Below are 57,671 nucleotides of genomic sequence, written 5' to 3' on the forward strand. Positions count from 1 at the left end.
AGGCATTATTCTCATTCAGCACATTGTTGCTGAAAGTGATGCCAAGTGTAGAAAGCTCCTTGTTGATTTCGCGGAGGCGAGTTTGGTCCTTTTCGCCAAGGTTCGCTCCGGAACGGATAAATCTTTTATAAGTCTTGTCCAGCAGACGTTCTTGTTCCGACGTCAGGTTCAATGAATCTTTCTTTTGGTAGACATCGTTCACCCGTTTGAATAGTTTCCCATTCAGGGAGATATTGTCATTATGTTCCGAAAGAACCGGTGCCAGTTTGATGGAAAGTGCGGTTAGTGAGTCAGTCGTTTCCGCATCTGTCATATTGAAGAAAATGGCGCTCACACGGTCCAGGATAGGTGCGCTGTTATCCAAAGCTACAATTGTATTTTCAAATGTCGGAATTTCCGGACTTTCGATGATAGCTTCGATGTTTTGATTCTGCTCTTCTATCCCTTTCAGGAAGGCAGGTTCATAGTGCTCCAATTTAATCTTGTCGAAAGAAGGAACACCGTACTGGGTTTGAAACTCTGTAAAGAAAGGATTGCTTTCTGTTTTCGTAGCACAGGAGTACATCATACAACTTACTGCTAAAATGGTTAGTGTCTTTTTAATCATCATAAGTGTTTTTATTAGAGTTTTCAGTTCTCATCGTTTACTGATATAGCACCAGATCGGGTAGTGGTCTGATGCTTTGATAGACCGGTCTACCGTGCAATTGTAGGCTTTCAGGTTGGGGCTGATCAAGATATTGTCTATGCGGAAATAGAACTTGTTCTGATTGTAGGAAATGCCCAATCCTTTACCGGACTGTGTGAATGCATCGTCTAGTTTTTGAGTCAGGATGCGATGTGTATACGAGATAGAACCGTCGTTGAAATCGCCGCATACGATAGTTGTCGGATATTTACATGCTGCAATGGCTTTAGCCACAGAATCAGCTTGTGAAGCCCGGATAGCCGATGCTTCCGCCAGTTTTCTGATTAATTGCCTAAGTCCGGTTTTTACTTTCTTGGCATTCGGGTCTTTAATCATATCCTCATACATCCCTCTGTCTTCTTTGGTGAGTTTGTTGGATTCCAGGTGGTTGTTGATTAATGTAAGAGTGTCGTTATTTACATTCAATACATATTTCATGGAACCGTTATAATTACTTTCATATTTGATGGGATGTATCGAGAGTATGGGGAACTTGGAGAAACAGGCAAGTTGCACATCTCCTTTCCCTTGTTGGTGGACGGATTGGTAAGGATAGGCTTTCAATGCTTTTTTAATATCCTGTTCCGTCAGGTATTTCTTGTTGGTAGCGGTGTTATATTCTTGCAGACAGATAATATCGGCGTTGCTATCTACAAGATAAGATAATACAGGGTTCTTTCCATCTTTCTTCTCCAGATTGTTGAAACTCATTACGTTATAGGATAGGATTTTGATGCTTCCTTCCGGTATGGTTTTAGTGGTGGAGTTAAAAGGAATATAAGTTCGTATCTGCGGAATACAAATCAGAAAACCGATGGCGGGCAAGAGCGCATAGCGGTAGTTGACGAATGCCCAGAAGCCGATAAAAATCAGATTAATCGTCAGGAATATCGGAAATGCAAGTCCCAAGCTGGAAGCAAGTGGGTTTATTTTCGGGTTAAGGTAAGGGCTATAAGCGCTTAATATCAACGTTCCCACGAAGAGAGCGTTGACAGCAAGTATCAGATATGCGACAAATTTGCCAATATGTTCCATTCTTTTATCTTTTGCTTGCGTCGAACAAGCTTTTCTTTTCTTCAGTTGTCAGACTGTCGTAACCGGATTTTTTTAGTTTTTCCAAAATACGGTCCACTTCATCTGACTGTGCTTTTTTGTGGGCATTGTAATCATAATCCTTCTCGCGACCGGTGGCACTGTTTCCATAGTGTACCTTCATTTTCGGTTTCCGTTTCCATGTTTTCTTCTGAAACAAGGAGGTGAAACCATCCAGAATCCAGTTGATCCAGGAAGTCAAATCAGTTCCTTTATTTAGGCTGGCGGCAAACCAAAGTCCAGCAAGAGCACCACCCAGGTGGGCGATATGTCCTCCGGCATTACTTGAGGTGATGGATAATACATCGATTCCGATAACAACCAGTGCCAGATATTTGAGACGGATAGCACCGAAAAGAAAAAGTTGCACCCTGTAATTTGGTTCACGATAAGCCGTAGCAGCTACGATGGCTAATACGGAAGCTGATGCTCCTACCAATGTTGCACCCGTCACTTGCGAACTGAATAAAGGAAATACATTGTAGGCAACCATATACAGTAAACCTCCACAGATACCTCCTAATACATATAGTCCTCTTAAATGTTTGGCCGAGAAAAAGTAGAGAAACAAACTTCCGAACCAATACAGCCAGAGCATATTGAATAAAATATGCAGGATACCGGCATGCATAAACATATAAGTAAATAACGACCACGGCTGATGAATAAATCCGATAAAGGATGCCGGCAGGGCAAATATACCGAATATATCGGGGGTACTTACTTCAAACAGTCGCAAGAAAACGTTAATCAACGTGCCGATCAGAAAGATGCCTACGTTGATATAAATCAGTTGGATGAAAATATTTCCTCTTCTGAATGTCTCCTTTAAATCAGCTATAATATGTCCCATTGTTATTGCTTTTTTTTCTCCAATACAAAATCAGGATCAATCCAAATAACATTCCTCCCAGATGAGCAAAGTGAGCGACATTGTCTCCGGCGCTATTGGCAAGTCCTGACCATAATTCAATCGCGGCGTATCCTATAACGAAGAACTTCGCTTTGATAGGAAATGGCAGCGGGAAGATAAACAACCGGTTATTGGGAAATAACATACCGAATGCCAGCAATATGGCGTAAACGGCTCCCGAAGCACCTACGGTGGTCATCATGTTCAGATACTCTTCCATTGGGATAACACCTGTACCTATATTCACTTGTGCGTAGTGGCTAAGCTCCGTTACATATTGAATATACTGCACTCCTTCCTGGATAAGTCCCGCACCGATACCGCAGAGAATATAGTAAAAGAGGAAACGTTTGGGTCCCCAGGTTTGTTCGAGAATCGGTCCGAACATAAAAACGGCAAACATATTAAAGAAAATGTGGCTGAATCCGCCGTGCATAAACATATAAGTGATAAGCTGTGCCGGATTAAAGTCACTTGCAAGGAAAAAATGTAATCCCAGATAATTCGTTAAATCCAGGCCGTAACGTTGGGCTACGATTGTCCCGAAAAATACTAGTACATTGATAATTATCAGGTTTTTAGTTACAGTTGGCATCATTTTAATTTCTGAATATTTAGATAATAGACGCAAAAGTACGAATAAATTCTGTTTTAAAGCATGAAAAACGCTTCCTATTAGCTCTTTTTCAATAATTTGCTGCGTTTTTTTTATGTTTTTATTTGATATGTTGTTTTGTTCGGCTATATTTGTGGAATCAATCCATTGTGGGATAATCTTTTGTGTAACAAATATATTAATTAATCATTTTACGTATTATGAATAAGTCTGATCTTATTAGTGCAATGGCTGCTGAAGCTCAAATGAGCAAAGCCGATGCAAAAAAAGCACTTGATGCTTTCATCACTTCAGTTACTAATGCTATGAAAGCTGGTGACAAAGTATCTCTCGTAGGTTTTGGTACTTTCTCTGTAAGCGAAAGAGCTGAAAGAACTGGTATTAACCCTTCTACAAAGGCAACTATTACTATTCCTGCTAAGAAAGTAGCTAAATTTAAAGCTGGTGCTGAATTATCTGCAGCTGTTGAATAAGATAGATAGTTGAAAGAAATTAGGAGAGGAGACGCGATGCGTCTCCTTTTTTTGTATCTTTGCGCGCAAGAAATAACTTGATTATGAAGATAGAAGATAAACTTGTAGCGTCCGTTATCAGCGGACTGAAAGCACTCTACGGTCAGGAAGTCCCTGAAAAAATGGTGCAGATGCAAAAAACGAAGAAAGAATTTGAAGGACATTTGACACTGGTCGTGTTCCCTTTCCTGAAGATGTCAAAAAAAGGACCGGAGCAAACGGCACAGGAAATCGGTGAATATCTGAAGGCAAACGATCCGGCTGTAGCAGCGTTTAATGTGATAAAAGGGTTCTTGAACCTGACTATTGCATCGGCTACATGGATTGAGTTGCTGAACGAGATTCAGGCAGATGAACAGTATGGCTTAATGCAGGTCACTGACGCTTCTCCATTGGTAATGATTGAGTATTCTTCTCCGAATACAAATAAACCGCTTCACTTGGGACACGTGCGTAATAACCTTTTAGGCAACGCATTGGCTAACATTGTAGCGGCAAACGGCAATAAGGTAGTCAAAACAAATATTGTAAACGACCGTGGTATCCACATCTGTAAGTCCATGCTGGCATGGAAGAAATACGGAAACGGTGAAACTCCTGAAACTTCGGGTAAGAAGGGTGACCACCTGGTAGGTGATTATTATGTATCTTTCGATAAGCATTATAAAGCGGAAGTAAAGGAGCTGATGGCTAAATTTACAGCGCAGGGAATGAGTGGCGATGAAGCGAAAGCAAAGGCTGAAGCTGAATCTCCATTGATGCAGGAGGCCCGCGAAATGTTGGTGAAGTGGGAAGCCGGTGATCCGGAAGTACGCGGATTGTGGGAAATGATGAACAACTGGGTATATGCAGGATTCGACGAAACCTACAAGAAGATGGGTGTCAGCTTCGACAAGATCTATTACGAATCCAATACTTACCTCGAAGGAAAAGAAAAAGTAATGGAAGGTCTGGAAAAAGGTTTCTTCTACAAGAAAGAAGATGGTTCCGTATGGGCCGACCTGACTGCCGAAGGACTGGATCATAAGCTCCTTCTCCGTGGTGACGGTACTTCTGTCTACATGACTCAGGATATCGGTACGGCTAAACTTCGTTTTGCCGATTACCCGATTAATAAGATGATTTATGTAGTAGGTAACGAACAGAACTATCACTTCCAGGTGCTTTCTATCTTGCTCGATAAACTTGGTTTCGAATGGGGTAAGAGTCTGGTACACTTCTCTTACGGAATGGTGGAACTGCCGGAAGGTAAGATGAAATCCCGTGAGGGTACGGTAGTTGATGCTGACGACTTAATGGAGGAAATGATTGCCACTGCTAAAGAAACTTCACAAGAACTAGGCAAACTGGATGGTTTGACACAGGAAGAAGCTGATGATATTGCCCGTATTGTGGGTCTGGGAGCATTGAAATATTTCATTCTGAAAGTCGATGCCCGTAAGAATATGACATTCAATCCGAAAGAATCTATCGACTTCAATGGTAATACAGGTCCGTTTATTCAATATACTTATGCACGTATCCAGTCTGTACTTCGGAAAGCTGCCGAATCAGGTATCGTAATTCCTGAACAGATTCCGGCTGGTATTGAATTGAGTGAAAAGGAAGAAGGGCTGATTCAGATGGTTGCCGACTTTGCTGCTGTTGTAAAACAAGCCGGTGAAGATTACAGCCCGTCTATTATTGCTAATTATACTTATGACTTGGTGAAAGAATACAATCAGTTCTATCATGACTATAGTATTCTGCGCGAAGAGAATGAGGCGGTGAAAGTATTCCGTATCGCTCTGTCTGCTAATGTAGCTAAAGTTGTTCGCTTGGGAATGAATTTGCTGGGTATCGAAGTTCCTTCCAGAATGTAAGACTTTCTCTGAACAAAATAGACTTCTGCGGGGTTTCTTTTATATATATAAAAGGAACCCCGTATGTTTTACTCCCCCCATCCATTGCTTCGGAAGAGAGAAACGGAAACTGCTACTGTCTCTTATTCCGAACTACTGTTTGACCTGATTTATGTTTTCTCGGTCACGCAACTTTCACATTATTTGCTTCATAATCTCACTTGGGAAGGATTATTGAAAGAAACAATCCTGTGGTTTGCAGTCTGGATGTTGTGGCAACATACCATCTGGGTGACTAACTGGTTCAACCCGGATACCCGGCCGATACGTATTCTTCTTTTTATCAGTATGCTGGTGGGGCTGGTGATGGCGGCTGCTATTCCTTATGCCTTTACTTACCGGGGATTGATATTTGCTGTCTGCTATGTTCTGATACAGGCAGGGAGAACACTTTATATTATCGGGGTGTTAGGAGATCATCATCTGGCTGCTAATTTTAAGCGAATTATGGGCTGGTTCTGTATATCTGCCGTCTTTTGGATTACGGGTGCCATATTGCAGGGAGAATGGCAAATTCTACTGTGGATTATAGCCGCCATCTGTGATTATACAGCCCCGATGCACGGATTTGCTTTACCTCGTCTGGGACGTTCGGACAGTAGCAAGGAATGGACTATTGAAGGGCATCATTTGGTGGAACGTTGCCAGTTGTTTGTGATTATTGCTTTTGGAGAAACTCTATTGATGACAGGAGCTTCTTTGAGTGAAGTAGAAGAATGGACGCCTCTCGTGATTATTTCTGCTGTCACATCTTTTATTGGTAGTTTGGCTATGTGGTGGGTTTACTTTGATGTGAGCAGTGAAGCCGGTAGTCGGAAAATACAGGAAGTGAAAGATCCCGGAAAGCTGGGGTTGATTTATAATGCAATTCATATTGTATTGGTGGGAGCATTGATTATTTGTGCGGTAGGAGACGAACTGATTGTTGCCCATCCCGAACAAGAAATGAGAGCGGAAGTTGTTTTTGTTCTGATTATCGGACCAATCGTTTATATTCTGGCAAATAGTATCTATAAATATGTCACGTGCCGTATGCTTCCTTTATCACATATTATTGCTGTAATAGCTTTGGCTTTACTGCTTCCCTGGCCTTATCACATTTCTTTATTGACGATGAATATCTTGGTAACATCTGTTTTTATATTCGTGATTGTGTTTGATATGCTATTCCCTAATAAAGGTTTTAAGATAAAATGGGAGCCGAAGATTTAATGATAAAAGCCCATTTGTAACGGATAATACTTATATCCTATAATATTATGGCTTAAAATAAAAACACAGTTCACACGAATTCTTGGTGAGTATTCAAGAAGTTGTGTGAACTGCGTAATTCGCGCCTTTCTAAACGGATGTCTATTATGTCTTTTTCATCGATGGTTCGCAATGCGAAGTCCCGATAGCGATTCCGTACAATATCCGGGCTGCTCTTATTTAAATCGTATCAATCTTTATTTGTACCAATCTTTATTTTGTTTCCCATTCGATGATACCCATCCAGAGAACTTGGGATATGATTGATCGATTCGTTTCCCTTCCTCTGGAACCGGGAGATTACTTACTGGCATATTGATAGCAAACGGCATCAAGTCTGCAGAAACATAATACATCCCTTCTTCTGGTCTGTAGATGTCTTTTCCGGTTCCCAGTAACGATAAGTCGGCTTTGTCAGTCGGGGGATAATTTATCAGATGTAATTCTTTGCCTCTACCCTCGTTGGAACTGATGAAGATAAACGGGTTGTAAGGAGGTACCACCTCTTTCTCACTAGCTCCATCAAGCGTGATGGTTACAGTATATTCTTTCTTTGATTCATCAGTGATATTTTTGAATTTTGTCATGTCGTCATACAACAATATGGTTGGGTGAGACTGTCCAGGCTCTGTTTCTTTTCCTTCCATGTATATAGAACTTGATAAACCACTGGCATCAGGCCCCGTTATTTTTACACTCTTGACATTGCTGTTTGAGAGCTTGTGTAATTGATATCCAAATCCGTTTTGCAGATAACCGCCACAGTGCTGTAAGATAAACTTGTCTTCTATTTCGTAAATGCGATTGTCAAGAGCATTTCGGGTCATCGTACTGGTGTACTTTACCATTACGTCATTCATATCGTAATCACCTAACTTAGGCCATAAGTCTTCAAAAGCCAGTGTACCGGAATAAGAAATTTTATATTGCTCGGGGATTGCTTCGGGGTCCTCAGGCAGTGGAGGCAATGTCGGGTCAATAGCATTCTTTTCTGACGTATGAATATAGAAGATGGCATCTGCATAATCGAAGTCAATATTATCTTCGAATCCTACTGCTACAATCTGCCCGGACTTGGAATCACGGAGAGATACAGTTCTTTGTGTGTTATTCGTGTTTAGATTCCTGGTGGAGTAGCGTGCCCCCATACCTTTTATGATATCGCCCACTTTGTCTTTATCTGTTTCTGAGGTGAGTTTACTCTTGAATCCCATACCTTGCAGGCACCAGCCAATTGTGACTCCTGCAGGAAATTTGTCTTCGTATTCCTGTGTCTCTTCATTCCAATATTTGAGTTTTATTTCTTCGCCACACACTAATGCTCCTGCTCCTAAAGTCTTGTAAATAGGAGAGGTGTTTGGAAATGCGATTATTTGTTTTATATCACTCGCGCTCTGGGGCGGATTGTTGGTAGGATAGGTGTAATATCCAACTGTATTGTACCATGTAGCAGAGCTGGTTATAAATACGAGACTCACTTCAGTCGGGTTAACAATTGGAATATCTGAAGTCATTTTGATGGAACCATCAAAAAACTCCGGATAATTCTGACTGATGTTCATAACCTTGCTTTTACCGCTCTCATCTTTGACTGTAACCTTTCTGAAAACATACTTGATGTTGTATAGTACGTCTGCCGGAGGTATATTTATTTTAGGTTCCAGGTTGGTTGGTCTTCCGCTGTCATCCCAGTCTGCATCGGGAAGAACATGCCATTCTTTTAGATAGGTATGTTGGTTCACGGTCACTCCTCTGGTTTTTGATGCCGTTTGTGAACGTAAGGTAGCGATATATGCATCTTGATTAAATGAAAGCCGACGACTGTCGTCAATCGTTAGTTTAAGAGGAGATACGGTGGCTAAATAGTCCGATGATAACCATACTTCCGAGAGGTCCGCCGGAATATTCATCTCTCCGCTGAATTTGCCTTCTTCGTCTGTAACTGCACGGTAGATAGGCTCTATGTCCTTTTGGGACACGCTGCCGTCAGCTGAGTATTCAATGGGATCCTGATCGTAAATGTCAAAAAGGACACGATAATTTTCGCTTTTGAAACAATAATTGATATCCAAAGCAACAGCTTGGGTCATGTTGAAGTCGAAGTATGCTTCTTTTGGCATATGCCTTCTCTCCCAAGATAAGTCACGCTCTTTGTCCATACAACTGATGGAAGCTATGGTAAGCACTCCTATCATTAAATACTTTAAATTTGTTTGCTTCATAAGTTTGTGTATTAAAAGATAAAGAGCAAATATATACATTTAATTATATAATTTGCTCTTTTTCTAGTTTTTTTATTTCTTTTTTGCGAATCGTCCTTTTTTTGTGGTCGCTGGTCCTTTTTCATCTTGTAATTTGATGAGTTCCAAACAGCTAGCCAAACTCAAATCCTGCGGGACGATATCTTTAGGAATTTTATAATTGGAACCCTTATAGGTAATATAAGGTCCGTAACGTCCGTTCAGAATCTCAAGTTCCGGCTCCTCTTCAAACTTCTTGATGTGGCGTTCCGTTTCTTTCTGGCGTTTCTCCAGAATCAGCTGTTCTGCCTCTTCCAAAGTAATTTCCATCGGATCAAGTGTTTTCGGGAGCGATACATATACCTTATTATGCAGGACATACGGACCGAAACGGCCTACGCCTACACTGACTGATTTTCCTTCATATTCGCCCAGTGTACGAGGTAATTTGAATAATTCCAGTGCTTCTTCCAAAGTGATGGTTTCCATGGATTGACCTTTCTTCATTTGTGCGAAGCGTGGTTTTTCTTCATCTTCTACAGTACCAATCTGTACAACAGGACCGAAGCGACCAATCTTAACAGAAACAGTCTTGCCTGTTCCCGGTTCTTCTCCCAGAATACGTTCGCCTACTTTATGTTCCGTCTTGATAGCCAATGTGTTTTCTACAGATGGGTGGAATTTATCATAGAAATTCTTCATGATAGAAGTCCATTTCACTTCTCCTTCTGCAATCTCGTCAAATTCCTTTTCTACACTGGCGGTAAAGTTGAAATCCAGAATGTCTGGGAAATATTCGGTAAGGAAATCATTTACCACAGTGCCGGTATCCGTTGGGAACAACTTCGCCTTTTCTGCACCGGTAATTTCAGTATGGTTTTCATCCTTAATCTGACGATCTTTCAATGTCATGACATTAAACTGTCGTTCTTCCCCGTCTTTATTACCTTTCTCCACGTATTCGCGTTGTTGGATGGTAGAGATAGTAGGTGCATACGTAGACGGACGTCCGATACCCAGTTCTTCCAACTTGCGTACAAGACTTGCTTCCGTATAGCGTGGAGGACGTTGGGTGAAACGTTCGGTTGCGATGATAGGGCCGTGTTCCAGCTTCTGACCTTTTTTCAGAGGAGGAAGCAGGTGGCTCTCATCTTCCTGTTCGTTGTCATCGTCATAAGATTCACGGTATACACGGAGGAACCCGTCAAACTTAATCACTTCGCCGATGGCTGTAAACACGTCGCTGCTGCCACTTATTGTTATGGTAGCAGTTGTCTTTTCCAGTTCTGCATCTGCCATTTGTGAGGCAATGGTGCGTTTCCATATCAAGTCGTACAGTTTCTTTTCCTGTGCTGTTCCTTCAATGGATTGGTTTTCCATATAGGTAGGGCGGATAGCCTCATGCGCTTCTTGTGCACCCTTAGTCTTTGTTTCGAAATGGCGGGGGTGTACGTAGCGGTCACCCATCATTTTGATGATAGCGTCTTTACTGCCTGCTGTCGCAAATTCCGAGAGGTTGACAGAGTCCGTACGCATATAAGTGATGAATCCCGATTCGTATAAGCGTTGCGCGAGCATCATGGTCTGCGCTACGGTATATCCCAGTTTGCGTGCGGCTTCCTGTTGCAACGTAGATGTTGTGAATGGAGCAGGAGGTGTTTTCTTGACCGGGCGGGTAGTAATATCGTCGATAGCAAAGCTTGCTCCCTGACATGCGTTGAGGAAGGCTTTTGCTTCTTCTTTTGTTTTAATGCGGCGAGCCAGTTCAGCTTTCATTTCTACCAGTTTTCCATCCGTGTCCGGGACGAGGAATACGGCAGTGATGCGATAAGCAGCTTCCGTTTGGAAAGCATGTATTTCACGTTCACGTTCAACGATCAGGCGGACAGCAACTGACTGAACACGTCCGGCAGAAAGTGCCGGTTTCACTTTTCTCCAAAGCACGGGAGAGAGTTCGAAACCTACGATACGGTCTAGAATCCGTCGTGCTTGCTGTGCATTTACGAGGTTGAGGTCAATGTCGCGTGGTTGTTCAATTGCTTTTAAAATAGCGCTTTTCGTAATTTCATGAAATACGATTCGTTTTGTGTTTTCCGGTTTTAGTTTTAAGACCTCATACAGATGCCAGGCTATCGCTTCTCCTTCGCGGTCCTCATCGGATGCGAGCCATACGGTTTCTGCGTCTTTAGCTTCTGTCTTCAGTGTGTTAACCAGAGCCTTTTTGTCTGCCGGGATTTCGTAGCTGGGTGTAAAATTCTTCTCTACGTCGATGCTGAATTCTTTTTTCTTCAGATCGCGTATGTGTCCGTAACTAGAAAGGACTTTGAAATCTTTCCCAAGAAACTTTTCAATCGTTTTTGCTTTTGCCGGAGACTCGACAATGACAAGGTTTTTCTGCATAATTCTTTCTTTTATAATGGCTTGTACCACAATATTCGGGGACAAAAGTAAAAAAAAAGATTCTCCTTACCTTATATTATAAGGAGAATTTAATAAAATCTTAAGATTTACCAATGTTGATGTTAACTTTTACATCTGTAAATCTTAAGATTTAGCTTAAAGAGAGGATGCTTGCCGGCTTATTTTGTTGCGGATGAGGGGTCTTCCTTTATTTTTTTGAGAAACTCTGTCGGTAACATTCCAAATTGTTTCTGAAAACATTTGGCAAAGTAGGAAGAAGAACTGAACCCGACGAGGAATCCTATTTCGGTAACCCTATATTCTCCCTCCACCATCATTTTGCAGGCTTTCTTTAATCGAGTGACCTTGATGAAATCATTGGGAGTCATGCCAATAATGCCTTTGATTTTGGTAAATACAGAGGTACGGCTCATTCCCAGTTCCTGTGCCAGTGTATTTACCGAAAATTCGGAGTCCTCAATATTATTCTGGATGATTTCGGTACATTTATTCATAAATTCTTCATCCAGTTTATTGTGGACAGCGGAGTGCAGATCGGACAACGGAGTAGAGGCATACGTTTTCTGCTGACTTTCCCTTTTCTTGAGTAAGTTCAGCAATTGTGCTTTCAGGTGGAAAGGTGAGAATGGTTTCTCTATATATGCATCCGCACCGGCTTCCAGTCCTTTGATTTTACTTTCTGTATCCGTTTTGGCTGTCAGCAGAATGACAGGAACATGGGAAATATTGATGTTACTTTTAATTTTCCCACAGAGTTCGAACCCGTCCATTTCCTCCATCATCACATCACTGATGATGAGGTCGATGTTATTCTTTTCAAGGATTTGCAACGCTTCCTCTCCACTCGAAGCCGATATGACAAAATATTCCTCGGACAGAATTTTGGAAAGGAAATCCAGAATCTCCGGGTTGTCGTCCACAACCATAATGGCATATTGTTTTTTCAACGGTTCACTGGGAAGAGTGCTTTCCAGTTCATTTTCTTCTATGCTGTTTTCTGGAATAATCGTATCTTCCACTCGTTTGGCCACTTGTGGCAAAGCAGTGATGGCCGCTTGTTTGGGGAAATATACAGAAATAGAAACACCGTTTTCACCGTCTTCCCTATCGCTGACTTCGATCTTTCCGTTCATCAATTGGACGAGTGAGCGTGTCATGTGAAGCCCGATACCAATGCCCAGTTTATTTATTTCACTGTTGTTCTTAACCTGATAGAATGCGTCGAATATTTTAGTCTTTTCTTGATCGGTGATGCCTATACCGTTATCGGTCACGGTGACTACTATCTCGGAATCCTTTTCTATAGTCGTAATACGAATCGTGCTTTTGGCATATTTCAAGGCATTGCTTAGTAGATTGCTGATAATCTTGGTAAAAGCTTCTTCATCTATGACGATGCTCAGTTCTTCCGGGATAGAGGAAGTGTCAATCGTCACTTTCTTTTGTCTGGCAGATAATTCAAAAATGCAGCTTACTTTGCATATTATTTCTTTAATCCGGTAACAGTCGTACGATAGTTTATAAGATCCCGTATCTACTTTGCGGAAATCCAGCAATTGGGTGACAAGCGCATACAAGCGTTTGTAATTCTGTTCAATAATACTTAGGTATTCCCCATACACATTGTTGATACTTGAAGTTTTCATCAGGTATTCCAATGGGCCGATAATAAGGCTCAAAGGAGTTCGAATCTCATGGGCAATGTTAGTGAAGAAATCTATTTTGGAGTTATAGAGCTCTTTTTCTTTTTCATCGTTCAGCCTCTTGATGCGTTCTTTCTGATGTTTCTCCGTACGTTTTACGTAATACCATACGGTTAACATAATCGCAATTAACAGGACGAGGGCATAGATCAGATAAGCCAGTTGCGACCGGAAGAATGGAGGCAGCACCTTGATTTTTAGCTGTACTTCATTACTGCTCCATAGTTTATCGCTGTTCGTTCCCTTGATCCTTAATACATATTCACCGACAGGTAAGTTTGCATAGGAAAGATGGTTGTTACTTCCTTTAGTGAACTGCCATTCGCTATCCAGACCTTCCAGCATATATTGATAATCATTCTCTTTGGGAGCAATGTAGCTTAGTGCGGCAAAATCGAATCCGATCATGGACTGGTTATATTTCAACACAATCTCATCTGTATATCCTATGGATTGGCGAATGGGTGAATGGGATGTATCGGCCTGTATGTCTTTTCCGAAAATGGTCATATTAGTGAGGACGACAGGTGGATTGTATGTATTTTCTCTTAAGTCTTGCGGGAAGAAATAACAGAAACCGTCTGTCGAACCCAAAAATAGTCTACCGTCAGAAGATTCAAAGCCTGAACATGGTGTGAATTGTTCATTGTATAGTCCGTTTGATTTCGAATAGGTTTTTAGATATTCTGTATCCGGATTGTATACAGCAAGTCCCTTATTGGTACTAATCCATAGTAAGTCTCCTTTAGGGATAATGGAAGTGATGATTTTATTCGGCAACTTTAGGTAGTCGTATCTGGTAAAATCATCTGTTTCATCATTATATCTACAAAGTCCTTGCCCATAAGTTCCCACCCATAGTCGTTTCTTGTTGTCGATAGCTAGCGTGGTGATTACATTCTTTGTTAGTGAATTCGGATGGTCTGAACGTTGATAAGATGTTATCTTTTGGGTTCTGACATTGTATGAATATAATCCACTGATGCTTGTTCCTATCCATATTCTTCCGAAATAATCTTCAATGATATCCGATATTTTGCCTGTAAAAGAACCAATTCTGATGAAATTGTTTTTTTCGGGGTTATAGTAACAGAATCCTGCAGAAGTGCCCACGTAAATACATCCATTACTGGCTTTATATAGAGTGAATACCCGTGAGGAGGGGATAGATGTTGAATCTTCCGGATTATTGAGAAAACTTTCCACTTTTCCTGTTTTTAAATTAATCACCTCCAAACCTCTTCCATAAGTGGCGGCATATAGTTTATCTCCGTCTACCAGCAGATCGTGTATACAATAGTAAGTTGTGCCTATACTAGCTGCATCCCGGAAAGGGGTAATTTCTTGAGTTTTGGCATCAAATCGGAAAATGCCATTGTCATCCGTACCTATCCAGTATTTATCATCTTTGTCTTCTTTGATAACATTGATTACTTTTCCTGATTGTGGCGTGGACGATGATGAACAGCTATAATATTTGAAATTATTCTGAAATGCCGAATAGAATTTGATTCCATCGAAATAGGAGCCCAGCCAGAGGCTTTCTTCCTTATCCATATAGATGGTATATATAAACTTATTGGCTCCGGTTCTTATTTTCAGATTCGGATTGTCGGATTGTATAATTTCTCCTTTGTCTGCTTTAAAAATTCCCATACCGTTGTCGGATGAAATGAACAACTCGCCAGGTCTGTATTCTTTAATGTCGTGGATATGATATAATAGGTTGTTTGGACTTCTGTCCCGGTAGTTGGTGAAAGTTTTAGTCACTGGATTGAACAGGTCGAGCCCGTTCTGAAAAGTTCCTATCCATAAATTGCCGTGTGAGTCTTCAAACACTTTCTGAATGGAATTATCTGATAAACTATTAGGGTGATTGCTCTTTTTGTAAGTGACGAACGTGTTTTTCTGTTTATCAAAGCAGCATAATCCTTCCGAATAGGTTCCTATCCAAATGTTTTGTTTACTGTCTTGCTGCAATGTCATGATAATGTTTTGGGAGATGCTATTAATCTTTCTGGGAATATTCCGGTATACTCTAAGCCTGACTTTATCAGATGGAGAAAAACGGTAAAGCCCTTCTCCACTCGTTGCAATCCATACTTCTCCGTCACTGTCTTCTATCATATCGGTGACGTAGATTTGTATCATTTCTCCAGTTTCAGTTTTGGCATGGAAAGGTTGGAAAGTGTCTGTTTTCGAGTCGTAAATGACAATTCCGGTATCCAATCCTATCCACATTCTGCCCCTGCGGTCGATAAATATTTTCTTGACGCTGTTGCTGGTTGTTGCGTTGATATATTCTGATAGATAGTAGTTCTTGAATGCAATACCGTCGAATCTGCTTAATCCATCATCGGTACCGAACCACATGAATCCGCATGAATCTTGCAAAATGCTGTATACTCTGTTGGCTGCCAGTCCATCATCCATTGTATAGGAGGTGGAAAATATACGCTGCGCATTCACGACGAATGAATGCATGCACAGGATTTGTATGGTTATCAAAAGAACGATTTTTTTCATGGGGGATTCATTTTATGTGTATTAGTTTTCATTAGTATAGGACAATATTAGGAAGAATTAGTAGCAAAAGCAAATGATAGGCTGTCTTTTTAGGTGTGGAATAAAACTTTTGAAAGTGAACAAAAAAATCGTTCAAATCTTGGATAATTATTGGTGAAAATGCATACGGATTAGTCTGTGGCTATCCTTAAATGAGTATAGCTTAATAACATTGTTGTTTTTCTGTACAATATTGTTTGTGTTCTAATAAAACTTCGGTTACATTTGCAGCTATCGTTAATGCTTAACTAATTAAAATTTAGTACTATGTCCAGATTCTTGTTGATCGTGTCATTTGTATGGTGGTGTTGTTCTTGTATTTCTTTACATAAGGATAATAATATGTCGCCCGAAATGCCTGGAGGGGAATATACCCATGCAGATGTAGAGAATCTGGCTTTGTTGTGTAAGGTTTGGGGATTTATGAAATACTATCACCCATCGGTACGTGCCGGAGAATATGATTGGGATCGTGAACTGCTTTGTATAATGCCTTCTTTAGTATCTCTTCCCTCAAAAGAAAAGCGGAATGAGGTTTTAGTAAAATGGATAGATCAATTTGATTTTAAAAAGAAGAATGGGATCTATAGTCTGTGTGCGTCGGATTCGATAAAATTACTTCCTGATTTGGATTGGATAGAAGATAAAAGTAACTTGGAAACGATACTGTCAGATAGGTTAAAAGAAATTAGGGATGCAGAAAGGGATACGGCAAGTTATTATGTGAATTTAGGGGTGATAAATATGGGAAATGCAGTATTTGAGCACGAAGAAAGATATTCTAAATGTACTTTTCCGAATATTGACTATCAGCTCTTATCTTTATTCCGGTTATGGAATGCAATTCAATATTATTTTCCTTACAAATATCTTCTTAAGGACAATTGGAATGAGATATTATTGAATCATATACCTTTATTTCTGGAAATTACCAGCAGAATGGATTACGAGAGTGCTTTAAAGAGATTTATTGCAGAAATCCATGATACTCATGCCGGTATTTATGGCGGACCAACAAAAAAATATTTAGTACCCGTTGTGATACGTTTCATTGAAGGCAAAGCTGTAGTAACAGAATATTATGAATTAAAATCCGAGTTCAAGGAGGAGAAGCAAATTTTGCAGCCGGGAGATGTGATTCTACGTATCAACAGTGAAGCGGTAGATTCCATCATAAAACGTATCACGCCATACATATCAGCTTCTAACAAAGCTTCTTTGTTGAGAAGGATAGCTGTTGATGAACTTTTATGGTCCAATGATACACTATTGTATGTAGACTATGAAAGGAATGGTGTTGTAGAAAAATCAAGAATCAAATGTTTACCGAATAGAATGCGTGAATCTACTATCTTCGAAAAGCCTCATCCACTTGTTACAGTTCTCCCTTCTGATATTTTGTATTTATATTTGGGGAGTAACATTGGTGGAAAAGTTCCCCAAGAGATAAAAGCAAAAAAGATGATTATTGATTTGAGAGCATATCCTGTAATGAAGAAAATTGAAGGATATTGGGAGTATAATACTCTGTATCCATCTTCTACAAACTTCTCGATATTTACTCACGGAAGTCTTTTGCAGCCAGGATTGTTTACCTTCGGTCCTATAATAAAAGCTGGAAAAGAGAATGAAGATTATTATCAAGGTAAAAAAGTTATCCTAGTAAATGAGGTAACACAAAGCCATGCAGAATTTATGACTATGAAATATAGATGTACTCCCAATACTGTTGTTATGGGAAGTACAACTGCCGGGGCTGATGGCAATTGTTCATCAATCATTTTGCCTGGTAACTTCAGAGCAACATTTACAGGACTTGGAGTTTACTATCCTGATAAGTCGGAAACCCAGCAAATCGGCATTCTTCCTGATATTGAAGTTAAAAACACAATTCAAGGCATATGTAAAGGACGTGATGAAGTTTTGGAAGCTGCTATAAAGTATTTAAACAATAAATGAAAAGCAGTGAAAATCCTTTGTTTAGTAAATATAAGGTTGGAGAACAGTCAAAGGTCCGTTGTTGGATGAGAGTTAAAGATGAAAAGAGCATTGGCAAATAACTAAGGACAAATGAGATTCAGAAAATAAAATCTCACTTTATATAGATTAGTATACGTTTATTCTACGTACATTTGTTTCATTAGTACTCTGTTTTTCGTTTTACTTAAGTTGAACGAAAGAATGACTTAAGTTAAACTATCGATTGACTTAAGTCAATCGGAAACTGGAATGTGTTTTAGAAAATTAATTTATGGGAGAGAGGTTATCAATCCTTCCTAATGAAAAGCTAATAAATAATGAGTGTAAATTATGATCTTTATGAAACTCCCGATCTTGCTAAAAGCGGGGAAGAACAGCCTTTACATGCACGGGTCGTCTTGAAGGGCAGTTATACGGCTGAAGAGTTTGTGGAACAGGTGACTGCGTTTCAGCATATGCCTCATGCGCAAGTGGTGGGCATTATAGAAGCTATATCAAAAGAACTGCGGCATTTACTCTTAAAAGGGTTTTCTGTAGAGCTGGGAGATATTGGTTATTTCACTCTTTCATTGAGTGTTGACAAGAAAGTAATGGAATCAAAAGAATTGCGTTCACCGTCCGTATCTCTGAAAGATGTTAATTTCCGTGTCAACCGGCAGTTTAAAAAGGATATTGAGAGTGAACTCAAGTTACAACTTTATCATTCGCCGTTTCGTGTAAAGAATCCGTTGTCTGAAAAGAAGTGCCTGCAACGTTTGACAAAGTTTTTAGAAGAACATCCGTGTATCAATCGGCGGGATTATGCACAGCTTGTCGGAAAGACAAAAACGCAGGCATTGCAGGATATCAACTCTTTTATCGAGCAAGGGATATTGAAAAAGTATGGATACGGACGTTCGGTAGTATATATAAAAGGGGCGTAAACTTACATAATCCTGGTGAGTCAAAATTAAGCAACTATGAATTATCGTACTATACTTCTACTTGTTGGATGGGTTATCACATTGACCGCCTGCCACTCTTCCCCGTCTTCAGTTTTGAAAAAGGCTATGCAGATGGAAAATGTTTCTGTCGATAGTATTTTCTTTTATCTTCAGCAAATAGATAAACCGGAGAATTTATCTTCTAAAGAGCAGGGAGATTATTACTTTTTATCCTATAAAGCAACTTTGTGGAAAACCGGGAAACCAGTAGAATCGTTATTGCAGACTGCCATCCATCGCTATATGCAAAATGGGCAGTTATCTCAATGTCTTCAAGCGCGTATAGCCCAAAGTGCTTCCTATTTATATAGTAACCAGCCTGATTCTACATTGCTGATTTCGGATAATCTTCTACGACAACAACTGCTGAATGATACATTAAGAACACAATTGTATGGCCTTAAAAGAGTAGTCTATTCAAGAAATCAGAATTATGGGCAGGCATTGAATATGGCAGACAGTAGTCGGTGGTTAACTCGTAAAAACAAAGATACTCTTGCCTATTTTTCAGCAAGTAGACTTTACTTGAATCTTCTGAAAAAAGTACAGGGCTATGACAGATATACACAAGAGTCTCTACAATTAATGGGAGAGTTTGCAGATTCTCCCAATTACCAATATTTAAATTATCATGTACTGGAGAACTTATTGACTACCAGTTTGGAGGCAAAAGACTTCCAAACATCACTATTGTATCTCCGTCAATTATCGGCTCAACGGCATAGCCGTCATGTCATACCTCACTATTTTCTTCTTCGTGGCAAATCTTATGAGGCATTGAATCAGACGGACTCTGCCAAGTATTACTATCAACAGGCCGCGACCTCTTCTTCGGATTTTATTGCCGTGGAAGCCAATGCCCTCTTATTTGACTTAATCAATGAAAAAGAATATCCGGAACAGGCTTTCTATATCAAACAAAAGGAGAATAAGATTAAGGACGATATACTGACTAGTACCAAGACGGAAATACAAAGAAGAGAATATAATGAGCTTAAATTAAAAAACGAACTTTTTCAGTTGCATTTGAAACAACGCGGAAAAGAACTATGGATGCTGGGCATTGTAACAGCTTTGCTTAGTGTCGGTTTTATAGTGTTTTTCTTTTATCAGAAGGAGAAGAAGAAACGGCTGCAACGGGAAAATCTTTTGCTACACAAAGAGGCGGAGCTCAGCGGACTACGGGAGCAAGAAATCCGTTTGCAAAATAAAGAAGCAGAATTGCGTGAGGCCCTTTTCAGGCGGATAGCCTTTTTTCGGAAGTTACCTTCGCTCCATAATGATGAAAGTCAGGATGAAGTGGCTTCCAGTCGTAAAATTGTAGTGACGGATGCGGAGTGGGTAGAGGTGATTTCTGTTGTCAACGAAGCTTTCGACCATTTTGCGACAAGACTGGAACAAATTTATCCGTTATTGAACAATAAGGATATTGGTTTCTGTTGTCTCGTCAAGATTAATGTTAACATACAAGACCTTTCAGATATTTATTGTGTCAGTAAAGCAGCCATTACCAAACGGAAATACCGTATTAAAACAGACAGGCTGGGTATTACGGATGAAAATGTAAGTTTAGACAGTTTTCTTAAGGCGTTTTAGCTGTTGATTTTTGGGGATTCAATGTATTTGTCCGCCTCTTAAAGAATGCGATAGATGTTTATTGTATTGATAATCAATAATATGTATTCGTCTGGCGTCATCTTTTTTGTCCGCTGCTTTTTTTGTTGCCTTATTGCTTTCCATCTACTTTTGTCCCAATATTCATTTGAAACTAACTAAATACATGTTCGTATGAAAAAGAAAATTATGATTTTGAGTTTGTGTACTTTGGGGCTGTTCGCGCTGGTTGCTTTTATCTTCAACAGTGAGGTAACAAAAGATCCTTTGGCTTTGTCGCCAGTTGTAGGTAAGCGAATCTCAACACCTACCGGAACACTGATTTCCTGTGACTTGAAAGCATTGAAAGACACCGTGGATATTCCACTCAGTTATTTGACCGAAGAGCTTCAAATTGTGAAACTGGACAATCGGGATGAGGCGTTGATAGGGGGATGGGTCCGTACCACAGTGAGTGATAATTATATCTTGGTGAGTAATAAAAAGCAGACTCCATATAAACTGTTTACTCGTGACGGCAAATTTGTTACTACTATTGGAGCTTATGGAGAAGGTCCGAACGAGTATGCCAATACCTATGCCGAGCAATTGGATGAAGCGCATGACCGTATCTATATCTTACCCTGGCAGAGTAATAAGCTATTGGTATTCGACTTGAAAGGAAACCCTCAACCTTCCATCCCTTTGTGTTTGCGTGTCCCTAAAGGACAATTCAAAGTCGACACAAAGAAGTCGGAAGTAACGGTGACGACGCTACCTTTCCAAGGTACTCCGGCTGTAGTATGGACACAGGACTTTGAAGGTAAACGCAAAAATTTTATTCCTGCCCTACATCTGATGGTTCCGTGATTTCAGTAATGAAGTTTTTATGGATAAGAATACTTCCGATTACAGCGTTATGCTGATGACTATCGTGCCTTCTCCGCGGGTAGATAGTTTGATCATTATAATTCACAACAAAACAGGCTTGAAGCCCGGTTCACAGTGAGTTATCCGAACAAGGAAGAAATCCCATGGCATGGCTATACTGAATATCCACGTCACTTCGTTGGCGATGTTTCTGTTCCGGTACAAGTGTCAGCAAATACCTGGAGTGGAAGTAGACCTGCCAAATATATCGTTGACAAACAAACCCTGCACGGCAACTATTTCCGCTTATATAATGATTTCCTGGGAACGAAGAAGATGCAGATATGGCCCTCGTTTGCCAATGGCTATTATATTAACAATATGGAACCTGCCCAATTAAAAGAAACATTGGAAAAAGAATTGGCCCGGAAAGATCTTCCGAACGATGTGCGGAAACGTATCCAAACATTAGTGAAATCATTGGATGAAGGGGGAAATAATGTGGTTCTCTTTGCTAAAATGAAAGATAAATAGCGGGTTCGTCGATAGAAGATATCTGGGGTTTATAAATCCTGCAGTAAGCAGTCGCTTAGTGTAAGATGCCTTACTTCAATTAGTTTAATTCCATTGGGATGCTAATTGGGGTAAGGCACTTATTGATAATAGAAGCACTTAAATATGGAGTTTGGATAAAATAGTTCAAGGCTTGGATAATAATTGGTGAGGAGGCTGTATGCGTGCGAAAAAAAAGTATAGCTTTACGATATTCTTGTTCTTTTGTACGGGATTCGCCTGGAAAATTTATTTTCTCGTTTATCTTTGTGAACGTTACTTTAGAATTTGGTTGCAACAATCTAAAACATCTCAAACTTAAATTAATAACATTAAATCATGTATTATGAATGAAATTGCACGTAAGTTAGATTTCTCATTACGACGATTGGTTAGTGCTCTTATCATCATTTATTTTTTTGCGGCACCTTTTGCTTCGACGTATGCGTCAGGTGCAGTGACTGAAGTATTCCAGGAAGGGAAGAAGGCTGCTACTAGAAAATTAACAGGTAAGATTATAGATAAGAATACGAAGGAGACTCTTATCGGTGCTAGTGTGTGGTTGAAAGATACTAGTATCGGAGGTACTACGGATATGGATGGTAATTTCAATATCAACGTTCCGGGGGGTAAGACCGTAACATTGGTAATCAGCTATTTGGGATATGCTAATATAGAAAAGGAGATATCCCCTTCGGCAAATAATTTGCTTATTGAAATGAGTACCGATGATACAGTGCTTGAAGAAGTGCAGGTAGTAGGTTACGGTACGCAACGTAAAGAAAGTGTGATTGGTTCTATCAGTACATTGAGTGTTAGTAATCTGAAAGTTCCCAGTGCTTCTATATCTACCAATCTGGCTGGTCAGTTAGGAGGCGTTGTTTCTATTCAGCGTGATGGTTCTCCGGGTAGCTCGGCAGAATTTTGGATTCGTGGTATTTCTACTTTTGGTGCGAATAAGACACCTCTGATTCTTGTTGACGGTGTAGAGCGCTCGCTCGACCTGCTTGATCCGGAAGAAATTGAAAGTTTTTCTTTATTGAAAGATGCTACTGCTACTGCTCTTTACGGTGTACGCGGTGCAAATGGTGTTGTATTGATTAAAACAAAACGTGGTTCTGAAGGTAAGCCGAAAATCTCCATCAAAATGGAAGCGGGTATGGTAGCTCCTACCAAAATTCCTGAAATGGCGGATGCTGTGGATTTTGCCAATATGTATAATGAGGCTGTGCCGGGAACTTATAGCCAAAGTGATATTGAAAAATATAGAAATCATACAGACGGAGACTTGTATCCGAATGTGAACTGGCTGAAGTCTGTTTTCAAGAAACATACGTTCAATCAACGTGTCACTGCCAATGTGAGTGGTGGTGGTGAAATTGCACGCTACTTTATTTCTGCCGGCTATTATCATGAAGATGGCCTGTTTATGACCGGAAAGGGAAACTCCTATAATGGTAATCCTGATTATCAGCGCTATAATTTCCGTTCGAATGTGGATATAAACCTACATCCCACTACTGTTCTTTCATTGACTTTAGGAGGATTTCTCACAAAAAGGAGAGATGCTGCCGACTCGGATGGTGTTTGGAAAAGTGCTTTCATTCTGAATCCTAATGCTTTTCCTATTCAATACTCCAACGGTTACTGGGGTGGAGAGAAAGGGGTTACCAATCCTTATTGGCAGGTAACCAGAGCAGGGTATGTAGAAGACTGGCAAAGTACACTCAACTCAATGGTCAGTCTGGACCAGGACTTTTCTTTTATTACTGAAGGATTGAAAGCCAATGTTAAGTTTGCATTCGATACGCAGGCATGGCATGGCAATAAATATACACAGCAGGATGAAATTTGGCATGCTGTACGTCGTGACGCAAATGGCGATCTGGTATTCAACTCTGAACCGGAAAGTGCCAAAGGAGGTCCATGGTTTGGTAATAAGTCAGGTGGTAATAATGCTACTTATCTGGAGGCTTCTATTACGTATAATCGCTTATTTGGAAAACATCGTGTGGGTGCTTTGTTCCTGTATAATCAACGTGTTAAGAATGAAACCTACCGGAATAAGGATTATAAGGATAATATATCATCTATCAAGTCATTGCCTTATAAAAATCAGGGTATAGCCGGACGTCTGACTTATGATTACGATAGTCGCTATTTTATTGAAGGAAACTTCGGTTACAATGGTTCCGAGAACTTTGCAGCCGGTCATCGTGTCGGTTTTTTCCCGGCGGTAGCTGTCGGATGGTATATATCCAATGAAAAGTTCTTCTCGCCATTGACAGACGTCGTTTCAAAGTTGAAATTGAAAGCATCTGTCGGACAAGTAGGTAACGACCAGATTGGTGGAGATGTTCGTTTCATCTATTTAGGAACTGTATCTACTACTAATGATTATGTATATGGCAATTATTCGAAGACAAGTGGTGAGCGTGTTAATGAAGTAGCCAACCCAAATGTAGGTTGGGAAGTCTCAACCAAACAGAACTATGGTTTTGAACTAGGCTTGTTCAATAAACTGGAAATTCAGGGTGACTGGTATCATGATGTACGCGATCATATCTTTGTACGCAATAATAATATCCCGGCTTATGTCGGTATGACTACCGTACCGATGGTGAATGTAGGTAAGATGAAAAGCTGGGGATTTGATGGTTCGTTAGAGTATCGTGATAGAATCGGTCAGGTGAATATAACCGGACGTGGTACGTTTACTTATGCAAATAATGAAATTCTTCGCAATGGAGATGCGTTGAACAAGTATCCTTGGATGAATTCCGTAGGACAGAAAATTTATCAGAAATTCGGATGGGAGGCCGTTGGATTGTTCGAATCACAGGAAGAAATCGATCGCAGTCCGATACAGTTCAGTGAAGGTAATCATAGTCGTTTGCGTCCGGGTGATATTAAATATCGCGATCTGAATGGTGATGGTGTTATTGATGATTATGACAAAATGCCTATCGGATTCTGTGATATTCCGGAGATTACTTATGGCTTTGGTGGTGCTATCGAATGGAAGGGTTTTGATGTTTCTATCTTCTTTCAGGGTACAGCCCGTGTGTCACTGTTTGAAGAAGGTTCTACTATTGTACCCTTCTCTTCCGGTTATAAGAATAATGACGGATTCTTGAGAGGAGTGATGGAAAACCGCTGGACGGTGGACAATCCTGACCCGAATGCGCGTTATCCGCGCACGATCCGTCCGAGTGACGCTTTGGATAATAACAATACGAAGAAATCATCATTCTGGGTACGTAATGCCGCTTTCCTTCGTCTGAAGAATGCGGAGATAGGCTATACCTTCCCGAAGAGATGGATGGAAAAGATGGCTATACAGAATTTACGCCTGTATGTATCAGGAGTAAACTTGTTGACTTGGGCACCGGATGTGCATCTGTTCGACCCGGATCTGGGTTCCGGTGAACGGAAGAAAGTATCCGCCGACACGTGTATTTAATGTAGGTTTAAATATTAATTTCTAATACTAAAAGACATGTTTATTATGAAATCCAAATATATGAAACGTATTATGCTTTTGGCTACCGCAGTCTTGACTATGTCATCTTGTGATTCGTTTTTGGATACGTCTCCCGAGGATTTGCGCTCTCCGGAACAGATTTATGAGACTTACTCGTCTACACAGAACGCAATGTTTGGAGTATATTCTTATATTCGTGGCACTTATCCTTTTGATATGCCGGATACATATAGTACTAGTGATGTGGATGTGGCTTATACAAATACGCATACTTTTGATATGGGAGTGTGGAGTGCTTCGTCTGCACAGTATGATAGATGGTATACTTTCTACAAAGCCATTCGTGAAGCAACTTATTTCCTGCAGAATGTAGATAAGTGTCCGGATCCTCGCCTGACTTATGATACTCGTGAGCAGTGGAAAGCTGAAGTGCGCTGTGTGCGTGCTTATTATTATGCACAATTGATGCGTATGTACGGTCCGGTCATTTTATTGAAGGACGAACAACCGGATTTCTCCGGTACGGATATGTTTCGTGAACGTAATACTTGGGATGAATGTGTGCAATGGATTACAGAAGAGTTTACGGATTTGATAGAAAATTCTCCTTTACCTTTAAAGTCAGAGGGTGAGACTTATGCTCGAATGAACCGGGGAATTGCTAAGGCTTATCTGGCACGCATTCTGTTGCAATCAGCCAGTCCACAATTCAATGGTAATCCGAAATATAATAATATCCGCAATGCGGACGGAACTCCGTTATTCCCGACAACGTATGACAAGAATAAATGGGAATTGGCTCGCCAGGCTGCTCTGAGCCTTATAAAGGATGGTAATTATGAATTGGTCAAAGTGAATTATGAAAGTGGAGCTAATATGGGTAAAATAGACCCTTATACCTCTTATAAATCTGTATTTACCACTTCACAGAATAAAGAAATGATTTTCTCTTACCTCGAAGATGGTGGCGGTATTGATAAGCGTCTTGCTCCTAACAGTAATGGTGGCTGGGGAGGAGGCTATAATCCTACCCAAGAGATTGTCGATGCATATGCGATGGCTGAAACCGGTCGTTTCCCAATTACCGGATACACGAATGAAGATCGCACCACGCCGGTTATAGATCCGGAGGCTGGATACAAAGAAGCTGGATATTCTCAATTTACAAATCCATGTGAAGGTAAGGAGAGAAAGACTTATAATATGTTTGTGGGTCGTGAACCTCGTTTCTATGTGTCGATAGTGTATGGCGGTATGTCCTGGTTTATTCCAAAGAAAGCAGGTGAGAGAATTTTCCTGGAGATGTATAAGAATGGAAATAATGGTCCGGATGCTTCTCATAACCACTTTACAACAGGATATAACCTGGCAAAACTGGCTATGCCGGAATATGAAGCCAGCCCAACGAAGAACGTAAAACGTGAATTACCTTATATGCGTTACGCTGAAATCCTGCTGAACTATGTGGAGGCTACTATCGAGGTAGGTGATTTGAAAGATCCGAACTTGTTTACTTTCTGGAATGCGATTCGTAACCGTGCCGGATTGAATGATATCGAAGATGCATATCCTGAAGCTATGAACGATCAGGATAAGTTGAGAGACTTGATTCATCGCGAACGTCGCGTAGAACTGGCTTTCGAGGGCATCAACTTCTATGACTGTCGTCGCTGGCTGACTGCGGAAGCTACAGAAAAAGGAAATATTCACGGTATGAATATCCAGGCTAAGGGTACTCCCGGCAAAGAAGAATATCCGGTGGATTTCTTCCAGCGTACAGTGGTAGAGAAACGTGTGTTTACACCGAGTTTCTATCTGTTCCCTATCCCGCAAAGTGCGATTAATAAAAACCAAGATTTAGTACAAAACTATAAATGGTAAAAAAGATGGTAACAATGAAGAAATATATAAGTTTTTTATTTGCGGCTCTTTTATTGGGGACTTCTTGTACCGATACTAGAACTGATTACATGATGGGAGATACTGCATATTTCCCTAAGAGTGATTTACAGAAAGAAACCCTTTACGTGATGAATGCCAATGATTATGTATACAACGTTTGGATTCATAAGGCGGGTTACTATCAGAATAGATTTGCCGGAAGGGTAGAGCTGGATTATAATTATCTGGTTCAGTATAATACAGAGAACGGCACTGATTACGAGATGTTGGATGAAAAGTATTACTCGTTCGAACGTGATTTCGTTATCGAAGCCGGAGCGGATGAGGCAGCTGTGCCATTGAGTCTGAAGATAGAACAGCTTCTTCAGGATAAAGGTTATGGTATTTATTATATTCCTTTGTCTGTCAATAGCCGTACGCCAGAAGAGGATGTTTATGTAGATAAATCTCACTTTATTCTGCTTTTGGATATCAGAAAGCCGGTACTGGTGATTGACGGTGCCGCAGGAGAACAAAGAGGAGAAGTCTTTATGGATTTATCTAAAGCGACAACAGAGCGTCAGATAGATATTACAGCTAAATTGGATATCAATACGACGGAAGAGCTGGTTGTTACCTATGGTTATGATAAAGAAGCGGATAATCTGTTGACAGAAGAAGAGAAATCTCATTTGCTGACTGCTGGTTTTGAATATGCACAGAGCGTGAAGATTCCGGTTGGCGAGAAATATGCAGAGAATTATCTGACCCTGAAACCGTCGGAAATGCAGGACGGAAAATGGATACTTCCGGTACGTGTGGGAACAACGAATGATAAAGTTGGTTCTGACGCGGAAGAGAATTGGGTAAAATTGACGGTTGTCAAAGGTTCACTGGATTCAAAGGTTGAATTGGAAGGAACTTATGTGCAAGGAAGTGATATTATTCTTTCTTCGGATAATACACCATCCCGCGAAGTAATTGCTGATGTAAGTCAGATCAGCGATTTATCTTATTCCGTAGCAGATAAATATGGTGATGAACCCACTTGGCTGCAGGTGAATGAGGCAAGCGGTAAACTTCAGATTACTGTGAGCAGTGCAAATACTTCGACATGGAAGGAACGTGTTGCAACGATTACACTCGTAGACAATGAAACCTGGCTTGAAAAAGAGATTGTTGTGAGACAAGGAATGAAGGGATACGGCATTACTCTGAATAAATCTTTGTGGAGTGTGGTAGGCTATAGTGAACATGTCTCCGGAAAAGAATCTGTATTAGGCAGACTATTTGATAATTTCTGGCCGACAAGTAAGGCGGAGGTAGGTTCCGGAAGTACTTTGTCATACATCGAGATAAGTGATAAAGGGTCGGAAGAGAATCCGGTACAGATCGTATTTGATTTAGGTGAGAATCCTCATGAATATAATTCGATCGGATTGATACCGAGACTCCAATGGGTAGGAAATTCACCTAAATACCTGAAGATCGAAGTTAGTGACGAGGTGTTGACACGTAGTGAAGATATTACAAATTGGATTCTTGTTGGCAGTGCTAAAAGGGACGCATTCACGAAAACGGAATTGGATGCTCACGATGGTGGTAACTGGAATGATTGGTACGCTGATAAACAGTTTGTAAAATGGCATGATTTGGGTGAAAATATGCATCATCGGTATATACGATTGTCTATGTGGGATTCATGGTATAGTACACACTGCTTCGATGAAATATTTGTCTCTAAAAAATAATGGAATATAGAAATAGTAAAAACAATATATTTATGAGGAACATATTTTTACTACTATCGTGTCTGCTCTGTTTGCAGGCTTGTAATGATGAGAAAGAGGTGGACTGGACACCTGATGCGTTGACCGTATCATGCAATGAAACTTTGGAGGAAGCTGGAGACGGACACTGGAAAGTGACTTTGCCAACTGAATATAAAGGAACTGTAAAACTGGAAATTCAGACTGATAAGGCATGGGAAGTTGCAGTCAACTATATGACGACTGAAGAAGAAAAATGGATCACTCCTTCGGCAGAAGGTGGTGAGGGCTCTGCTTCATTATCGTTGGTCATTGCTGACAATAAAACAGCGAAAGACCGTAAAGCTTCTGTTGTGATTTCCACAAAAGGAGAAATTCCGGTAAAAAAAACAATTACTGTGATTCAAGGAAATGTGGATGAACTCTTGCTTGTCGGTACTATTGATGAAAGTAGTTTTCCGAAGGATGTATTTATTACAACGAAAGCTGATGGCTCTTTCGATGTGACTCTACCTAAAGACTTTACAGCAGCGGGAGAACGGGAACTGAACATCTTGACTTACCAGGGCACTACTTCTCCGGTGATAGATGTAACCTATCCTGATGTAGAACAGACTGGTTGGGTGATACTTACGGAAGCTCCGGTAGAATCAGTTTTGGGTTCGGAAGTTAAAACGCTGGCTTTGACAATCAAAGAAAATACAGCGAATGTATATCGCGAAGTATTGGTTAATTTTACAGCTACTGCTGGAGATGTAACTTCTCAAAAGACGGTAAAGATAATCCAGTTTGGTGTTGAGAAGATTATTTGGAATGAGGAGTATTATCAACAGGAACGTGAGCTCATTATATCTTCGGATGCGAATGAAAAACTCCTTGTAGCTACTTGTGAGAATATAAATCCGACAGACTTGGAGTTGAAAGGAAATACTTCTTGGTTGGAATTGAGTCAGGAAGAAGGCAAGATTTATGCAAAAGTTCAAAAAAATGAAAGCACCAATACGGAACGTAAGACAGAAATTGGGGTAAAGAATACGAAGACAAGCGTAGAAACTAAGGTATCTCTGAAACAAGGAATGGCTGGATATGGGATTGTTCTGAGCAAGTCGTTATGGAAGATAGTGGCACATAGTGAGAATACCAATACGCAATATAATGACGGTTCGGCTAATAAGTTGTTCGACAATCTTTGGACTCCCGATAAGGCAAATGAGAAGCATGTTGAATTTTGGGGAAGAAATAATAATGATGATCATGCTGCTGTGCCTTATATTTTGACTTTTGATTTAGGTGAGAATCCTCGTCAATATGATTCCTTCGGATTTATGCCAAGATTACAGTGGACAGAACAAGCTCCTAAAACTGTAGCTATTGAAGTTAGCGATGACTTAAATGCTGGTTGGGAAACTGCATTTGAAAAGAAGACTGGAAACTGTTTTACAGATGCAGAATTGAAAGGTAGCACAAATACATATAATGACCATTATGAAGGCATTGTTCATTGGTGTAAACTCAATGGAGTAGTACATAAACGGTATGTTCGTTTGTATTTATATGAAAGTTTCCAAGGTGTCGGAAAGAGTGTTTCTTTGGATGAAGTCTTTGCTTCGGATAGAACGACAGTTGAATGATAAAAACAAATGAGTTATGATGAAGAATTTTAAAAAATATACATTAATCGCATGCAGCCTGTTCACACTGGCTGCGTGTGATCTCGAAATTGATATAACGAATCCGGGACTTATTACAGAAGAGAAACCGGATAGACCGCAGGCAGGAGAAACGATTACCTATCGTGCACAAGTATGGGTAGAGAAAAACGATATGAAAGAATTATATGGCGGAGAACGTTTGTTCCGACAGAATCTGGAAGCGTTGTTCCGCAATACGACTACTTTTTGGAATGAAAGTACGAACAAGTTTGATTATCGCTTTGAATGGGCTATGGGTGAAGGAGATGACAATTTGGTTATTTACGATATAAAAAGTGGTGTAAAAAGCCAGGCGGAATACAATGTGTATAAAGATAAGGCTTATGGTACTTTGAATACAGAGAAGTATGATTTTGTTCTCTTTCTGGCTTTACGTTGTACAAAAGGTGGACTCTCTTGTGGCGGTGGCGGAGCAAGTAAGCAGTCAGTTGTACAGGCCTATTTTGAGGAAGGGCATGATATTTTTGCAAAGAAATGGCCGGAAAAAGGTACATACAGTGATTTAGGTCATGAATATGGTCATGTTCGTGGTGCGCAGGATTTATATCAGTATATGATTCCGGCTGAAAACAATCCGGTCAGTCATGTTGCTTATGATTATCCTAAGTGTAATATGGGGACGGGTTATCAGGAATGGAGTGATTATTGTTCGGCGATATTTAACCATAATGCCCAATATAAACAAATTACTGCTGATATGACCCGAAGTACGTATCCTAAGCAGATGTTGGTCAGGATAACAAAAGATGGTAAACCGGTACAACGTGCCACAGTCAATTTTTGGGGCTCACGTGCCACTTTTAGGGATATATATGCAGAACCGGGCAATTCTCCATATATGAAGAAAAAAACAGATGCAAACGGTGAATTTACCATTAATGATATATACCGGATGTTTATTCCGGATTATAATAATACTCCGAATCTTCCCCCTAAGAGTCCGGTTGATGAATTTCCTTTTTCACGCTGGTATTGTTTTGTAGTAGAAGTCGAGTTGGATGGTGGACAGACGAAATGTGTGTGGTTGTCGGATTTGGATATTGTTCCTGAATATCTGGATGGCGGGCAGCAAGAACCTTATGTGTTTGAAATACAGTTATAATAAGTTTAGCATGAATATTTTAAAATATCTACTGATTGCATGTAGCTGTCTGATTGGGGCAGCTCATGCTCAATCTCCGATTGCGAAAGATACAATAGAATATCGTGCCCAGGTATGGGTTGATAAAACAGACCTGGAACGTTATGGTGGAGAAGAGGATTTCAAGAAGAACTTGAAAAAGATGTTTCATAATACTACGCGTTTTTGGAATGAAAGTCCTAATAAATTCAGTCATTATTTTCGCTTTGTTCCTGCTGAAGAATTGTACGTCTACGACATTCAGGGAGACAAAAACAAATATGATGAATTTAAGAATAAGGCTTATGGACCATTGGATTTGTCGAAATATGATTTTGTGTTGTTCTTGGCGTTGGGTGCAAAGAATGAAGGGCTTTCCTGTGGGGGAGGTGGAGCGAGTGGGCAATCTGTAGTGATGTGTTATATTCGCGAACCTCATAATATCTTTACGGATGCGCTTTATCCCAATCAGGGAACGTATAGCAATCTAGGACATGAATATGGTCATATGCGTGGTGCTACGGATTTATATCAGTATATGATTGCCGCAGAAGACAATCCTGTGAGCCACGAGAAACTGACTCCATCTAAATGCAATATGGGGACGGGCTATCGTGTATGGAGTGATTATTGCTCGGAATTGTTCAATTATACGGCGAAGATGAAGCCGCTCGATAAGGACTTGTCAGATCAGGTATTTCCGCGTAAACTGGTGATTAAGGTAGAAAAGAATGGAAAGGCGAAATCCAACTATACTGTGAATTTCTATGGTACACGTGCCGGTGGTAAATATAATAAGCGTGATGTATACCCAAAGGTGTACAGGACTTATCAGACGGATAAAAAAGGAAAAGTAGAACTGACCAATCTGTATAAACTGTATCATCCCGATATGACTGACCCCAATATTCCGCCTAAGGAACCGCAGGACTTATTTCCTTACTCTTATTGGTTCAGTTTCCTAGTGGAGGTGATAGATGATGCGGCACAGAAGAAATATGTATGGTTACCGGATGTAGAGTTACAGAGACAACATTTGGAAACAGGTAAGGATGTCTGTGAAATAAAAGTTGAATTTTAAGGGTAAAAAGATCGTTAGTTTACAACGTTTTCTATAGGTATTGTTTACGATACAATGAATTAAATCAATAAAGCCATGAATAAAAAGATGGGTTTAATGATGGCAATGGGGCTGTTGATATCAGCTCCATTGTTGTCAAAAGATTACTTGATTTCCACTCCTCGGACCTCATTGTTGATTACGGCCAATGAGGGTGAAAAGTCAAAAATGCAATATTATGGAGTGAGCATCACTCCCGTTCAGATCCAGAATATTTATGATGCCGGTTTGGCTTTCGAAGCGGATAGTTATCCAGCATTCGGTCTTCAGACCGTAGGCGAAAAGGCGGTCGCAATTACCCATGCCGACGGCAATATGTCATTGGATTTGGGAGTAGATAATGTAAAGCAATACGGGATTGACGATGGTGAGATTTTGGAAGTGCTTTTGAAAGATAAGATATATCCTGTTTGGGTGAAACAATGCTATAAGGCTTATAAAGGAACGGATATAATTACCACTTGGGTTGAGATTGGCAATGCAGGTAAGAAACCGGTAACACTGTTTCAGTTTTCTTCCGCTTATTTGCCGATGTCTCGCGGGGACAACTGGCTGACTCATTTTCATGGTTCGTGGGGCGCGGAACATACGATGGATGAAGAGAAACTGACGAACGGGCAAAAAGTGATTGCCAACAAAGATGGACTTGCGAATACGGAAACTGATAATCCGTCTTTTATGTTATCATTGGATGGCAGACCGCAGGAAGAATCAGGAAAAGTGTTTGGGGGCATTCTGGCTTGGAGTGGTAATTATAAGTTGAAGCTGGATGTTCGCAACACAGCACTGAATATAATAGTCGGTATGAATGAGGAAAGTTCACAATACATATTGGAACCGAAAGAAACATTCGTCACTCCTGAATTTGCCATGACATATAGTACCAATGGCAAAGGTGGGGTGAGTCGTGCTTTTCATCATTGGGCACGCCAATATAAAATGAATCAGGGTGAAAGGCTGCATGACATCTTGTTGAATAGCTGGGAAGGTGTTTATTTCAAGGTGAACCAAAAAGGGATGGATGAGATGATGGAAGCTTTCTCTGCCATGGGTGGAGAGTTGTTTGTCATGGACGATGGCTGGTTTGGAAATAAATATCCCCGTAATGGTGGAAACAGTAGTTTGGGTGATTGGGAAGTCTGCAAAGAAAAACTGCCTGAAGGTATTGAAGGATTGCTTGCGTCTGCCAGGAAGCATCATATAAAATTCGGTATCTGGATTGAACCGGAAATGTCGAATACTAAGAGCGAACTGTTCGAAAAGCACCCGGACTGGATTCTGAAAATTGATAACCGTCCTTTATCTACCGGGCGTGGCAAAACGCAGGTAGTTCTGGATTTGACTAATCCGAAAGTACAGGATTTTGTTTTTGGAGTGGTCGATAATTTGATGACGAACTATCCGGAAATTTCCTATATGAAATGGGATGATAATTGCAGTTTGCTGGATTATGGTTCTTCTTACTTACCAAAAAACAAGCAATCACATCTCTATATTGAGTATAATAGGGGTTTGCAGAAAGTACTTCAGCGTATTCGTGCTAAGTATCCTGAACTCGTGATGCAGCTATGTGCTGGTGGCGGTGCCCGCGTCAATTATGGATTGCTTCCGTATTTTGATGAGTTCTGGACGAGTGATGATACGGATGCTTTGCAAAGAATTTATATGCAATGGGGAGTTTCCGGTTTCTTTCCGGCTATTGCTATGGCATCTCACGTAAGTGCGGACAAGAATCATCAGACCGGACGCCGTATTCCATTGAAATTCCGTTTTGATGTGGCAATGTCCGGGCGATTGGGAATGGAAATTCAGCCGAAGGACATGAATGATGTTGATAAGGCATTCGCCAAGCGTGCTATTGCAGCGTATAAAGATATTCGTCCTGTGGTTCAGTTCGGTGATTTGTATCGGTTGGTGTCTCCATACGATAATAAAGGAGTATCCTCTCTGATGTATGTCACTTCCGAAAAGAATAAGGCGGTCTTTTATGCATATAAGATTTCTCATTTCATCAATATGGTTATTCCGAAGGTTTGTATGAATGGATTGGATCCGTCGAAGAATTATCGTTTGGTAGATTTGACACCTGTGGACAGTAGCAAACCTTGTGACCTGAATGGTAAAATCATTAGTGGAAAGATATTGATGGAAGAAGGCATTGCATTAAAATCATTGCTGAAAAGTGAATATTCAAGTTTGGCTTTACAACTACAGGCTGTGGATTAAGTTGATAAAAGACAATGAGAATGATAAAAAGAGAAATTCCTGTTATTGGTATTTCTACTGAAATTGATATTCCGGGAAGAATATCTGTGAAAAGAAAATATGTGGATGCTGTCCTTCAAGCGGGCGGCATCCCTTTTATTCTTCCGTTTACCGACAATGTACAGATTTTACAATCTGTGGTTTCTTTTATTGATGGTTTACTCCTGACAGGTGGGGGAGATATATCGCCTGTGATATACGGAGAATCGACTCTTCCTGAATGTGGAGAATGTTGCCGGGATAGGGATGACTTTGATTATGCTTTGCTGCGCTTAGCATCCGAAAGGCAAATTCCCGTTTTAGGTATTTGTCGGGGAATGCAGATTATTAATACTTATTTTGGTGGAACATTATATCAGGATTTGCCTGCTCAATATCCCTCGGAAATTAATCATCGGTCACCGGATGCGTTTATGATATTACAGCATAATGTGCGATGTTTGAGGACCGGAAAATTGTATTCTGTTACAGGCAAGGAAAGTTTGAAAGTCTCCTCCATTCATCATCAAGCCGTTAAGAAATTGGCTTGTGGATTCAAGGCATCTGCTTTCGCTGATGATGGAGTCATAGAATCAATCGAATCTGATTCCGAACATATTTGGGGTGTTCAGTTCCACCCAGAGTTGCAGGCTGTGGAAGGGGATGAAGCTATGAAAAAACTATTTGTGTATTTTATCAGTCAGGCAAGGACATTATCATGCTGATAGTGATATAAAAGAGATGATACACAGTATCTTTTACGATATTATTGTTTTTTTGTACGGGATTTGTCATTGTGGTTTGTTCTCCGTCCTATCTTTGTAAACAGATAAATTAAGGACATTAAATCATATATTATGAATAAAGTTTTGCGTAATCGATTAGCTGGAACTCTTTTATTATTATTTGTTTTTTTGTGTACATCATGGGCGCAGACATCAGGTTTGCGCAAAATGATTGATTTGAGCGGAACGTGGAGTTTTGCATTGGACCCTCACGGCAAGGGAGAACAGGAAAAACTGTGGAACATGGATTTTGCAGAAACTGTGACTTTACCCGGTACAACAGATTCGAATCGAAAAGGAATAGAGAATACCAACAAGTCGGAGACCACTTATTTGTCCAGATATTATAAATATGAAGGTGCGGCATGGTATAGCAGGAATATAGAAATACCAGCCGACTGGAAAGAAAAGCATATCGTGTTGTTTCTGGAACGTACTCGTCCGACAACCGTGTGGATCGATGGTCGGGAAGTGGGTAAATGCAACTATTTATCTACCCCACAGGAATTTAATCTCACTCACTTCCTGGCTCCCGGTTCACATAAGCTGACTATTTGTGTAGATAACGGAAAAAGTATTCCCGGGCAGATTCGTTCAAGTTCTCACGCTTGTACGGAATCTACCCAGACAAACTGGAACGGTATTATCGGACGGATGGAATTGCAGGCAATGAATCCATTGTTTATTGAGTCCATTCAGGCTTTTCCTCAAGTAGAAGACCGCTCCGTAAAAGTGAAAATAACTCTTTCCAATTCTTCAGGCATTGGTGGGAAGAAACTGCAGTTGTCAGCTTCTGCTTTCAATACTGCCAAAAAGCATAAAGCCAGATCTGCAGAATATAATTTGAAAGAGGGGAGCAAGGAATATGAATTCACTTATCAGTTGGGAGATAATGCTGTATTGTGGAGTGACCTCCAGCCGGCTCTATATCAACTGAAAGCAGAGATAAATGGCATAGACGAGAAAACAGTTCGTTTCGGTTTGCGTGACTTTAAAACTGAAGAAACGCATTTCACTATCAATGGCGCCAAAACATTTCTTCGAGGAAAACATGATGCCTGTGTATTCCCTTTGACGGGCCATACGGCGATGGACTTGGAACAATGGCGTCGTTATTTCAGGATTTGTAAGGAATATGGATTGAATCATTGTCGTTTTCATTCTTGGTGCCCACCTGCTGCGTGTTTTGAAGCTGCGGACTTGGAGGGTATTTACTTGCAGCCGGAATTACCTATCTGGGGAGGGTTTAAGAAAGAATCTGCCGAGCTGATGGATTTTCTGATGAAAGATGGAGAGAATATCATGCGTGAATATAGTAACCATGCTTCTTTTGTACTCTTTGCCTTGGGAAATGAGCTGGGAGGTGACATCGATGTGATGAAAGAGTTTGTAGATTGTTTCCGGTCCATAGAGCCGAGACACCTATACACGTATGGTTCGAATATCTTTTTAGGCTCACGAGGACATATTCCGGGTGAGGATTTTCTGGTAACTTGTCGTGTAGGCAGTGGTGAGGGTTATTCTACTCATGCTCGTGCTTCTTTCTCTTTCGCAGATGCGGAAGAAGGTGGCTATCTTAATAATACCTATCCTAATTCGGTAATGAACTTTGATGAGGCTCTGGAAAAATCTCCTGTTCCGGTGATCGGACATGAAACCGGACAGTTTCAAACTTACCCGAATTATGAGGAGATGAAGAAATATACAGGAGTCTTAGCTCCCTGGAATTTTGAAGTGTTTCGTGACCGCTTGGAGAAAGCCGGCATGCTGGAGCAGGCGGATGATTTTTTTAAAGCATCGGGTGCATGGTCTGTGGAACTTTACCGGGCAGATATTGAAATGAATCTCCGTTCCAAACGGATGGCTGGTTTTCAGTTACTCGATTTACAGGATTATCCGGGACAGGGGTCGGCTTATGTTGGTATTCTGGATGCTTTTATGGATAGTAAAGGATTGGTTGAACCGAAGAAATGGAGAGAATTCTGTAGTGAAGTGGTTCCTTTATTGACAACTGCCAAATTCTGTTGGACAGGCGGTGAATCATTCGCAGGTACTGTTGAGATTGCCAATTATGGAGAAACTTCATTGAACGAAAAAAGTATTTCATGGGAACTCAAAAATGGGAAGAAAAGCCTTGGCAAAGGTAAGATGGCTATTCCATCGGGATTAGGATTATTGACTGCCGGAACTATTCGTTTGACATTGCCCGATGTGGAGCAAGCGTATAAAGCCGAATTACTTTTGAAAGTATCCGGAACTTCCTATCAGAATAGTTATCCGCTATGGATATATCCTGCAAAGAAGCAATTGAAGGCAGGTAATGTTGTAGTTGCCCGCCAACTAACGGATGATGTGCTGAATGCCTTAAAGCAAGGTGGAAAGGTATTGTTGATGCCTCTTGAGGAAGACTGTAAAGAAGTAACAGTGGGAGGATTGTTCCAGACCGACTATTGGAATTATCGTATGTTCAAAAGTATCTGTGACCGCATCAAGAAACCTGCTTCACCTGGTACATTGGGGATTCTGACCAATCCCGAGCATCCGGTATTCGATGATTTCCCGACCGAATACCATACGAACTGGCAGTGGTATCCAATTATCAAACATAGCTATCCGCTTATTCTGGATGGTATGCCAAAAGAATACCGCCCTATTGTGCAGGTAATTGACAATGTGGAACGAAATCATAAACTCGGCTTATTGATGGAGTTGAATGTAGAGGGCAGTAAATTACTGCTTTGTATGTCCGACTTGGAAGCGGTACGTGACACACCGGAAGGATTACAATTCTATGCCGCTTTGCTGGCGTATATGAATTCTTCAGATTTTAAACCGTCCACTTCATTGTCGGTAGAATCGTTTAAGAATCTGTTTGAGACAGGTGTTCGGAAAGAGGGAATAAAAGTGCTGGATAATATCTCTTACGAATAAGTGAAGAGTAAGGAGAAAATCGTATCAATAAAGGCAAAAAAATGACAGAAGTGCTTGAATGCTATACGGAAAGAAATAGAAAAAAAGCAGACTTTACGATATTATTGTCCTTTTGTACGCAATTCGCCAATGTGAATCTGACCAGCGGCTATCTTTGCGATAGAAAGTAAAACGTATGGAGGATATTAACATTTAAATCAATACAGATAAACTCTTATAATAAAATGATGAAAAGACTAATTACATATTCGTGTATGGCGATTTTCGCTATGGGAAGCATGGCGCAGAATCAAAAGGATGAGGCTCAAATGAATCGTTTCATATCCGGTCTGATGAAAAAGATGACACTGGAAGAAAAAGTGGGGCAGTTAAGCCAATGTTCCGGTGGATTTGCCACAGGTCCTGATAATACACGTATCAGTCGGACAGAAGATATAAGTAAGGGATTGATCGGTTCTTTGCTGAATGTATCCGGTGCTGCCAATACTCGTAAATATCAGGAGGCAGCTATGAAATCACGTTTACAGATTCCTTTGCTTTTCGGATTGGATGTTATTCATGGATATAGAACAGGTTTTCCGTTGCCATTGGCAGAGGCTGCGAGTTTTGATCTGGATGCTATAGAAAGAGGATCGAGATGTGCGGCAAAGGAAGCTGCAGCAGCCGGGTTGCATTGGACGTTTGCTCCAATGGTGGATATTAGCTGGGATGCCCGGTGGGGGCGTGTGATGGAAGGGGCCGGTGAAGATCCTTATTATGGCTCGTTGGTTGCTAAGGCGCGTGTACATGGTTTACAGGGAGATGATTTATCGAAAGAGAATACTATTTTATCCTGTATTAAGCACTTTGCCGGATATGGTGCAGCTATTGCCGGAAAAGATTATAATAGTGTGGATATGTCGATGGGACAGTTTGTCAATTTCTATATGCCTCCTTACAAGGCTGGTGCAGAGGCCGGTGCTGCTACTTTCATGAGTGCGTTCAATGACTTTAATAACGAACCGTCTACCGGAAGTACTTTTCTGTTGAGGGAGCTCCTGAAGAATCAATGGGGATTTAAAGGATTTGTGGTATCCGACTGGGGATCAGTGGGAGAAATGATGAACCACCGTTATGCGAAAGATGAAAAAGAAGCTGCTTATAAAGGAATCAAGGCCGGACTGGATATGGAGATGGTAAGTGAATGCTATTCCAAGAATCTGGTGTCTCTGGTAAAAGAGGGTAAGGTATCTATCAAGCTGGTGGATGATGCTGTCAGACGTATTTTGGAACAGAAATATAAACTGGGATTATTTGATGATCCGTTCAGATACTGTGATGAAGAAAGGGAACGTACAGTGATTGGTTCACAGGAATCCCGCAAGGAAGCATGCTACGTTTCCGAACGTTCTATTGTTCTTTTGAAAAATGAAAACTCGGTGTTACCGCTTTCTTCTTCTATCAAGAAAGTTGCTTTGATTGGTGCACTTTCCAAATCGCAGAAAGATATGTGCGGTGCATGGTCCTGTGCAGAGGTTGGTAAAGTAGTAACCTTGTATGAGGCAATGGAGAAACGAGGAGTGGACATCAACTATAACGATGGCTACGACTTGAAAACGAATAAAATTGTAAATCTGGATCAGACTTTAGCTGCTGCCCGCCAATCGGATGTGGTTATCGTTGCAATGGGAGAACAAGCTTGGGAAAGCGGTGAGATGCGTTCGAAAGGAGATATTTCTATTGCTGCCGAACAACAGCGTTTGGTTTCCGAATTGGTGAAGACTGGCAAACCGGTAGTTGTACTAATGATGTGTGGTCGTCCTGTTATTTTCAATGAAGTTCGTCGGGAGGCTCCCGCTATCTTATGTACCTGGTGGCTGGGGAGTGAAGCGGGTAATGCTATCTGTAATGTACTTTGGGGAGATTATAATCCTTCGGGTAAGCTGCCAATGACTTTTCCGCAGCATAACGGACAGATACCATTGTATTATCAATATAAGAGCACAGGACGCCCCACTGCATTGGGCGGATGGTGTGCGAAGTACATTGATATTCCTACGGAGCCTGCTTATCCGTTCGGCTACGGTTTGTCATACACTACTTTCAATTATTCGGATGTGAAACTGCTTCCGGGTGATGGAAAAGGTACTTATACACGTGTTGCTGTAACGGTTACCAATACTGGAAAATGCGAGGGCGAGGAAGTTGTTCAGTTGTATGTGCGTGATGAGGTGGCTTCTATCACTCGCCCTATCAAAGAATTGAAAGGCTTTGAAAAGATTAAGCTGAGTCCAGGTGAAAGCAAAACGGTCACCTTCGACGTAAAAGATGAACAACTAGGATTCTACAATAATCAAATGAAGTTCATTGTGGAGAAAGGAGACTTCACTTTGATGGTCGGTGGAAATAGTCGTGATTTACAAGAAATAAAATACATTCTTAACTAAGAACTAATATGAAAAACAACTGGAAAAGATGGCTCATATTTCCCGCTCTATTGCCTTTCTTCTCTTGGATGGAGGCAAAGACATTGGAGGAAAATCAGATTCAACAATCTTTGGACACCATTGAATACCGGGTATTTGTGGCTGTCGATAAGGCCGGAGTGGAGCATTGGGGAGGTAAAGAAGCTTATCAAGCGAAGCTGAATGCTTTTTTCGACCAAGTGAACGACTTCTGGAACAAAGCCGGCAATGGACGTTTCAACTACTATTTCCGTTATATACCGGATCTGCAGGTGATTTACGACTGCTCCTCCCGCCAATTGGAGAAAATCTATCAGAAGAGTGCCGGTTTTCCCAATCACGATGTACTGCTGATTATAGATTCTATTCTTGATTTTGACGATGAAGAATCGGCTAAAGGATGGTATTGCGGCGGTGGGGCGGACGATCTGAATATGGTAATTTGCCGTAGCCGTAGCAAGACGGAACATGAAGATCTGTTTGGTATCGACTATTTTCATAGAGGAGTGGCACATGAGTTCGGACATTATCGTGGGGTAACCGACTTGTATGCTGATAGAATCCGGGCAAAGAACAATCCGGTGAACCATATCGAATATGAACCTGACTCTTGTGTGATGAACAGTCATTATAAAACATATAAATGGAGCTCGTATGCAGTTCATATAATCAATCACACCGCCAAATCCAAACGTCCGAGACGTGATTTCGACGGATTCTTCAAACAAATGTTCCCCGAAAACATACAGGTATCTGTAAAAGTGAAAGGTAAAAAGCAAAAAGGGGTAAAGCTGAATCTGTATGGTTCACGTGCAAAATTCAATGACCTGATCGCTACTCCTTACCGTACTTATGAGACGGATAAGAAAGGAGAATATCTGATAACTGGTGTCCCCAACTTATATGATAGCCCCGCACCTCCTTTGCATACCGACGAATTGCCTTATAACCGCTGGTTCACTTTCTTGCTCGAAGCCGAATATAAAGGGGAAAAAAAATACGTATGGCTTCCCGAATATGAGGTGCAACAGACCTTCTTTGAGAATAAGGATACCTATCAGGTGACAATTGATTTCTAAAAAATGGTAGCGCGAATGAGATAAGAAAGGTGCTATTTAGCACTTGTTCAATGCTTTATTAGCAGGAAATTCTTCCTGTTAAGCTTCCTCCTTTATCTCTGCCAAGCGGTACTCTTATGATAAATATGTAAATAAAAAACTGTGTGAAATACAAAAAGTATTAGTTTATGAAACGTATGATGAAAAGACTTTTGCCGGTTCTAATGGCTATCGCACCTTTAACCATTTGTGCACAGAAAGTGTACGAGCTGAAAGACATTTCCGGTAAAGTGCAGGTGAATGTGATTGTGAATGATAAGAATGTGGAATACTCCGTTCTTCACGACAACGATGTGATGGTGGCTCCATCTCCTATTTTCATGAAACTAACTGATGGTACAGCTTTCGGACTCAATCCGAAAGTAAAGAAGATCAGCCGCCGTTCTGTAAATGAGACTATCTATCCTCCCATCTATAAGAAGAAATCAATCAAGGACCAGTTCAATGAACTAACCATTGACTTTAAAGGAGGATATAGCTTGGTGTTCAGAGCTTATGAAGATGGTGCAGCCTATCGTTTTGTCTCTGAACTGAAGAAGCCGTTTATGGTGGAAAGCGAGCAGGCTTCTTTCTGTTTTCCGAATGATCCGAAAGTTTTTGTAGCTTCACCGAAAGGCCGAATGAACGAGGGCAAGAAAGATCCTTTCTACAGTTCTTTCCAAAATACGTATCTGGAAACTGCCTTGTCTGCATGGGATAAGGAACAGATTGCCTTTTTACCGGTTTTGGTCGAGGGAAAGAACGGAAAAAAAATCTGTATCACTGAAGCCGATTTGATGAACTATCCGGGTATGTATGTGAAACATGGTGAGCATGGATATTCTCTGGATGGAATCTTTGCAGCTTATCCGAAAACGATAGTAGACGAAGTTCGCGGACTGAAAGGGGTAGTAAAATCTCGTGAACCTTATATTGCTAGAGTGGAGGGAAACACAGCATTTCCCTGGCGTGTCATGGTCATTGCCAAGGATGATGCAGAACTGCTTTGTAATGATATGGTATATAAACTGGCTACTCCGGCACAATTTACAGATTTTTCTTGGATTAAACCGGGTAAAGTGGCTTGGGACTGGTGGAACGACTGGAATCTCTACAACGTGGATTTCCGCGCAGGTATCAACAATGAGACTTATAAATACTATATTGACTTTGCCTCGAAATTCGGTATCGAATATGTGATATTGGATGAGGGATGGGCAGTGCCGGGTAAAGCGGATTTGTTTGAGGTGATTCCTGAAATCGATTTGAAAGAGTTGATTAGCTATGCAAAAAGCAAAAATGTTGATTTGATACTTTGGGCGGGCTATCGTGCTTTTGAAAAAGACATGGATCGTGTATGTAAGCATTATGCCGCAATGGGAATCAAAGGTTTCAAGATTGATTTTATGGACCGTGACGACCAACAAGTAGTTGAGTTTAACCGTAAAGCGGCTGAAACCGGAGCAAAATACAAATTGCTGATAGATCTCCATGGAACGTTCAAACCGACTGGTTTGCAACGTACTTATCCGAATACGATCAATTTCGAGGGTGTCCATGGACTGGAAGAAATGAAGTGGGCAGAACCGGGAACAGATCAAGTGATATATGATGTGACAGCTCCTTTCATCCGCATGGTTGCCGGACCACTTGATTATACACAGGGAGCGATGAATAACGTAATCATGAAGAACTTTCATGCTGTCTATACAGAACCGATGAGTCAGGGTACACGTTGCCGTCAGTTAGCATTGTATACTATTTTTGATTCTCCTATTAATATGCTGTGTGATGCACCTACTAATTATCTGAAAGAGGAAGAATGTACGAAGTTTATCGCTGCCATTCCTACTGTATGGAATCAGACACTTCCAATAAGCGGAAAAGTAGGCGAACATATTGTAATGGCACGTGAGAAAGACGGTATCTGGTATGTGGGTGGATTGACCGACTGGAAAGAGCGTGATGTTGAAGTCGATCTGTCTTTCTTGGGTGATGGTGAGTTCAATGCAGAAATATTTAGAGATGGTATCAATGCCGATCGTGTTGGGAAAGACTATAAGCGTGAAGTGATCCGCGTATCAGCCAATAAGAAGTTGAATTTACACATGGCTCCTGGTGGTGGGTTTGTTGTGAGGATAACAAAATAATAATTGAAGATTAAGTTTTTGGTTTGAAAGAGGACATCATCCCTATGGGAGATGCCCTCTTTTTTATGAGATGAGTGTCTCGTGTTATAACTGTTACTGTGATTTATTGATAAACTTTAGAACCGGAAACTCAATCCTCCTAAGAAATTGAATCCTTCCGTAGGATAACCTAAATAATATTGATATTTCTTGTTCAGCAGGTTATGTACTTGAGCATAAACGGATACTCCTTTGAATACATTATAGCTGGCTCCGATATGCAAATCATTAATTGCGGTCATTTTTGCATATTCTTTCACTTCTTTCCGGCTGATGTAATCATAACCTAGATTTATGTTAAGAGCAGAGATCGGATGAATACGTACATTGAAAGACATTTCACTGACTGGTTTCACAGCCAACAGATATTCCTCTGTTTTGCTGTCCCAATTACGGTAAGTATATTTAGCTGATATTCCGAGGATATCTTTGTAATCGTAACTGATTTCACCGCCAAGGTAGAGATTTTCTGTATTATCTTGAGCAAAAGAAAGGTAAGAACCTGAATGAATATTACTTGGGTCAAAACCTAAATAAGATAAGTCGTTCTTTAGATTCTGATAACCACCGAACACGTTGAACCAAAGTCCCGGATAAGGGCTTGCTTTGAATCCGATACTACCGTTGATTTGCTCGTAAGTATCATAAGGACGTTGTACGTATCCCAAAGTGGCAGTGGTATTTGCCTCCGGCAGTTCACCGTAAGGACAGATACTTTCTAATCTGCGGAAATCATTCAATTGCTTACCGCCGGTTGCTTTTGCATAAACAATGTAGCTATCAGAAAAAATATACTGTGCAGTGATATCGGGTGAGATACGGAAAGACTTGTCAAATCCGAAAGATAAATCTACATTGGCTCCGATATGCAGTTTCCAGTCATCATTATCCAGTTCGTAATATGGATTTAAAAGAAGCGTTGTGTAGTTTTTGAAGTATTCATCTCCGGTGGAAACATTCTTTGTATATCCGTTGTAGAGAAGATTGTTCATTTCCAAAGCGATAGTTATTAATTGTTGGTCGCCGATAGCTCCCGTGACATCGCCTTTGGTGCGTATGATTGTTTCCTTGATACCTGTATTGGCTTCAGATTCATTGAACATGTTATGTTGACGTTCATACATCAACAGATTTGTTTCTGCGTTGAAACGCAGTGGGGCAGTCTCATCAGTGAAATGAATGCCCGCATGGAAGTCACCGGATGTGAATTTCTGCTTGCTGTTTACGCTTTCCGGTTGGAAGTTGAAGTTGCTCAATCCGAAGTTTCCGGCAATATTTAAGTCCAGTTTATTAAATTGGTGTGTGTAATCTACATTTGCGCGTGTGCGATAATAAAATGCATTCCATTTTTCGGAGTCTGTGAAAGGAAGCGTTAGTTTACCATCCATTCCATCCATTTGGAAACGTACATTCAATTTGTCTTTCTGCGACAGACGGAATAGATAATTGGCAAGAATATCCAAATTGCCATAATTACCATATCCGGCACGTACATATCCCGGGGTAGTGCCGGGTTGAACTTCTTTTCCGGTATAGGGGCGCATCAGGCCTGCCGGAACGGAAGTGGCCGGAAAGAATGTTGTAGCATATTCTACTTCTTTCTTGCTCACTGTCGGTTCTTCTACTTTAGGCAGGACGTTCACTTTCGAAGCATCCATAATGTCCGGGTTATATTCTTGTTCCACAACGACCGTGCGGGTCATTGTTGTATCCTTCGGTTGGGTGGTTTGGGCTTGAAGGCAGGATGGCATTGAGATTGCCAATGCGAGTCCTCTTATTATATAATGAGATCGTTTCATACTTTTCTATTTTTTTATTCTCAATTCTCAACTTTCAATTTACTAAGTCTGCTTTCAATCATGCTTTCAATATCGTCATTCCCTTGATAATTTTGTTGCAGACTTAGCAGATATTGGCGTGCGTCCAGGTCTTTACCTGTAGCGTGATAAACGTCGGATAGAAGGACAAAACTGCGTGCTAGCCAATAAGCATGTGGCGTACTCTGTTCTATATAGTTGAGCAACTCTTTCTCTGCAGCGGCATATTCTTTTGCGTCGTAGAGGGATTGTGCAACCTGATATTTAGCTTCGGCACCGTAAGAGTTACGTGTGTCTTTGGCCAGTTCACGATAGTCTTCCATTGCTTTCTTGTCAGCCTTTTGCTTGGTATAGGCTTTAGCACGGTAATAAAGAGCTTCATTTCTTAGCTCCGGACTAAGTTTGGCCTCTGCAAGCAAGTCGGTAGCTGCATGGATGGTTTCTATGTCATCTCGCAATAGGAAGGCGCAACGCAGAATACCCGTTTCAGCAAGTTGGCGGCGCTCTACGTTGGTTGCTTTTTCTTTCAGCATTTTGTAGCTAGCCAATGCTTCAGCCATATTTTGCTGGTTGAATTGCACTTCAGCACGCAAGATCAGTGCTTCTTCTGCAAACGGATTGTTTGGATATTCCAACAACTTACCGGAATGGAGAAGAATCATATCATAATTCTTCTGCTCGTTTCCGATCAGGCAGAGATAATAATGTGCGTTCAGGCTGAAGGCTCCTTCCGGGAAAGTTTGCAGGTATTTGTTGAGGCTTGTTTTGGCTTCTTCCATTCTGCCTCGTGCATAAATCTTTTCTGCGGCGGCATACGTAAGCGAGTCTTGTTCGTTAGCATCGAAACGGATGTGTCCTGGCATAGCATTTGCTAAAGCAGCAAATTCGTCGATGCGGTTGAGGTCTACATAAATAGATTTCAAATCACGCATGGCAAGACGTGCTTCTTCACTGCCCGGATATTTTTCAATAACCTGTTTGTAGGCTTCGATTGCTTGGTTGTAATCTCCTTTTTGGTAATATAATAATCCGATTTCGGCGGCAGCTTTCCGGCTGACCGGACTTTCAGGATATTTAGTAAGCAATTCTTTGAAAGAAGTAATGGCTTGGTTGTTGTTGTCCATCAAAACATAGGAACGCCCTTTCTCGTAAATAGCGTTTACGGCATAAGGAGAAGCAGGGTACTTTCCTACCAGACGGTTCAGCAAGGTGATCTTACCGGTATAGTCTTTCTGCAGACCGGATACAAGAGCCAGCTGATAGAAAGAATAGTCTCCGGAAGAAGTATTCATCTGTTCGGCTTGCGAATAATACTGTTTGGCTTCTTCAAAGTTACGTACATGCAGGTGGCAGTCACCAATACGATTGTATGCATCGGCAAGTGCGGTTGCATTTTCACCTTTCTCCAGTTGAACGTATTTTTGGAAATAATTGCTTGCTTGCGTATAGTCTTTCCGGTGGAAAGCGATATACCCTAAGTTATAATTGGCAAGCGCATACATTTCGTTATTGGGTTGGGTGGTGAGTTGCAGATAAGCATTAAAATCACGTGCGGCTTCTACCATTCGGCTTAGACGGTAATAGGATTCTCCACACCAATAGTAAGCGTCTGCCTTGGTCTGACGATTGTATTGTCCGATGGCAATGGATTGGTTTAGATATTTCAGAGCTTGTTCGAAGTCGGCGTTAGCGAAAGATTGAGTTCCTAATTGGAACAGTATCTTCTGTTTGGCTTCCAATATTTGCGCGCTTGGTTTGGCAATCCGGTCGATTGATTTCAAAGCTGCATCGTAGCTACGTGTATTCATGTAAACTTCTACCAGGTAGCTGCTGACTTTTTCAGCGTAAGGAGAAGTCGGAAATTCATTCAGGAATTTCTCGAAGGCAGTAACAGATTCACCGAAAGCGGAGAAAGAAGTCTCGTGCAGGCAAAGAGCGTAATTGTAAGCTGCCTGTTCCTTGATTTGCATATTAGCATTGGAGGCGGCTGCCTGTTCAAAAGCCATGCGTGCTTTGTTTTTCTCTGCCAGTTGCAGATAAGAGAGTCCCATGTGGAGATATGCATTTTGGGTAAGGGCATCGTTGTCAGTTGTCACCTTACCTAATGTTTCGGCTGCTTTGGAGTAGACTTTTGTTTGGTAGTAGGAGAGACCCAGCATATAAAGGGCATCGCGGCGGGGAGCCGAGCGATCCTTATTCAGGTAATTGTTGAATGCTTCTACGGCTTGGTGATATTGTCCGAAATGGTAATAGGCATCTCCCAGAATACGGTACATTTCTGCAGCGTGCTCGTTGTTCGGGTAGGCTGACAGGTAGTTTTGTGCTACAATTTGTGCCTTATCATAGTTTTTGAGCTGCGTATAAATTTCGGCTATGTAATAAGGGACGAGTGCTTTGTACTTCGAGTCGTCCTGTAAGGGAAGGAAACCTTTCAATGCTTCACTATAACGTTTTTGTGTATAGCGGATGTAGGAAAGATAGTAATCACAATCTTTGGCGTATTTGGGGCTGTTGGCACGCAAAGTTTCAAACCAGATGGCTGCTTCTCTTAGATTATCGGTTTTCAGATAACAGGTAGCCAGTTGGTAGGTGCAGTCGTCCCGTTCTTCATTACCTAACAAATCGAGGTCGGCAGAGTTGAAAAGTGCCAGTGCTTCATCATATTTTCCTTCGTAGAAATAGCAGGAGGCTAACAGCGCATAAATACGGTTAGCGTATGGAGTATCAGGATAACGGTCAAGGTATTTGCGGAGGAGTTCGATGCGGTTTTTGTCTTTCAGTTCGTAAGCCGAACTGACTAGCATATATTCTGCGTCCTGAAGAAGGCTGGCTACAGGCTTTTGTTTTACAAATGCTTTCAATGCCGGCAGAGCAGCTGCATAATTCTTTTCTTGGAAAAGTTCTTTCCCTTCTTTATAAAGGTTGTCAGTCGAAGTGAACTTGTCACCTGTCTGGGCAAATCCTATAATGGGCGTGCAGCAGATGGCGGCACAAATGAGTCTAGTAATTTCTTTTTTCATAATCGGGTGTTTATGCAAAAGTACTACATATCTTTCAATGAGAATCCTTTGAAAGTTATTTTATAATCATTTAATTCTTTATGTAAAGTTTCTCCTTTCTTTTCCAATGCCGGGATACTTATTTTTCTCGGATTTCTTTTTACTTCTCCGATAAGTGCTGTTTTGTTAAACCGCTTGAGGGCGATCAGGTCTATTTCATTTTCTCCGTTTTTGTCCCAATAGTTACCTACGTCGGTAACTTCCTCTTCTTCAGCGATAAGTTCACGGAAATATTTTTCTAACAATAGGCCGCTGTATTGTTCATAGTTCTTTTCTACATATTCTATCAGTAAATGGTTTTTCCCCATTTCTAGTACTGCGTTGTTTGAGAAAATAAAGCGAAACCAGAATCGTAGAAAATTGTCTTGCAGGCAATAACGGGTAGCACGACTATTAGGTTTAGCGAACATCGGTTTCACTTTTTTGATTAATGAATATTCATCCTCAAGGTTGGCTAAATAGGAACCGGTGTTTTTATTGATGATGGAATCAATCTCTCGTTGTGTTGTTTTTCCTTCTGCAATGAGAGATAGGATAGAAAAATAATTGGCATAGTCTTTCCCGAACTCGGAAATCAACATGTCTTTGCCTTCTGTCAGAAATGGTGAGCCTTCGGAAAGCGCATAATTTATCATGGCAGTTTTATTAAATGCTTTCGCTTCCATCAATAGGGTGATGTATTTGGCTACTCCACCTGTCAGCAAATACAAGCAAAGCAAATCTTCCGATGTGAATTTGGGGGCATGGTCTGCTAGAATCTCTTTGATAACGGTGGTGGTGAATGGATGCAGAGCAATTCGGGCGGTAAGGCGTCCGTATAGTGGCTCCTTGCGGTCTTCGAATATTCTTTTCATCATTGAATAAACGGAACCGCATACAATGAAATTGATTTTGGAAGTCGCGTGATATTGGTCCCAAATACGTTGTATGTCACTGACGATAGACGGATTGATATAGAGAAATTCTTGAAATTCGTCAATGATTAATGTGAAATTTTCCTTTTGGGAATGTTGCATCAGCAGTTCAAAGAGCTGTGCGAACTCTCTGATTTCTCCATAGATACGAATGCCAAGCGTTTCCTGAATGACAGGTTGATATTGTGCGCAAAGCAGGACTTCACTCTTTCTTGCTACAAATATATATACGAATCGGGTGTCTTTGACAGACTCTAAGAGTAGAGCTGTTTTTCCGATTCGTCGGCGTCCGGTCATTACAGTAAAGCAAGCGCTCGTTTGTGATTGCTTTTTAGCTGCATACAGTATCGCCATTTCTTTCTTTCGGTCGTAGAACTTCATATTATTGCTATCTTAATGGCGGTTAATTTAATGGCCATTAAATTAATGGTGGTTACAAAGATAACACAATATGTTGTATTTTGTTCATTTATAGTAATATAATATGATTGTTTAAGATTATGTGATAAATTACTTTGATCTATTTGGTTGAGATGAACTTCTATTTTACAAATACATCAATTGGCTACTGAAAAATGGCCCATCTTAAGAAAAGGAATATTTAAACGAGAATAAAAGGCGTAATTACTGGGAGGGATTGAGAAATATAACAAAACGCAGAGATTTGTAGGTGCGAAATTCTTTCTTTTTGTTATAGGAGATGTTTGTCGATTAAATTGTAATGCTTTTCTTCTTTTTCACTTGTTGTGTAAACTGAAATGTGGTTAGAAACTGGCATTTTGTTGTTTGTTGCCTTTTCGATATTTGTGATGAAATAGAAGAAAAACGGTCTTAATTTTCCCTTATTTGTCTTCCTCACCGAGCAAAAGCTGCTTCGTCGGTGAGAAAGGAAGCGTTCCTCGGTGGGGAAGAACTCCTTGGTTTTAAACCAACGAATCTTTTCTTGATAGAAAAAGATGCATATTCGACTTGAATTTATACGGTATTAGCCTGTGATTTTGCATACAGTTGCATGTTTTTATGCATTTTATTCTCCAGATCATTATTTTTTTATCTGATGTTTTGGAGGAATATCTTAAAAATGGGACATAACTATAGATGAAATACTCTCAATCTATCAGGCTGATGAGATTATCTTAGCGGCATTGAGCTAGAAACAAGCTAAGTCCGCGACGGATAGAATCCAACCCAAAATCTTCCGGATGAATCTCGGAGAGAGGTAGGAAGAAAGAATCTGCTACATCATCCATGGCGGAGAAATGGCTCATGTCTTCTACGGTGCAGAGAAAAAACATATCAAGTGTGTGTACAGGAAAACCTGAATAGACATAAATATTGGGAAGTGAAAACTGGTAAATAGCTTTTTTTACCTTCAATCCGGTTTCTTCCAGCACTTCACGGGCTACGCCTTCTTCACCTGTCTCGTTCATATCGATAAATCCTCCGGGAAGGTCGAGAGTTCCCTTTGCCGGCTCTTTAGCACGCCGGCAGACAAGCAGTTCATTTTTCTCATTCAAGATGAGTGCTACTGTGGCGGCAGAAGGATTGAAATAATAGACAAAGCCGCAATCTGCACATTTTTTAGATTTCTCGTTGTTAATCTCAAAATGAGAGGAACCACATTTAGGGCAATATAAGAATTGGTCAAGAGGATGTTCCATAATCGTATATATTTTCCAGTTTTTTTGTTTATGCATGCAAAGGTATAAAATGCTTTTATTAATTTCATCTATCACCGCATAGAAATATTCGATTGGGCTTTTTTTGCAAAGGCGGGGTTTCTGCCTTTATCTTTGCATCAGAAACAAAAAACAAAACGTTGTTTCTGATGTTATAAGTCAAATCAATTAATAACAATAAAAGCAATAAAGATTATGGAACCAATTTTAAATTCTCAACTTCCTGAATTCAGCGTTCAGGCTTTTCACAACGGAGCTTTCAAGACTGTAACCAACAATGACCTGAAAGGTAAATGGGCGATTCTTTTCTTCTATCCTGCTGACTTTACTTTCGTATGTCCTACTGAATTGGTGGATATGGCTGAAAAGTACGATCAGTTCAAGGCGATGGGTGTAGAGATCTATTCGGTAAGTACTGACTCTCATTTCGTGCACAAAGCTTGGCATGATGCTTCTGAAAGTATTCGCAAGATTCAATATCCGATGTTGGCAGACCCGACTGGCGCTTTGAGCCGTGCACTGGGTGTATATATCGAAGAAGAGGGTATGGCTTATCGCGGTACATTCGTTGTCAATCCGGAAGGAAAGATTAAAGTGGTGGAACTGAATGATAACAATATTGGCCGTGATGCAAGTGAATTGCTTCGTAAGGTGGAAGCTGCACAGTTTGTAGCCAGCCATGACGGAGAAGTTTGCCCGGCTAAATGGAAGAAGGGTGAGTCTACCCTGAAACCAAGCATTGACCTGGTAGGTAAGATTTGATAGATCTTGATAATGGTGATTATGGGAGGCCGGTAACGAGAGACGCTGCCGGCCTTTCTTTTAAAAAAATGAAAGGAAAAAGATATGTTAGAATCTGCATTAAAAGAACAACTAAAGGGTATTTTTGCTGGGCTGGAGGCAAACTTTACTTTTGATATATCCGTATCATCCAGCCACGAAAACAAAACAGAATTATTGGAGTTGCTGGGAGATGTAGCGGATTGTTCCGATCATATCACTTGCTCGGTGAATGAGGGAGAAGCATTGAAGTTTACTTTATTAAAGAATAGTGATCGTACCGGAATCACATTCCGGGGTATTCCTAACGGACATGAGTTCACATCATTGCTTTTGGCTATCCTGAATCTGGACGGCAAAGGAAAGAACTTTCCCGATGAGGCCGTTTGCAACCGTGTGAAAGCACTGAAAGGCCCGATACATCTGACCACTTATGTTTCGTTGACTTGTACGAACTGCCCTGACGTAGTGCAGGCTCTGAATGCAATGACTACTTTGAATCCGGCTATTACGCATGAAATGGTAGACGGTGCGCTTTATCAGGATGAAGTAGATGCACTGAAGATACAAGGAGTACCCTCTGTCTTTGCAGATGGAAAATTGCTTCATGTAGGCCGTGGTGAATTTGGCGAATTGCTTGCCAAGTTGGAAGATCAATATGGTATTGACGAAACCAAAGCGAATGCAGAGGTGAAAGAATATGATGTGATTGTAGTCGGTGGAGGACCTGCAGGAGTATCAGCAGCTATTTATTCTGCCCGTAAAGGACTCCGTGTAGCTATCGTGGCCGAGCGTGTTGGCGGACAGGTAAAAGAAACGGTGGGTATTGAAAATCTAATTTCTGTTCCGGAAACGACAGGAAATGAACTTGCCGATAATCTGAAAACTCACTTGTTGCGTTATCCGGTGGATTTGCTGGAGCATCGTAAAGTAGAAAAAGTAGAAGTGGTTGGAAAACAAAAGCAGATCACTACCTCTGTTGGGGAGAAATTCCTGGCTCCGGCACTGATTATTGCAACTGGTGCAAGCTGGCGTAAACTGAATGTTCCGGGAGAAGCGGAGTATATCGGTCGTGGTGTCGCTTTCTGTCCTCATTGTGATGGGCCGTTTTATAAAGGAAAGCATGTAGCGGTAGTAGGTGGTGGAAATTCCGGCATTGAGGCAGCCATTGACTTGGCCGGTATCTGCTCCAAAGTCACTGTTTTTGAATTTATGGATGAGTTGAAAGCGGACAGTGTACTTCAAGAGCGACTTAAATCATTGCCGAATGTGGAAGTGTTTGCAAGTTCACAGACTACGGAAGTGATAGGAAATGGTGATAAACTGACTGCCCTGCGCATCAAAGATCGCAAAACGGAAGAAGAACGTTTGGTTGAGTTGGATGGTGTATTTGTACAAATTGGGCTTTCTGCGAATAGCAGTGTATTCCGCGACATAGTGGAAACCAACCGTCTGGGCGAAATCATGATTGATGCACATTGCCGTACGAATGTGACGGGTATCTATGCAGCCGGAGATGTTTCTACGGTTCCTTATAAGCAAATTATTATCTCTATGGGCGAAGGAGCGAAAGCTGCGCTTTCTGCATTTGACGATAGAGTGAGAGGGATTATCTGATTGATGTATTCAGATATAAAAAGCACATAAACAAAACATTAGCAAGAGGAGAAATGACTCCTCTAAAAAATACCCCCGTTACAGATTTGTAGCGAGGGCTATTTTATATTTAGAGAGCATGACCTTCATCAACTGCTCTATCCTGCGCATTGAGACAAATGTTCATGAATATCCGAGAAAGTGAAATGAACGTTGTTCTCATGGTATGTAATTGGGGGGATTTTAAGAAATGTGTACTAAGTTCATTTATTTAGTCATGATATGTATATCTGACGAAATCAAACAATCCGGAATTTTCCTGTTGTGCCGGTTGTTCTCCAATAAATTTAAGATTCTCTACACTGCAAAAAATATGGAATGCAATGTCTTTCCCAAATTCCAGTTGAAGTTCATGTTTAGGTTCGTTGTCTATTAACCAGGTGATGTAATAGTTCCCGTTTTTTAATGTCAGATCAATTTCGAACAGATGCCATCCGGTCTTGATTACTACAGGAACGGAAGAAAAAGGATATGCCTGCGATGTCATATAAGCAATCATTTCGTTGGGAGCTGCATTTAACTCCTTGCGAACTGTGTCTTTACCATATCCGACTTCAAAATCCAATTCATGTTGGTCGTCATGGTATATCCACGAACCCACGCTACATTGATCTCCTATTCCCATTTGCGGGATATGAGTACGCCAGGTATATCTTCCTGTTGTATAAATCCGTTCTACAGTATGAACCTTTTTCCGATCCACCGAGTTAGCTCGGGTAAAGATCCGTAAGTAGCCATTCTCTAATATGCATTGATTATCCGGGTTGTTATCCTGATGTCCGTATTTCCATCCATCCAGATTGTTGAAGTTCCATTCTTTGTTTGGCGGATTTTTAGTACTGATGTCATTGGTCTGTTGCTGTGCAAAGCAAAGGCCGCAAATGCATATTAGTAACAGAGTTAAATAGTAGTTTCTCATAATAATTGAATTTAAGTGTATTCGTTTTCTATCAATTGCTTGCTGCAAAAGTAGTCGAATACCTTATTCTACTCATCAGATTTTAGTCATTTCAAATCATGAAACGTCCAAATCTGCACTGGAAATCTTAATCGCTCTGTTCCGGGAAGTATAATTTCTATATAAATGATAAACTAAAGTGCTGAATCTATTCTGATTGTTGTTGGGTGGAACCATGTTGTGCTCTGAATTGAGAAGGAGTCATTCCTTTCATTTCTTTAAATAACGTACTGAAATATCGTTGATAAGTGAAACCTACCTGCTCTGATATTTCAGTAATGCTCATGTCAGACTGAATTAAAAGAATGATTGCTTTGTCGATTCTTCTACGATTGATATAATCGTTTGCTCCCATGCCGGTCAGTTCCTTGATCTTATTATATAAGGATGTCCGGCTCATAGCCATTTGAGCAGTCAGGAATTTTACGTCCAGATCTGGTTGAGACAGATTCTGATCGATCATTTCATTCAATTTAATCATAAATTGTTCATCCGCATTGCTGAAAGTAGCCTCTTGCGGAGACAGAATGAATTGATTGCCCCTGTATCTGGATTTAATATATTCACGATTTCTCATCTGGTTCTGGATCACGCTAAGGAGCATTTCCATTTCAAATGGTTTGGGCAAATAGGCATCGGCTCCTAATTTGTATCCTAACATCTGGCTTTCAGAATCGGCTCTGGCGGTAAGTAGAATAACAGGGATATGGCTAATATTCAGATTCTCTTTAATTTCCTTGCATAGCTGATAGCCATTCATTTGTGGCATCATTACATCACTTACTATAATGTCCGGTTGCTGTTGCTTAATAACTTCCAGCGCTACCAATCCATTTTCTGCCTGATAGATCTTCTTGAATTTATCCTTAAGAGCATTTTTTAAGAATTCTCTTAAGTCCTGTTTATCTTCTACAATCAACAGTGAGTATCCTTGTAGAGAGAAAGCCCCGGATTCTATTTTCTCTTCTTCCTCCGGAGAACTTAAAAGTTCGTTGAGGTAGGAATGTTGAGGACATGATACTTCTTGTTCTTGTAGATTAGCCGGTATTTCATAAAAGAATGTGGCCCCTCTGTCTTTATTATTGAAAGCGCCCATCCTACCTCCATGTAAGTCAATCAACATTTTAGCATAAGATAAACCGATACCACTTCCTCCCTCATTATGTTTGCCTTGGTAGAAACGGGTAAAGAGCTTCTTTATATCTACATTATCCAATCCGATTCCCTGGTCTTGTACGTGTATTTGTATACTTTCATTTGTACGGATGGTTTTTATAACAATACGAGTCTGATTAGGACTATATTTCAAAGCATTCATAATCAGATTGGAAAGAACAACTTTGCATTTAGTGTCATCATACGCGATAGATTGTATACTGTCGTCAAAGTCGTATGTAATTTCAATTTCTTTGGCTTTAGATGCAGTTTGAAATGTTTCTGCCACTTCCTGTATCCACTTGTGCAAAGGATGCGAAGAGATGTGTAGCACTTCCTGTCCTACCTCCATTTTGCGTGTATCAAGCACAATGTTGATAATATCTTTCATCTGATTCGCCTGTTTGAATGCCCCCTGTAGATATTCCGGTAGCTCGTCTTGCTTCACCTCTTTATTGAGAATTCGTTTCAGGGAAGCATAGATGAGTGTCAAAGGGGTGCGTAGCTCATGGCTGATATTGATTAAGAAGCGTATTTTCTCTTCATATATCTTCTTCTCATGTTCCCGCATCTCACGTTTCAGCCGATTTTCTTTTTTTCTTATCAAACTAAAGAAGACCATTCCTGCCACTAGAAATGCAAAGAAAATGCATAGTATAATAAACCAGGTAGATTTCCACCAAGGAGGTGAGACTATAATAGTTAAGATCTCTGTCGGCTGGCTCCATTCACCGTTGGAGGTGTCGCAGGATACGCTGATGGTATATTCTCCTGATGCTAATGTACCCAATTCGAGTGTCTGGAGATAACTCTCGATCACCATTTTGTCTTTTCCTGTGATGACATATCGGAAAAGGTGTTTTCGGAAGGAGTTCTTTTCGTCAGCAATCACTTTAATGTTGAACGATGAATGATTCCAGGGAATCGAAATACAGTTATTATTAACCTGTTTCAGAGTTGATTTACCATTCAGTTTTACTTCAAGTAGCTTGAGAAT

32 protein-coding genes and 2 pseudogenes (1 of these 34 running past the window's edge) are annotated in these 57,671 nt (G+C 40.7%); 21 read left to right on the forward strand and 13 right to left on the reverse strand.

Features of this window, described 5'->3' with window-relative positions:
- From BSCG_RS0127805 to BSCG_RS06730, 4 genes and pseudogenes are all read right to left on the reverse strand, one after another.
- Positions 1-607: pseudogene (locus BSCG_RS0127805) on the reverse strand (peptidase M3); the annotation flags it as partial.
- Between the two features lie 30 nt (positions 608-637).
- Positions 638-1,723 carry an endonuclease/exonuclease/phosphatase family protein gene (locus tag BSCG_RS06740; protein ID WP_004317192.1) on the reverse strand — a complete coding sequence of 362 codons (1,086 nt, stop codon included), beginning with the start codon at positions 1,721-1,723 and terminating at the stop codon, positions 638-640.
- Positions 1,724-1,727: 4 nt separating this feature from the next.
- Positions 1,728-2,633 (reverse strand): rhomboid family protein, encoded by a 906-nt coding sequence (locus BSCG_RS06735; protein WP_008776854.1) that lies wholly within the window; start codon positions 2,631-2,633, stop codon positions 1,728-1,730.
- Entirely contained in the window at positions 2,614-3,288 is a 675-nt protein-coding gene (locus tag BSCG_RS06730) for a rhomboid family intramembrane serine protease (protein WP_008776855.1), read from the reverse strand. Before BSCG_RS06730 ends, BSCG_RS06735 begins: the two co-directional genes overlap by 20 nt.
- 221 nt (positions 3,289-3,509) lie before the next feature.
- Between BSCG_RS06730 and BSCG_RS06725 the strand changes: the two genes are divergently transcribed.
- From BSCG_RS06725 to BSCG_RS06715, 3 genes are all read left to right on the forward strand, one after another.
- The gene (locus BSCG_RS06725) at positions 3,510-3,782 is read left to right on the forward strand and encodes an HU family DNA-binding protein (protein ID WP_004296482.1); all 273 of its coding nucleotides are present in this window, start codon (positions 3,510-3,512) and stop codon (positions 3,780-3,782) included.
- An 83-nt stretch (positions 3,783-3,865) separates the two neighbouring features.
- Complete coding sequence (argS, locus tag BSCG_RS06720; RefSeq protein ID WP_004317197.1) at positions 3,866-5,683, forward strand: arginine--tRNA ligase; 1,818 nt, start codon at positions 3,866-3,868, stop codon at positions 5,681-5,683.
- Positions 5,684-5,746: 63 nt separating this feature from the next.
- Entirely contained in the window at positions 5,747-6,934 is a 1,188-nt protein-coding gene (locus BSCG_RS06715; RefSeq protein ID WP_008776856.1) for a low temperature requirement protein A, read from the forward strand.
- A gap of 236 nt (positions 6,935-7,170) precedes the next feature.
- Here the strand turns inward: BSCG_RS06715 and BSCG_RS06710 are convergent, their stop codons facing one another.
- From BSCG_RS06710 to BSCG_RS06700, 3 genes are all read right to left on the reverse strand, one after another.
- Positions 7,171-9,195 carry an LruC domain-containing protein gene (locus BSCG_RS06710; protein ID WP_008776857.1) on the reverse strand — a complete coding sequence of 675 codons (2,025 nt, stop codon included), beginning with the start codon at positions 9,193-9,195 and terminating at the stop codon, positions 7,171-7,173.
- Between the two features lie 72 nt (positions 9,196-9,267).
- Positions 9,268-11,613, reverse strand: coding sequence for a type I DNA topoisomerase (topA, locus tag BSCG_RS06705; RefSeq protein WP_008776858.1), 2,346 nt, complete (start codon positions 11,611-11,613; stop codon positions 9,268-9,270).
- Between the two features lie 179 nt (positions 11,614-11,792).
- Complete coding sequence (locus tag BSCG_RS06700) at positions 11,793-15,863, reverse strand: hybrid sensor histidine kinase/response regulator transcription factor (RefSeq protein ID WP_050428061.1); 4,071 nt, start codon at positions 15,861-15,863, stop codon at positions 11,793-11,795.
- A gap of 381 nt (positions 15,864-16,244) precedes the next feature.
- Between BSCG_RS06700 and BSCG_RS06695 the strand changes: the two genes are divergently transcribed.
- The 16 genes and pseudogenes from BSCG_RS06695 (at position 16,245) to BSCG_RS06620 (ending at position 44,617) form a co-directional block, all read left to right on the forward strand.
- Complete coding sequence (locus BSCG_RS06695; protein ID WP_032849680.1) at positions 16,245-17,861, forward strand: S41 family peptidase; 1,617 nt, start codon at positions 16,245-16,247, stop codon at positions 17,859-17,861.
- A 338-nt stretch (positions 17,862-18,199) separates the two neighbouring features.
- On the forward strand, positions 18,200-18,805 hold the full coding sequence (locus BSCG_RS06690; protein ID WP_008776861.1) for a DsbA family protein: 606 nt from the start codon (positions 18,200-18,202) through the stop codon (positions 18,803-18,805).
- A 36-nt stretch (positions 18,806-18,841) separates the two neighbouring features.
- On the forward strand, positions 18,842-20,461 hold the full coding sequence (locus BSCG_RS06685; protein WP_032849681.1) for a hypothetical protein: 1,620 nt from the start codon (positions 18,842-18,844) through the stop codon (positions 20,459-20,461).
- Positions 20,462-20,653: 192 nt separating this feature from the next.
- Positions 20,654-21,862: pseudogene (locus BSCG_RS06680) on the forward strand (6-bladed beta-propeller).
- A 364-nt stretch (positions 21,863-22,226) separates the two neighbouring features.
- Positions 22,227-25,343, forward strand: coding sequence for a SusC/RagA family TonB-linked outer membrane protein (locus BSCG_RS06675; RefSeq protein WP_008776864.1), 3,117 nt, complete (start codon positions 22,227-22,229; stop codon positions 25,341-25,343).
- A gap of 45 nt (positions 25,344-25,388) precedes the next feature.
- Positions 25,389-27,245 (forward strand): RagB/SusD family nutrient uptake outer membrane protein, encoded by a 1,857-nt coding sequence (locus tag BSCG_RS06670; RefSeq protein WP_162864680.1) that lies wholly within the window; start codon positions 25,389-25,391, stop codon positions 27,243-27,245.
- A gap of 14 nt (positions 27,246-27,259) precedes the next feature.
- Positions 27,260-28,996 carry a DUF1735 domain-containing protein gene (locus BSCG_RS06665; protein ID WP_175285331.1) on the forward strand — a complete coding sequence of 579 codons (1,737 nt, stop codon included), beginning with the start codon at positions 27,260-27,262 and terminating at the stop codon, positions 28,994-28,996.
- A gap of 32 nt (positions 28,997-29,028) precedes the next feature.
- Positions 29,029-30,645, forward strand: a complete 1,617-nt coding sequence (locus BSCG_RS06660; protein ID WP_175285332.1) for a BACON domain-containing protein — start codon at positions 29,029-29,031, stop codon at positions 30,643-30,645.
- A gap of 16 nt (positions 30,646-30,661) precedes the next feature.
- Positions 30,662-31,828 (forward strand): hypothetical protein, encoded by a 1,167-nt coding sequence (locus BSCG_RS06655; protein WP_008776868.1) that lies wholly within the window; start codon positions 30,662-30,664, stop codon positions 31,826-31,828.
- A gap of 10 nt (positions 31,829-31,838) precedes the next feature.
- Entirely contained in the window at positions 31,839-32,927 is a 1,089-nt protein-coding gene (locus tag BSCG_RS06650; protein ID WP_032849693.1) for a hypothetical protein, read from the forward strand.
- Positions 32,928-33,002: 75 nt separating this feature from the next.
- Positions 33,003-35,192: an alpha-galactosidase gene (locus tag BSCG_RS06645; protein ID WP_008776870.1), complete on the forward strand. Its 2,190-nt coding sequence runs from the start codon at positions 33,003-33,005 to the stop codon at positions 35,190-35,192.
- 20 nt (positions 35,193-35,212) lie between these two features.
- Positions 35,213-35,935, forward strand: coding sequence for a gamma-glutamyl-gamma-aminobutyrate hydrolase family protein (locus BSCG_RS06640; protein ID WP_004315087.1), 723 nt, complete (start codon positions 35,213-35,215; stop codon positions 35,933-35,935).
- Between the two features lie 132 nt (positions 35,936-36,067).
- A complete protein-coding gene (locus BSCG_RS06635; protein ID WP_008776871.1) occupies positions 36,068-38,926 on the forward strand; it encodes a sugar-binding domain-containing protein in 2,859 nt (952 codons plus the stop codon).
- Between the two features lie 224 nt (positions 38,927-39,150).
- Positions 39,151-41,352, forward strand: coding sequence for a glycoside hydrolase family 3 N-terminal domain-containing protein (locus BSCG_RS06630; protein WP_004323102.1), 2,202 nt, complete (start codon positions 39,151-39,153; stop codon positions 41,350-41,352).
- 8 nt (positions 41,353-41,360) lie between these two features.
- Entirely contained in the window at positions 41,361-42,449 is a 1,089-nt protein-coding gene (locus tag BSCG_RS06625; RefSeq protein ID WP_004323103.1) for a hypothetical protein, read from the forward strand.
- A gap of 167 nt (positions 42,450-42,616) precedes the next feature.
- Positions 42,617-44,617, forward strand: a complete 2,001-nt coding sequence (locus tag BSCG_RS06620) for a glycoside hydrolase family 97 protein (protein WP_004315091.1) — start codon at positions 42,617-42,619, stop codon at positions 44,615-44,617.
- Positions 44,618-44,733: 116 nt separating this feature from the next.
- Here BSCG_RS06620 and BSCG_RS06615 read toward each other — a convergent pair whose 3' ends face one another.
- From BSCG_RS06615 to BSCG_RS06600, 4 genes are all read right to left on the reverse strand, one after another.
- A complete protein-coding gene (locus BSCG_RS06615; RefSeq protein ID WP_004323104.1) occupies positions 44,734-46,455 on the reverse strand; it encodes a hypothetical protein in 1,722 nt (573 codons plus the stop codon).
- Between the two features lie 20 nt (positions 46,456-46,475).
- Positions 46,476-49,493: a tetratricopeptide repeat protein gene (locus BSCG_RS06610; RefSeq protein WP_008776872.1), complete on the reverse strand. Its 3,018-nt coding sequence runs from the start codon at positions 49,491-49,493 to the stop codon at positions 46,476-46,478.
- A gap of 23 nt (positions 49,494-49,516) precedes the next feature.
- The gene (locus BSCG_RS06605; protein ID WP_004307889.1) at positions 49,517-50,827 is read right to left on the reverse strand and encodes an ATP-binding protein; all 1,311 of its coding nucleotides are present in this window, start codon (positions 50,825-50,827) and stop codon (positions 49,517-49,519) included.
- Positions 50,828-51,582: 755 nt separating this feature from the next.
- Positions 51,583-52,107: an NUDIX hydrolase gene (locus BSCG_RS06600; RefSeq protein WP_008770568.1), complete on the reverse strand. Its 525-nt coding sequence runs from the start codon at positions 52,105-52,107 to the stop codon at positions 51,583-51,585.
- 213 nt (positions 52,108-52,320) lie between these two features.
- On the opposite strand from BSCG_RS06600, the gene ahpC reads away from it, so the two are divergent.
- Positions 52,321-52,887, forward strand: a complete 567-nt coding sequence (ahpC, locus tag BSCG_RS06595) for an alkyl hydroperoxide reductase subunit C (RefSeq protein ID WP_004307892.1) — start codon at positions 52,321-52,323, stop codon at positions 52,885-52,887.
- Positions 52,888-52,971: 84 nt separating this feature from the next.
- Positions 52,972-54,522 (forward strand): alkyl hydroperoxide reductase subunit F, encoded by a 1,551-nt coding sequence (gene ahpF / locus BSCG_RS06590; RefSeq protein ID WP_004307893.1) that lies wholly within the window; start codon positions 52,972-52,974, stop codon positions 54,520-54,522.
- Between the two features lie 250 nt (positions 54,523-54,772).
- On the opposite strand, the gene BSCG_RS06585 is transcribed toward ahpF, so the two are convergent.
- Complete coding sequence (locus BSCG_RS06585) at positions 54,773-55,480, reverse strand: hypothetical protein (RefSeq protein ID WP_004307894.1); 708 nt, start codon at positions 55,478-55,480, stop codon at positions 54,773-54,775.
- A 187-nt stretch (positions 55,481-55,667) separates the two neighbouring features.
- A protein-coding gene (locus tag BSCG_RS06580; RefSeq protein WP_008776873.1) for a two-component regulator propeller domain-containing protein crosses the window boundary here: on the reverse strand, positions 55,668-57,671 show its 3' portion. Its footprint extends 1,944 nt past the window's final position; only the last 2,004 of its 3,948 coding nucleotides appear in the window; the start codon falls outside the window, past its right edge; the stop codon is at positions 55,668-55,670.

Source organism: Bacteroides sp. 2_2_4 (assembly GCF_000157055.1).
GTDB classification, from domain to species: Bacteria; Bacteroidota; Bacteroidia; order Bacteroidales; family Bacteroidaceae; genus Bacteroides; species Bacteroides ovatus.

What these genes read in the sequence shown, in the direction of transcription:
- BSCG_RS06640 (WP_004315087.1), top strand. Translation starts at nt 35,213, where the DNA reads ATGATAAAAAGAGAAATTCCTGTTATTGGTATTTCTACTGAAATTGAT.
- BSCG_RS06615 (WP_004323104.1), bottom strand. Translation starts at nt 46,455, where the DNA reads ATGAAACGATCTCATTATATAATAAGAGGACTCGCATTGGCAATCTCA.
- BSCG_RS06735 (WP_008776854.1), bottom strand. Translation starts at nt 2,633, where the DNA reads ATGGGACATATTATAGCTGATTTAAAGGAGACATTCAGAAGAGGAAAT.
- BSCG_RS06600 (WP_008770568.1), bottom strand. Translation starts at nt 52,107, where the DNA reads ATGGAACATCCTCTTGACCAATTCTTATATTGCCCTAAATGTGGTTCC.
- BSCG_RS06665 (WP_175285331.1), top strand. Translation starts at nt 27,260, where the DNA reads ATGAAGAAATATATAAGTTTTTTATTTGCGGCTCTTTTATTGGGGACT.
- BSCG_RS06730 (WP_008776855.1), bottom strand. Translation starts at nt 3,288, where the DNA reads ATGCCAACTGTAACTAAAAACCTGATAATTATCAATGTACTAGTATTT.
- BSCG_RS06605 (WP_004307889.1), bottom strand. Translation starts at nt 50,827, where the DNA reads ATGAAGTTCTACGACCGAAAGAAAGAAATGGCGATACTGTATGCAGCT.
- ahpF (WP_004307893.1), top strand. Translation starts at nt 52,972, where the DNA reads ATGTTAGAATCTGCATTAAAAGAACAACTAAAGGGTATTTTTGCTGGG.
- BSCG_RS06670 (WP_162864680.1), top strand. Translation starts at nt 25,389, where the DNA reads ATGAAATCCAAATATATGAAACGTATTATGCTTTTGGCTACCGCAGTC.
- BSCG_RS06620 (WP_004315091.1), top strand. Translation starts at nt 42,617, where the DNA reads ATGAAACGTATGATGAAAAGACTTTTGCCGGTTCTAATGGCTATCGCA.
- BSCG_RS06635 (WP_008776871.1), top strand. Translation starts at nt 36,068, where the DNA reads ATGAATAAAGTTTTGCGTAATCGATTAGCTGGAACTCTTTTATTATTA.
- BSCG_RS06610 (WP_008776872.1), bottom strand. Translation starts at nt 49,493, where the DNA reads ATGAAAAAAGAAATTACTAGACTCATTTGTGCCGCCATCTGCTGCACG.
- BSCG_RS06740 (WP_004317192.1), bottom strand. Translation starts at nt 1,723, where the DNA reads ATGGAACATATTGGCAAATTTGTCGCATATCTGATACTTGCTGTCAAC.
- BSCG_RS06625 (WP_004323103.1), top strand. Translation starts at nt 41,361, where the DNA reads ATGAAAAACAACTGGAAAAGATGGCTCATATTTCCCGCTCTATTGCCT.
- BSCG_RS06660 (WP_175285332.1), top strand. Translation starts at nt 29,029, where the DNA reads ATGAGGAACATATTTTTACTACTATCGTGTCTGCTCTGTTTGCAGGCT.
- BSCG_RS06700 (WP_050428061.1), bottom strand. Translation starts at nt 15,863, where the DNA reads ATGAAAAAAATCGTTCTTTTGATAACCATACAAATCCTGTGCATGCAT.
- BSCG_RS06715 (WP_008776856.1), top strand. Translation starts at nt 5,747, where the DNA reads ATGTTTTACTCCCCCCATCCATTGCTTCGGAAGAGAGAAACGGAAACT.
- topA (WP_008776858.1), bottom strand. Translation starts at nt 11,613, where the DNA reads ATGCAGAAAAACCTTGTCATTGTCGAGTCTCCGGCAAAAGCAAAAACG.
- ahpC (WP_004307892.1), top strand. Translation starts at nt 52,321, where the DNA reads ATGGAACCAATTTTAAATTCTCAACTTCCTGAATTCAGCGTTCAGGCT.
- BSCG_RS06630 (WP_004323102.1), top strand. Translation starts at nt 39,151, where the DNA reads ATGATGAAAAGACTAATTACATATTCGTGTATGGCGATTTTCGCTATG.
- BSCG_RS06685 (WP_032849681.1), top strand. Translation starts at nt 18,842, where the DNA reads ATGAATTATCGTACTATACTTCTACTTGTTGGATGGGTTATCACATTG.
- argS (WP_004317197.1), top strand. Translation starts at nt 3,866, where the DNA reads ATGAAGATAGAAGATAAACTTGTAGCGTCCGTTATCAGCGGACTGAAA.
- BSCG_RS06690 (WP_008776861.1), top strand. Translation starts at nt 18,200, where the DNA reads ATGAGTGTAAATTATGATCTTTATGAAACTCCCGATCTTGCTAAAAGC.
- BSCG_RS06645 (WP_008776870.1), top strand. Translation starts at nt 33,003, where the DNA reads ATGAATAAAAAGATGGGTTTAATGATGGCAATGGGGCTGTTGATATCA.
- BSCG_RS06650 (WP_032849693.1), top strand. Translation starts at nt 31,839, where the DNA reads ATGAATATTTTAAAATATCTACTGATTGCATGTAGCTGTCTGATTGGG.
- BSCG_RS06585 (WP_004307894.1), bottom strand. Translation starts at nt 55,480, where the DNA reads ATGAGAAACTACTATTTAACTCTGTTACTAATATGCATTTGCGGCCTT.
- BSCG_RS06725 (WP_004296482.1), top strand. Translation starts at nt 3,510, where the DNA reads ATGAATAAGTCTGATCTTATTAGTGCAATGGCTGCTGAAGCTCAAATG.
- BSCG_RS06655 (WP_008776868.1), top strand. Translation starts at nt 30,662, where the DNA reads ATGATGAAGAATTTTAAAAAATATACATTAATCGCATGCAGCCTGTTC.
- BSCG_RS06695 (WP_032849680.1), top strand. Translation starts at nt 16,245, where the DNA reads ATGTCGCCCGAAATGCCTGGAGGGGAATATACCCATGCAGATGTAGAG.
- BSCG_RS06710 (WP_008776857.1), bottom strand. Translation starts at nt 9,195, where the DNA reads ATGAAGCAAACAAATTTAAAGTATTTAATGATAGGAGTGCTTACCATA.
- BSCG_RS06675 (WP_008776864.1), top strand. Translation starts at nt 22,227, where the DNA reads ATGAATGAAATTGCACGTAAGTTAGATTTCTCATTACGACGATTGGTT.